The 57,671-nt window shown below is 61.8% G+C and carries 52 protein-coding genes (2 of these 52 only partly in view); 29 read left to right on the forward strand and 23 right to left on the reverse strand.

Translation table 11 applies throughout. The features are described from left to right. Together IVB46_RS05455 and IVB46_RS05460 are read right to left on the reverse strand one after the other, a co-directional pair. Window positions 1-963: the 5' portion of an ABC transporter ATP-binding protein gene (locus tag IVB46_RS05455; RefSeq protein WP_247302897.1), read on the reverse strand. 99 nt of this gene lie to the left of the window's left edge; the window shows 963 of its 1,062 coding nt (coding positions 1-963); it begins with the start codon at window positions 961-963; its stop codon lies off the left edge, out of view. 44 nt (window positions 964-1,007) lie between these two features. Further along, the gene (locus tag IVB46_RS05460) at window positions 1,008-2,162 is read right to left on the reverse strand and encodes a Xaa-Pro peptidase family protein (RefSeq protein WP_247302899.1); all 1,155 of its coding nucleotides are present in this window, start codon (window positions 2,160-2,162) and stop codon (window positions 1,008-1,010) included. Between the two features lie 90 nt (window positions 2,163-2,252). On the opposite strand from IVB46_RS05460, the gene IVB46_RS05465 reads away from it, so the two are divergent. The 9 genes from IVB46_RS05465 (at window position 2,253) to IVB46_RS05505 (ending at window position 13,634) form a co-directional block, all read left to right on the forward strand. Beyond that, a complete protein-coding gene (locus tag IVB46_RS05465; protein ID WP_247302900.1) occupies window positions 2,253-3,179 on the forward strand; it encodes a LysR substrate-binding domain-containing protein in 927 nt (308 codons plus the stop codon). 498 nt (window positions 3,180-3,677) lie between these two features. Further along, window positions 3,678-5,333, forward strand: coding sequence for an ABC transporter substrate-binding protein (locus IVB46_RS05470; RefSeq protein ID WP_247302902.1), 1,656 nt, complete (start codon window positions 3,678-3,680; stop codon window positions 5,331-5,333). A gap of 210 nt (window positions 5,334-5,543) precedes the next feature. Next, a complete protein-coding gene (locus IVB46_RS05475) occupies window positions 5,544-7,139 on the forward strand; it encodes an ABC transporter substrate-binding protein (protein ID WP_247342228.1) in 1,596 nt (531 codons plus the stop codon). After that, window positions 7,136-8,143, forward strand: a complete 1,008-nt coding sequence (locus tag IVB46_RS05480; RefSeq protein ID WP_247302907.1) for an ABC transporter permease — start codon at window positions 7,136-7,138, stop codon at window positions 8,141-8,143. The genes IVB46_RS05475 and IVB46_RS05480 overlap by 4 nt, the downstream gene beginning before the upstream one ends. Further along, window positions 8,140-8,976 (forward strand): ABC transporter permease, encoded by an 837-nt coding sequence (locus IVB46_RS05485; RefSeq protein ID WP_247302909.1) that lies wholly within the window; start codon window positions 8,140-8,142, stop codon window positions 8,974-8,976. Before IVB46_RS05480 ends, IVB46_RS05485 begins: the two co-directional genes overlap by 4 nt. Next, window positions 8,973-10,016 (forward strand): ABC transporter ATP-binding protein, encoded by a 1,044-nt coding sequence (locus IVB46_RS05490; RefSeq protein WP_247302911.1) that lies wholly within the window; start codon window positions 8,973-8,975, stop codon window positions 10,014-10,016. Before IVB46_RS05485 ends, IVB46_RS05490 begins: the two co-directional genes overlap by 4 nt. Then, window positions 9,985-10,953, forward strand: a complete 969-nt coding sequence (locus IVB46_RS05495; protein ID WP_247302913.1) for an ABC transporter ATP-binding protein — start codon at window positions 9,985-9,987, stop codon at window positions 10,951-10,953. The genes IVB46_RS05490 and IVB46_RS05495 overlap by 32 nt, the downstream gene beginning before the upstream one ends. Window positions 10,954-11,190: 237 nt before the next feature. Next, on the forward strand, window positions 11,191-11,817 hold the full coding sequence (locus IVB46_RS05500) for a nitroreductase family protein (protein WP_247302916.1): 627 nt from the start codon (window positions 11,191-11,193) through the stop codon (window positions 11,815-11,817). A gap of 206 nt (window positions 11,818-12,023) precedes the next feature. Next, window positions 12,024-13,634, forward strand: a complete 1,611-nt coding sequence (locus IVB46_RS05505) for an ABC transporter substrate-binding protein (RefSeq protein ID WP_247302917.1) — start codon at window positions 12,024-12,026, stop codon at window positions 13,632-13,634. Between the two features lie 20 nt (window positions 13,635-13,654). Here the strand turns inward: IVB46_RS05505 and IVB46_RS05510 are convergent, their stop codons facing one another. Continuing rightward, window positions 13,655-14,536 carry an alpha/beta hydrolase gene (locus IVB46_RS05510; protein WP_247302919.1) on the reverse strand — a complete coding sequence of 294 codons (882 nt, stop codon included), beginning with the start codon at window positions 14,534-14,536 and terminating at the stop codon, window positions 13,655-13,657. Between the two features lie 268 nt (window positions 14,537-14,804). Between IVB46_RS05510 and IVB46_RS05515 the strand changes: the two genes are divergently transcribed. Further along, the gene (locus IVB46_RS05515; RefSeq protein WP_247342230.1) at window positions 14,805-15,755 is read left to right on the forward strand and encodes an aliphatic sulfonate ABC transporter substrate-binding protein; all 951 of its coding nucleotides are present in this window, start codon (window positions 14,805-14,807) and stop codon (window positions 15,753-15,755) included. Window positions 15,756-15,826: 71 nt separating this feature from the next. Here the strand turns inward: IVB46_RS05515 and IVB46_RS05520 are convergent, their stop codons facing one another. The 11 genes from IVB46_RS05520 to IVB46_RS05565 form a co-directional block, all read right to left on the reverse strand. Then, window positions 15,827-17,206: an LLM class flavin-dependent oxidoreductase gene (locus IVB46_RS05520; RefSeq protein ID WP_247302922.1), complete on the reverse strand. Its 1,380-nt coding sequence runs from the start codon at window positions 17,204-17,206 to the stop codon at window positions 15,827-15,829. 665 nt (window positions 17,207-17,871) lie between these two features. Then, window positions 17,872-18,183, reverse strand: a complete 312-nt coding sequence (locus IVB46_RS45055; protein ID WP_346016114.1) for a hypothetical protein — start codon at window positions 18,181-18,183, stop codon at window positions 17,872-17,874. Next, on the reverse strand, window positions 18,167-18,589 hold the full coding sequence (locus IVB46_RS45060; RefSeq protein ID WP_346016115.1) for an ATP-binding cassette domain-containing protein: 423 nt from the start codon (window positions 18,587-18,589) through the stop codon (window positions 18,167-18,169). Before IVB46_RS45060 ends, IVB46_RS45055 begins: the two co-directional genes overlap by 17 nt. Window positions 18,590-18,621: 32 nt before the next feature. Beyond that, window positions 18,622-19,380 carry an ABC transporter permease subunit gene (locus IVB46_RS05530; protein ID WP_247342235.1) on the reverse strand — a complete coding sequence of 253 codons (759 nt, stop codon included), beginning with the start codon at window positions 19,378-19,380 and terminating at the stop codon, window positions 18,622-18,624. 145 nt (window positions 19,381-19,525) lie between these two features. Then, complete coding sequence (locus IVB46_RS05535; protein WP_247302926.1) at window positions 19,526-20,428, reverse strand: ABC transporter substrate-binding protein; 903 nt, start codon at window positions 20,426-20,428, stop codon at window positions 19,526-19,528. A gap of 99 nt (window positions 20,429-20,527) precedes the next feature. Beyond that, window positions 20,528-21,394: a CmcJ/NvfI family oxidoreductase gene (locus IVB46_RS05540; protein WP_247302928.1), complete on the reverse strand. Its 867-nt coding sequence runs from the start codon at window positions 21,392-21,394 to the stop codon at window positions 20,528-20,530. Window positions 21,395-21,567: 173 nt separating this feature from the next. Further along, complete coding sequence (locus IVB46_RS05545; protein WP_247302931.1) at window positions 21,568-22,923, reverse strand: NtaA/DmoA family FMN-dependent monooxygenase; 1,356 nt, start codon at window positions 22,921-22,923, stop codon at window positions 21,568-21,570. 22 nt (window positions 22,924-22,945) lie between these two features. Beyond that, window positions 22,946-24,028, reverse strand: a complete 1,083-nt coding sequence (locus tag IVB46_RS05550) for an LLM class flavin-dependent oxidoreductase (RefSeq protein ID WP_247342238.1) — start codon at window positions 24,026-24,028, stop codon at window positions 22,946-22,948. A 16-nt stretch (window positions 24,029-24,044) separates the two neighbouring features. Then, window positions 24,045-24,845, reverse strand: coding sequence for an ABC transporter ATP-binding protein (locus tag IVB46_RS05555; RefSeq protein WP_247342242.1), 801 nt, complete (start codon window positions 24,843-24,845; stop codon window positions 24,045-24,047). Beyond that, window positions 24,842-25,840, reverse strand: a complete 999-nt coding sequence (locus IVB46_RS05560; protein ID WP_247342245.1) for an ABC transporter substrate-binding protein — start codon at window positions 25,838-25,840, stop codon at window positions 24,842-24,844. The genes IVB46_RS05555 and IVB46_RS05560 overlap by 4 nt, the downstream gene beginning before the upstream one ends. A 50-nt stretch (window positions 25,841-25,890) precedes the next feature. Then, on the reverse strand, window positions 25,891-26,736 hold the full coding sequence (locus IVB46_RS05565) for an ABC transporter permease (RefSeq protein WP_247302939.1): 846 nt from the start codon (window positions 26,734-26,736) through the stop codon (window positions 25,891-25,893). A gap of 155 nt (window positions 26,737-26,891) precedes the next feature. Between IVB46_RS05565 and IVB46_RS05570 the strand changes: the two genes are divergently transcribed. From IVB46_RS05570 to IVB46_RS05595, 6 genes are all read left to right on the forward strand, one after another. Next, window positions 26,892-27,929 carry an aldo/keto reductase gene (locus IVB46_RS05570; protein WP_247302941.1) on the forward strand — a complete coding sequence of 346 codons (1,038 nt, stop codon included), beginning with the start codon at window positions 26,892-26,894 and terminating at the stop codon, window positions 27,927-27,929. A gap of 146 nt (window positions 27,930-28,075) precedes the next feature. Continuing rightward, window positions 28,076-29,683 carry an ABC transporter substrate-binding protein gene (locus tag IVB46_RS05575; RefSeq protein ID WP_247342250.1) on the forward strand — a complete coding sequence of 536 codons (1,608 nt, stop codon included), beginning with the start codon at window positions 28,076-28,078 and terminating at the stop codon, window positions 29,681-29,683. 14 nt (window positions 29,684-29,697) lie between these two features. Continuing rightward, window positions 29,698-31,413, forward strand: coding sequence for an FAD-binding protein (locus tag IVB46_RS05580; RefSeq protein ID WP_247342253.1), 1,716 nt, complete (start codon window positions 29,698-29,700; stop codon window positions 31,411-31,413). Further along, the gene (locus IVB46_RS05585) at window positions 31,410-31,754 is read left to right on the forward strand and encodes a 2Fe-2S iron-sulfur cluster-binding protein (RefSeq protein WP_247302947.1); all 345 of its coding nucleotides are present in this window, start codon (window positions 31,410-31,412) and stop codon (window positions 31,752-31,754) included. Before IVB46_RS05580 ends, IVB46_RS05585 begins: the two co-directional genes overlap by 4 nt. A gap of 93 nt (window positions 31,755-31,847) precedes the next feature. After that, window positions 31,848-32,660 (forward strand): alpha/beta hydrolase, encoded by an 813-nt coding sequence (locus tag IVB46_RS05590; RefSeq protein ID WP_247302949.1) that lies wholly within the window; start codon window positions 31,848-31,850, stop codon window positions 32,658-32,660. Window positions 32,661-32,802: 142 nt separating this feature from the next. Then, the gene (locus IVB46_RS05595) at window positions 32,803-33,708 is read left to right on the forward strand and encodes a PhzF family phenazine biosynthesis protein (protein WP_247302950.1); all 906 of its coding nucleotides are present in this window, start codon (window positions 32,803-32,805) and stop codon (window positions 33,706-33,708) included. Window positions 33,709-33,741: 33 nt separating this feature from the next. Here IVB46_RS05595 and IVB46_RS05600 read toward each other — a convergent pair whose 3' ends face one another. Further along, a complete protein-coding gene (locus IVB46_RS05600; RefSeq protein WP_247302952.1) occupies window positions 33,742-34,035 on the reverse strand; it encodes a DUF1330 domain-containing protein in 294 nt (97 codons plus the stop codon). Between the two features lie 262 nt (window positions 34,036-34,297). Here IVB46_RS05600 and IVB46_RS05605 point away from each other — a divergent pair, with 262 nt between their 5' ends. The 3 genes from IVB46_RS05605 to IVB46_RS05615 are packed head-to-tail and all read left to right on the forward strand — an operon-like array spanning window position 34,298 to window position 38,235. Then, window positions 34,298-35,323, forward strand: coding sequence for an ABC transporter substrate-binding protein (locus IVB46_RS05605; protein WP_247302954.1), 1,026 nt, complete (start codon window positions 34,298-34,300; stop codon window positions 35,321-35,323). Next, window positions 35,320-36,636: an acyl-CoA dehydrogenase family protein gene (locus IVB46_RS05610; protein WP_247302957.1), complete on the forward strand. Its 1,317-nt coding sequence runs from the start codon at window positions 35,320-35,322 to the stop codon at window positions 36,634-36,636. The genes IVB46_RS05605 and IVB46_RS05610 overlap by 4 nt, the downstream gene beginning before the upstream one ends. 24 nt (window positions 36,637-36,660) lie before the next feature. Then, complete coding sequence (locus IVB46_RS05615; RefSeq protein ID WP_247302958.1) at window positions 36,661-38,235, forward strand: ABC transporter substrate-binding protein; 1,575 nt, start codon at window positions 36,661-36,663, stop codon at window positions 38,233-38,235. Between the two features lie 33 nt (window positions 38,236-38,268). Here the strand turns inward: IVB46_RS05615 and IVB46_RS05620 are convergent, their stop codons facing one another. The 3 genes from IVB46_RS05620 to IVB46_RS05630 form a co-directional block, all read right to left on the reverse strand. After that, the gene (locus IVB46_RS05620; RefSeq protein WP_247302960.1) at window positions 38,269-39,327 is read right to left on the reverse strand and encodes an LLM class flavin-dependent oxidoreductase; all 1,059 of its coding nucleotides are present in this window, start codon (window positions 39,325-39,327) and stop codon (window positions 38,269-38,271) included. Window positions 39,328-39,405: 78 nt separating this feature from the next. Continuing rightward, window positions 39,406-40,188 (reverse strand): MetQ/NlpA family lipoprotein, encoded by a 783-nt coding sequence (locus tag IVB46_RS05625; RefSeq protein WP_247302963.1) that lies wholly within the window; start codon window positions 40,186-40,188, stop codon window positions 39,406-39,408. Between the two features lie 142 nt (window positions 40,189-40,330). Beyond that, a complete protein-coding gene (locus tag IVB46_RS05630; RefSeq protein WP_247302965.1) occupies window positions 40,331-41,332 on the reverse strand; it encodes an alpha/beta hydrolase in 1,002 nt (333 codons plus the stop codon). Between the two features lie 374 nt (window positions 41,333-41,706). On the opposite strand from IVB46_RS05630, the gene IVB46_RS05635 reads away from it, so the two are divergent. From IVB46_RS05635 to IVB46_RS05655, 5 genes are all read left to right on the forward strand, one after another. Then, entirely contained in the window at window positions 41,707-42,759 is a 1,053-nt protein-coding gene (locus IVB46_RS05635) for a glycine betaine ABC transporter substrate-binding protein (RefSeq protein ID WP_247302967.1), read from the forward strand. Further along, window positions 42,756-43,526, forward strand: coding sequence for an ABC transporter permease (locus IVB46_RS05640; protein WP_247302969.1), 771 nt, complete (start codon window positions 42,756-42,758; stop codon window positions 43,524-43,526). The genes IVB46_RS05635 and IVB46_RS05640 overlap by 4 nt, the downstream gene beginning before the upstream one ends. A 1-nt stretch (window position 43,527) precedes the next feature. Continuing rightward, entirely contained in the window at window positions 43,528-44,352 is an 825-nt protein-coding gene (locus tag IVB46_RS05645; RefSeq protein WP_247302971.1) for an ABC transporter ATP-binding protein, read from the forward strand. Window positions 44,353-44,713: 361 nt separating this feature from the next. Continuing rightward, entirely contained in the window at window positions 44,714-45,967 is a 1,254-nt protein-coding gene (locus IVB46_RS05650; protein ID WP_247302973.1) for an amidohydrolase/deacetylase family metallohydrolase, read from the forward strand. A 74-nt stretch (window positions 45,968-46,041) separates the two neighbouring features. Then, window positions 46,042-46,515, forward strand: a complete 474-nt coding sequence (locus tag IVB46_RS05655) for a GNAT family N-acetyltransferase (RefSeq protein WP_247342256.1) — start codon at window positions 46,042-46,044, stop codon at window positions 46,513-46,515. A gap of 103 nt (window positions 46,516-46,618) precedes the next feature. On the opposite strand, the gene IVB46_RS05660 is transcribed toward IVB46_RS05655, so the two are convergent. Then, window positions 46,619-47,596: an alpha/beta hydrolase gene (locus IVB46_RS05660; protein ID WP_247302978.1), complete on the reverse strand. Its 978-nt coding sequence runs from the start codon at window positions 47,594-47,596 to the stop codon at window positions 46,619-46,621. A 200-nt stretch (window positions 47,597-47,796) separates the two neighbouring features. Here IVB46_RS05660 and IVB46_RS05665 point away from each other — a divergent pair, with 200 nt between their 5' ends. Continuing rightward, on the forward strand, window positions 47,797-48,840 hold the full coding sequence (locus IVB46_RS05665) for a helix-turn-helix domain-containing protein (protein WP_247302980.1): 1,044 nt from the start codon (window positions 47,797-47,799) through the stop codon (window positions 48,838-48,840). Window positions 48,841-48,877: 37 nt separating this feature from the next. Here the strand turns inward: IVB46_RS05665 and IVB46_RS05670 are convergent, their stop codons facing one another. Further along, window positions 48,878-49,351, reverse strand: a complete 474-nt coding sequence (locus tag IVB46_RS05670) for a hypothetical protein (RefSeq protein WP_247342259.1) — start codon at window positions 49,349-49,351, stop codon at window positions 48,878-48,880. Window positions 49,352-49,529: 178 nt separating this feature from the next. Beyond that, window positions 49,530-50,675 (reverse strand): ABC transporter substrate-binding protein, encoded by a 1,146-nt coding sequence (locus tag IVB46_RS05675; RefSeq protein WP_247342261.1) that lies wholly within the window; start codon window positions 50,673-50,675, stop codon window positions 49,530-49,532. Between the two features lie 41 nt (window positions 50,676-50,716). On the opposite strand from IVB46_RS05675, the gene IVB46_RS05680 reads away from it, so the two are divergent. After that, window positions 50,717-51,601, forward strand: a complete 885-nt coding sequence (locus IVB46_RS05680; RefSeq protein ID WP_247302988.1) for an aliphatic sulfonate ABC transporter substrate-binding protein — start codon at window positions 50,717-50,719, stop codon at window positions 51,599-51,601. 91 nt (window positions 51,602-51,692) lie between these two features. Here the strand turns inward: IVB46_RS05680 and IVB46_RS05685 are convergent, their stop codons facing one another. Together IVB46_RS05685 and IVB46_RS05690 are read right to left on the reverse strand one after the other, a co-directional pair. Further along, the gene (locus IVB46_RS05685; protein ID WP_247302990.1) at window positions 51,693-52,514 is read right to left on the reverse strand and encodes a PhnD/SsuA/transferrin family substrate-binding protein; all 822 of its coding nucleotides are present in this window, start codon (window positions 52,512-52,514) and stop codon (window positions 51,693-51,695) included. 9 nt (window positions 52,515-52,523) lie between these two features. Continuing rightward, complete coding sequence (locus IVB46_RS05690; RefSeq protein WP_247302992.1) at window positions 52,524-53,702, reverse strand: fatty acid desaturase; 1,179 nt, start codon at window positions 53,700-53,702, stop codon at window positions 52,524-52,526. A gap of 425 nt (window positions 53,703-54,127) precedes the next feature. On the opposite strand from IVB46_RS05690, the gene IVB46_RS05695 reads away from it, so the two are divergent. The 3 genes in view from IVB46_RS05695 to IVB46_RS05705 are tightly spaced (at most 35 nt apart) and all read left to right on the forward strand, a layout consistent with a single transcriptional unit that may run on beyond the window. Beyond that, complete coding sequence (locus IVB46_RS05695; RefSeq protein ID WP_346016116.1) at window positions 54,128-55,570, forward strand: sugar ABC transporter ATP-binding protein; 1,443 nt, start codon at window positions 54,128-54,130, stop codon at window positions 55,568-55,570. A 3-nt stretch (window positions 55,571-55,573) separates the two neighbouring features. After that, entirely contained in the window at window positions 55,574-56,605 is a 1,032-nt protein-coding gene (locus IVB46_RS05700; protein ID WP_247302996.1) for an ABC transporter permease, read from the forward strand. Window positions 56,606-56,640: 35 nt separating this feature from the next. Then, window positions 56,641-57,671, forward strand: the 5' portion of a protein-coding gene (locus IVB46_RS05705) for a substrate-binding domain-containing protein (protein ID WP_247302998.1). It continues 4 nt past the right edge of the window; only the first 1,031 of its 1,035 coding nucleotides appear in the window; it begins with the start codon at window positions 56,641-56,643; the stop codon falls past the right edge of the window.

Here is a 57,671-nt window from a genome sequence, read left to right on the forward strand (position 1 = left end):
CGTCTGCCAAAGCCGCGGACCGGCCGGCATATCGACCGTGATGCGATGTCCGGCAGCCTCCACCAGCACGGATTGCGAGGCTCCGCCGAACGCGACCTCGATCACCCGGCAGGCTTCGCCGTCCGCATCCGGTGCAAGGATCTCGATATGTTCAGGCCGCACTCCGGCACAACAGCGCCCGGCCGTACGCCGGCCGTCCGCCGCCAGAGCCGGCCCCAGGACGGTGGCAAATCCCGCGACCCGCGCCGGATCGGCTTCCGCCAAGGGCAGGAAATTGGTGCGTCCGATGAAATCCGCCACGAACGCATCGGCTGGATTTCTGTACAGATCGACCGGCGTGCCGAGCTGGCGCAAGCGCCCCTTATCCAGCAGGGCGACACGATCCGCCATTGAAAGAGCTTCCTCCTGGTCATGCGTCACCAGGATGATGGTGGTCCCCAGAGCACGATGCAGCAGCTTCAGCTCCATCTGCATGTGCTGGCGCAGCTTCTTGTCCAGCGCGCTCATCGGCTCGTCCATCAGCAGCACGGAAGGGCGGAAGATCAGCGCCCGGCCGAGCGCGACCCTTTGCTGCTGGCCGCCCGAGAGCTGATCCACCCCCCGACCGCCAAGCCCATCGAGCTTGATCAGCTGCAAAATCTCCTCGACGCGCGCGATGATTTCGGACCGCCCCACGCCGCGGCGACGCAGCGGATAAGCCAGGTTTTCCGCCACCGTCATGTGGGGAAACAGCGCGTAGCGCTGGAACACCATCCCGATGTCGCGGCGGTGCGGCGGCAGTCCGCTGATCTCACGCCCTCCGATCAGGATGCGGCCGGTATCCGGGCGCTCGAAGCCCGCGATCGTCATCAGCACTGTCGTCTTGCCGGACCCGGAGGGTCCGAGCAGCGCCAGAAACTCACCGGGGCGCACGTCCAGCGACACATCGTCGAGCGCGACCACGTCGCCGAAGCGCTTTGCCAACGCCTGAATCTCGACTGCAGCCCCCGTTGCCATGCTCGAGCCGTTCAGCCGCTGACCGGCAGGTCGTGATCCAACGCGGATAACCGTTCGGGTTCATTGTCAGTGACGATGAATGTCTCACCGAGGCACATCGCCAGCCGCGTTGCGGCATCAAGCTGAATCATGTGCAGGAACACGACCATGCCGGCCTCCAGCGGCACAGGGTTGCCGGTATAGACCATCGGCCATTCCATCCAGGTGGGCGGATAAGCGGCTCCAAGGCTATAGCCGCATGCGTTCAATCGCGCATTCCGAAACCCGTGGCGGTCCAGCACGCTGGCATGCGCGTCGAACAGGTCGCCATACGTGAAGCCAGGACGCAACTTCTGCCGGCAGGTTTCCAGGGCCTCCACATTGGCCGCATGCATCCGCCGCTGCACCGGTGAGGCCGCGCCCGTGACCGCGGTGCGCATCAGCGCGACGTGGTAGTGGCGATAAGCCGCGGCGAACTCGATGTTCACCTGATCGACCGGCGCAATGGTGCCCTTGCCGGTAAAGTAGCGGCACAGCAGCGCGTTCTCACCAGCGCCGCAGACGAAACGACCCGCCGCCGGGTCACCTCCCTGCCGAATGATCGTGCCATAGAGCTCTGCAACGATTGCTGATTCCGAATTACCCGGGATGCAGGCAGCGGATGCGGCACGCCACGCGGCGTCCGCCAGGCGGCCGGCTTCGCGGACATAGACAAGTTCGGCCGGCGACTTCACCACGCGTAAGCCAGCGACGAGCTCGGATGCGTCCTCCAACACGGCGTGGCCGGCGAACGCTGCATCCAGCAGCTTGCCACGCTGTGCATTGAGCGAGGCGGAAGCATATTCGACACCGATGCGATCAGCAGGCCGGACACGATCGGCCACCGTCTGGAGCAGCGTCTCAGCAGGGTTGGCGCCAGCGGCATCCACCCATACACGCACATCCGCAATGATCGACGTCAGCCGCGCCTGCAGGATGTCGGACGAACGGGTCAGCAGCACCATGTCGCCATCGACCCCGAGCCACAGGCACTGGAATTGCGAGTAGCCCGCCGTATCGTAACCGGTCAGCCAGTACATGCTCTCCTGCCGGAATAGCAACAATCCCTGCAGTCCCAGTTCACGCATCCGGGCGATCGTACGGTCGATGCGGGTGCGGTATTCGTCTCGCGTGAAATGCAGAGCCATCGTCAAATCCAACTGGCATCCGGAATGATGCTTGCCGAATTGAGACTAGATGATTGCGCAATGCGAAATGAATGGATTAATCTTTGACATATGAATTCTATTCAGTTCCTGGACCGCCGCCTCCCGTTCATCGCCCTGCGCAGCTTCGAAAGCTTTGCGCGGCTAGGCGATGTTGCGGCTGCGGCGGATGAACTCGGAATCACGCCATCGGCCGTCAGCCACCAACTCAGTGCGCTACAAACTTTCCTGAAGATCCAGCTGACGGAGCGCCAGGGACGACGGTTGGCCCTGACCGCGGACGGGCGTCGCTACTTCGAAGCGGTAAGCCCGGCTTTCAGCCTGTTGCTGACATCAACGACGCAGCTGCGCCAGAGCAAGTTGCAGCGGCGCATCACAATCAGCGCCCTGCCGCTGCTGGCGACGGGTTGGCTGATGCCACGTCTGGCTGGCTTTCTGACACGGCATCCCGGTGTCGATATCCAGGTGCAGTATACCCGGTACCGCAACTATTCCAGCGACGCAGCCGATCTGTCTCTGCGTTTCGGAGACGGCAACTGGCACGGCTACAATAGCGAAAAGCTGTTGTCGGGCACCGCTTTTCCTGTTTGCAGTCCAGCTCTTCTAAAGCGTTATGGACAGTTCCGGCGCCCGGCGGATTTCCTGGCCGCACCGCTGGTGCACGATGGCTCAACAGAACAGTGGGCTAGATGGCTCGCCAAGGCCGGGATTGCCACGACGACACCTCTGACCGGCATGGTGTGCGAAGACGGAATGCTGACCCGGGCGGCGATGCTCAATGGCCTCGGTATCGCCTTGACCCGGCCATTGCTGCTTGAGCAGGAGATTACCGCGGGAAATCTGTTGGTTCTTTCGGATCTCGGCGTGGGAAGCGGTGAGGACTACTATCTTTGCACACGCGACGACCGCGAAGTGCCGCGAGCTCTCTACCATCTTATAGCGTGGCTGCGAGACACGCGCGACCCGACCGCCCGGACGCGGCCGCTGTCAAAGCGCTAGTCGTCTTAATCGCATCTTTTCCGAACGAGATCCTTCGTCACGACCGCCGACATTCGCGATTTGGCATCCGGCTTTTCAACGAGCATGCCGAGATTGCGAGAGACCCAAGGCGGATCGAAAATGAAATTATCGCATGCAGTTGATTTTGCGAACATCGTGCTGCGCTCGCTCGTGTTTGCAGCAGCATTGCTCTTATTCCAGGCGTTCCGTTGACACTGCCTTCGGCATCCTCCACGCTTTACGAAGTCAAGCACGAGGGTGAGTAGAGGCTCGGAAGAATCAACGTTGATATGTCGGTGAAGCCGGAGAACCGGCACTGCCCGGAGCTTTGTCGTCTGCTGGATGGCGAAAGCGGTCGAAGAGTATGCGAGCCGGCACGATCGTGATCGGAGCCGCCTGAACCTAGCGGCAACATTACATGTCTTCACGGCATACAACTTCTCCAACGCGAGCAATTTGGCGGATGGTCTCGCATTTTCGCGCGCGTGAGCCCGTCCGGTGCCGCACGGCACGGTGTTGGGGGACTATAGAATGACAGGATCACAGCCTTCCGGTATTGGGCGCCGACCATTCATTGGCGGCGCAGTGGCCGCGGCAGCTTTTGCCAAGGGAGCTTTCGGCGCATCGACTGCGTTTGGTCAGGCGGAGGGTCCGCAGCGTGGCGGCACCCTGAAAATCCTGCTGCGCCAGGACCCGCCCGCGGTGATATCGGCGGGTAACGCCTCCGGTCCATCGAAGCTCGTCAGCGGCAAGATTATCGAAGGTCTGCTCACCTACGATTTCTCTCTCAATCCGCAGCCGCATTTGGCAACGGCATGGCAGGTCAGCCCGGACAAGCGGGAATTCACTTTCACATTGCGCCAGGGCGTAAAGTGGCACGACGGACGGGACTTTACCTCCGAGGATGTCGCGTTCTCGATTCGACTGGCCGCCGAGATCCACCCAACTGGCCGCGGCAACTTTCGAAACCTGACCGAGGTTCGCACGCCAGACCCGTACACCGTGACGATCGTATTGTCGCAGGCCAGCCCCGCGCTGCTTACCGCGTTCTCGGGAACCGAGACAGCGATCGTCCCAAAGCATCTCTACGACGGCACGGACTATTTCAACAACCCGGTCAATGCCAAGCCGATCGGCACCGGGCCATTTCTCTTCAAGGAATGGGTTCACGGCAGCTTCATCCGGCTGGAAGGGAATCCCAACTACTGGGACCAACCCAAGCCCTATCTCGACGGCATCATCGTGCGCATCGTACCTGATATGGCGGCGATCGCGATCGCGCTGGAGACTGGCGAAGGCGATATCGGCTACAACACTCCGATCCCCCTGGCCGACCTGGACCGCTTCAAGACATTTCCTCAGATCGGGATCGAGACGCGCGGATACGAGGCGGCAGGCGACTGGACGACCCTCATCTTCAATCTGGACAATCAATATCTGAAGCAACTCCCGGTACGCCAAGCCATTGCGCATGCGATCGATCGCGAAGCGGTGCTGCGGTTCGGCTGGAATGGATACGGCACGATCGCCACCAGCCCGATCACGAAGTCGCTGGGCCGCTATGCCGCGCGCGATGTTCCCGTTTATCGCTTCGACCCCGCGGCGGCCGAGCGGCTGCTCGACGAGGCCGGCCTTCCACGCGCCGGCAATGGCGTGCGCTTCGGCCTGACGCTCGATCCACTGCCCTCGACCGAGAGCTTCCGCAACGTGGCCGCCTATATCCGCCAGTCACTCGGCAAGGTCGGCATTGCCGTGACGGTTCGCGCGCAGGAATTCGGCACTTACGTCAAACGCGTCTACACCGATCGCGACTTCGATTTCACCTATGCGTGGCTCATCAACGGCACCGACCCGTCGCGCCTGCAAACCTATTATTCGTCGAAGGGCTTCAAGCCCGGCGTGCCATTTTCCAATGGAGCGCACTATCAGAACGACGAAGTCGACCGGCTGTTCGACGCAGGCGCGCTGGAAGTCGACGATGCGAAGCGGATCGAGATCTATGCCGAGGTCCAGCGTATCCTCGCCCGTGAGCTGCCGGGCCTCGATCTGGTCGCTCAACAGGTTTTCACCGTCTACAACAAGCGCGTGCACGATCACACCGTCAACGCGGACGGCCTCCAGAGCACGCTTGCAAACACCTTCATTCGGGCCTGAACGAAACGGCGCAGCAGCTTTGTTCAAGCCCGCGAGTAGAAAAATGAAAAAGCTACTGACGGTGCTCGCGAAGGCATAGCACAGCCGGGTCTGCGCTTCATTTGAAAGACCGTTTCCTTGACGGTCTCCGATAGCGACACGTAACCTTCCGCTATCGCGCACTGCGCAAATCCAAAGCGCGGCAGCGCAAGCAATTCGAGAGAGCGTTAGATGATCAGGATGATGAGTGTGTTGACGCTTGCCGCGGTGCTGGCGACGTCGGGTCCGACCTCAGCGGAGGAAAAGGAGACGCCGATCCGTGGCGGCACGCTGAATTCGATCGTTCATCCGGAGCCCCCGATTCTCTCGCCGCTCCTGAACACGGCCACGCCGATCGTGCTGGTCGCAACCAAGATCAACGACGGCCTCGTCGACTACGCACTGGACGGCAGCCTCAAACCCCAGCTCGCGGAAAGCTGGGACTTCTCGAAGGACGGACTGACGCTGACCTTCAAGCTGCGTAAAGGCGTGACCTGGCATGACGGCCATCCCTTCACCTCGGCTGACGTCAAGTTTTCGATCGAGGAAGGGTTGCTGAAATACTCCTCGACCGGCAAGCGTATCTTCCAAGCCTTGTCTAAGGTGGAGACGCCGGACGAGCAGACGGTCATCTTGACCTTGTCGAAACCGACGCCGGTGATCTATCGCAATCTCAACGCCCAGGCGCTGTGGCTGCTGCCCAAGCATCTCTATGAAGGAACGGATGTTCGTTCCAATCCATGGAATGCCAAGCCGATCGGAACCGGTCCCTTCGTGTTCAAGGAATATGTGCGCGGCAGCCATATCGCGCTCGACCGTAATCCCAACTATTGGGACGCCGGCAAGCCCTATCTCGATCGTATCGTCTTCAAGATCATCCCGGACGCTGCCGGCCGCGCCGCCGCGTTCGAGACCGGCGCCGTGCAATTCGGCCAGCAACACCCGATCACCTTTGCCGATGCCGATCGGCTCAAGAAGGACGGCCGGTTCGTCGTCGACACGCGCGGCTACGAGTTTTCGCCGACCTGGTTCTGGCTCGAGCCGAACCTGAAGAACCAATATTTGCAGCATCTCAAGGTACGCCAAGCGATCGCCCAGGCGATCGACCGCAACCTGCTGCTCAAAACGGTGTGGGGCGGTTACGGCAAGGTCGCCGTCAGTCCGATCCCTTCATCGCTCAGGCCGTTCCATCTCGGCGAGGGCTTGCAGCAATATCCGTTCGATCCGAAAAAGGCCGAACAGCTCCTGGACGAGGCGGGCTTTCCGCGCAAGGACGGTGGCTGGCGCTTCAAGCTGACTCACGACTTCATTCCCTACGGCGACGACTACCGCCGCACCGGCGAATTTGTCCGCCAGTCACTCCGCCGCGTCGGTATCGACGTCACGCTCGGTAGCCAGGATCTGACCACCTGGCTGAAGAGCGTCTTCACCGACTACAATTTCGACCTGATCAGCTCCTGGGGCGGCGCGGGTGCGGATCCGCAAATGGGAATCGAAACACGTTTCTGGTCGAAAGCGCGCATGCCCGGCACCTCCTGGGTCGCCGTCTCCGGCTACCAGAACGACGAGCTGGACGCTGCGGTCGAGGACGCCCAGACCCAGATCGACCCGCAGAAGCGCGTCGAGGATTACAATACGCTGCAACGCATCGTGCAGCGCGACCTGCCGCTGATCCCGCTGTTCGAGATCGACTGGTTCTCGGTCTACGACAAGCGTCTGCACGGCCTGACCAACACACCCAACCAGCGCGCCGACAATTTCGCCAACGTCTATTTCGCTCCCGAATGAGCTCTGCTGGCCAATCTCGATCGCTGTTGCGATATGTCGCGCGCCGGGTTTTACTCGCGATCCCGCTGATTCTGGGAATCATCGCCTTCAACTTCTTCCTGCTGCAACTGGCTCCGGGCGATCTCGCCGATGTGGTCGCCAGTGAACAGGGTGGAGCTGCGGCGGATGCGGGCTATGTCCAGGAGCTGCGCAAGGCCTTTGGCCTCGACCTGCCGGTCCTGCTTCAGCTCTGGACCTATCTGAAGAACGTTGCGACGCTGGATTTCGGCTTCTCGCACCGCTACGGCATTCCGGTGACGGAGCTCATCACCGCCCGGCTTGGCGGCACGATGCTGCTTGCCGCGACCAGCCTCGTCATCGCCGTGATCCTCGGAACGGCTCTCGGCCTGCTGGCGGCGCGACGGCCGGGCGGCGTGATCGACAGCGTCGTTTCGATCCTGGCGACGCTGGCCTACTCGGCCCCGTTGTTCTGGGTCGGACTGATGCTGATCGTGTTCTTCGGTGTCTATCTGCAATGGCTTCCGACCGGGGGCATGCAGGAGGTGACAAAGGTGCCTCTGCAAGGCGCGGCACTGCTCGCTGACAGGCTGCACCATCTCGTCCTGCCTGCAACGACGCTCGCCCTGTTCTTCATGGCCATCTATGCCCGGATGACCAAGGCCTCGATGATCGAGGCCATGAGCCAGGACTACATACGGACGGCTCGGGCCAAAGGCCTGCGCGACCGCCGCATCATCTTCCGGCACGGTTTTCGTAATGCACTGCTGCCGCTGGTGACGATGATCGGCCTCCAGGCCGGCACCCTGCTTGGCGGCTCGGTCGTCGTCGAAACAGTCTTCGCCTGGCCGGGCATGGGCAGGCTCGCCTTCGAGGCGGTCAGCAACCGCGACCTCAACCTTCTGCTCTCGATCATGCTCTTGAGTTCCTTCGTCGTCGTCGCCGTCAATCTCGTCGTCGACATCCTCTACGCTTGGCTCGATCCGCGCATCGAGGTGGGGGCATGAGCTCGACATCCGTCGTCCGTGCGGTCCTGTCCTCGCCGGCTGGCATCGCGGGAAGTCTCGTGATCATCGGTGTCCTCGCTACAGCGACGCTGGCCCCCCTCCTCTATCCCGGCGATCCCTCGGACATGGTTGCTTCGCCTTTCATCTGGCCGGGTAGCGACCCGGAGTTTCCACTCGGCACCGATCTGATGGGTCGCGACCTGACCGCAGGCTTGTTCCACGGCGCCTCCGTCTCGCTGATGGTTGGAGCCGTCGCAGCCGCGATCGCCTTGGCGATCGGCGTCAGCCTGGGCGCGATTGCGGGTTACTACGGCGGATGGATGGACGACCTGATCATGCGGGTCACCGAACTGTTCCAGACCATGCCGGCTTTCCTGCTCGCCATCGTCATGGTCGCGGTTCTCAACCCGTCGATCTACACCATCATCCTGGCCCTCGGTATCACCGCCTGGCCGGGCATCGCGCGGCTGACGCGCGCGGAGGTGCTGGCCCTGCGCAACCGCGATTTCGTACAGGCGCTGATCGGCATGGGCATGTCGGACTGGCGCATCGTGCTGTTTCACGTCGTGCCCAACGCACTGACCCCGGTCATCGTCGCCGCCTCCATCCTGGTGGCGACCGCGATCCTGTCCGAAGCAGGTCTCTCCTTCCTCGGCCTGGGCGATCCCAACCATGTGAGTTGGGGCACGATGATCGGCGCCGGCCGGGACGCCTTGCGCACGGCCTGGTACCAGACCGCGATCCCGGGCCTCGCGATCATGATCACGGTGCTGGCGCTGAACCTTCTCGGCGATGCGCTCAATCATGCGCTCAACCCAAGGCTACGACCGTGACCACGCCCTCCCATCTGCTTGAGGTCACGAACCTGGACATCGCGCTGCGGCGCGGAAGGGCAGTGCTGCCCGCGGTCGCCGACCTTTCCTTCGCGATCGCGCGCGGCGAGACCCTGGCGATCGTCGGCGAGTCCGGGTGCGGCAAGAGCATCAGCATGCTGTCCTTGCTCGGCCTGCTGCCGAAGCGCGATTGGGAGGTCCGCGGAAAGGCGCTTTTCGACGGCTCGGACCTCATCGCACTTCCCGACAGGGAGCTGCGCCATATCCGCGGCAACCGTATCGGTTTCATCTTTCAGGATGCGATGGCGGCATTCAACCCGGTCCTGCCGATCGGATTGCAGATCGCCGAGGTGCTGACCAGCCACTCCTCCATCTCGTTCGCAGCCGCGGGAAAGCGCGCCGTCGAACTTCTGGCATTGACCCACGTGCCGGATCCGCACCGGCGCGTTCACGACTATCCGCACCAGCTCTCCGGAGGCCTGCGCCAGCGCGCCATGATCGCGATGGCGCTCGCGTGCGATCCGCTGCTACTGATCGCAGACGAACCCACGACCGCGCTTGATGTCACCATCCAGGCACAGATCCTCGATCTGCTGCTCGAAATCCAGCGCGAGCGGCAGATGGCGCTCATTCTCATCACCCATGATCTTGGCGTTGTCGCCAACATAGCGGACCGGGTTCTGGTGATGTATGCGGGCCGCAAGGTCGAAGAGCAGCCGGTCGATACGCTCATCACCGCGCCGGCTCATCCCTACACGCGAGGCCTGCTTGCAGCGCGCCCCCGCCTCGGCCGCGAGAACAGCCGCCAGAGCCGTCTTGCTGCCATTCAGGGGGCGGTGCCGGCGCTCGGCGCCTGGCCGGACGGCTGCGCGTTCGCGCCGCGTTGCCCATCCGTCGAAGCGCGCTGCCGGGTTTCGCGCCCGCTACCGATCCCCTTCGAACCGCTCACGCTCTCCTGTCACGTCGTTGCCGACGAGAGGCGCGGCGTGCCCCCCAAGGATGTCTCCGGTGCTGCAGAAGTCGCCTACGAGAGCAACTGATCTGCTCGCGATCGAGCACCTGTCGATTGCCTTCACCACTTCCCGTGGCCGGCTGCAGGCCGTCAACGACGTCTCGCTGACGGTTGCGTCCGGCGAAACGCTGGCGCTGGTCGGCGAATCCGGCTGCGGGAAGTCGACGCTCGGACGCGCGATCATGGGCATCGTCCCGCCAAGCAGCGGCGCGGTCAGGCTCGAGGGCATCGATCTGGTGCCGCTTGGCCGTTCGGCGCGCCTGCCGTACCGGCGCGCCGTGCAGATGATCTTTCAGGATCCGTTCGGATCGCTGAACCCGCGCCAGCGCGTCGGCGACATCATCGCTGATCCTCTCCGCGTCCATCGGTTCGGCAATCGCAAGGAGATCAGGGCTCGGGTCCTCGAGTTGCTCGACCTCGTCGGATTGCCGGCGGCGGCCGCGGCGCGCTATCCGCACGAGTTTTCCGGCGGTCAGCGCCAGCGCATCGGCATCGCCCGCGCCCTCGCGCCCAAGCCCGATCTGATCATCTGCGACGAACCGGTTTCCGCGCTCGACGTCTCGATCCAGGCGCAAATCCTCAATTTGCTCGCCGATTTGCGCGACGAGCTCGGCGTCTCCTATCTCTTCATCAGTCACGATCTTGCCGTCGTGGAATTTCTCGCGGACCGGGTCGCGGTGATGTATCTCGGACGTATCGTCGAAATCGCGCCGCGCGGTGACCTGTTCGCGCGACCCGCGCATCCCTACACCCGCGCGCTGCTCGACGCCGTGCCCCGCATCGAGACGCGCAAGGCGAGCCCCGGGCCGAGACCGGTGCAGGGCGACGTTCCCAGCCCCTATGCAGTGCCGGCCGGATGCGCCTTCCAGGCACGATGTCCGCGCGCGCGAGAAATTTGCCGAGGCGAAACCCCGGCCCTGGAGACTGTTGCGACTGGACACGCCGTGGCGTGCTTCTTCCCGTAACGCTCCGCTCCTAACGCAATACCGCCAACGAAGGCTGACCCTGTCGAGGCGCCTCAGCACGCTTGCAAAGAATTGTCCTGTATGCCGCCGATCGGAAAATGTCGTTCTGAAGAATTCGTCGGAGTCGCAGCGATTCTGCCAAATTGGACTCCTTCGCGAGTCTGATGTGTCGCGTGTCGCATGGATCGTGATATTTGCGGGCGTCTCCCATGCTCCAAATGTTTCGAGAAAGTTACCGTGACAGTCCAAGCATCGCTGCAAACGAGCCGTGTCGCTGACCACCCCGCCGAGCGCATCTTCATCGATCGCTGGTCTCCCAGAGGATTTTCCCAGGAGCAGATATCGCAAGGCGAACTGCGAACGTTGTTCGAGGCCGCCAGATGGGCGCCCTCGGCCTACAACTCGCAGCCGTGGCGCTTTCTTTATGCCCTGAGAGGCGATACGGAATTCGATGCCTTTCTTGCTCCCTTGATCGAATTCAATCGCGGATGGGCTCAGCATGCAGCAGCGTTGATCTATCTGCTGTCCAGGAAGGAATTCACGCCGCCGGGCAAGACCGAAGCGCAGTTCTCGCGAACCCATTCCTTCGATGCGGGTGCCGCATGGGCAAATTTCGCCAACCAGGCCGCGATTGGGGGCTTGGCGGCTCACGGCATGAGCGGCATCGACGTCGACAAGGCGCGCGCCGTCCTCGGCGTCCCCCAGGAGTTCGATGTCGAGATCGCGATCGCGCTCGGCCGCAAGGGCGACGGGGCGCATCTGGCGCCGGCCCTGCTTCAGCGCGAGCAACCGAGCCCACGCTCGTCCGTCGGTGAGTTCGTCACGCACGGTCTGTTTCCCGAGCATTTCGCGCGCACGCGATGACCGGCCTGTCCAAGCTCGGGACCTTTGTCGCCGAGCTTGCCCGGGGTCGTCGAGGCATCGAGGTTGATCTTGCCTGCAATCAACCCCTGTCCGCAGAACTTCATCTCCGGACGCGAGGAAATACAAAATTGACCGGGCGTGCCGCTGCGCAATAGCTTCCTTCTGCATTGCCGAAGTACAGCGCGCAATGACAGAAGGTTTGCCAGATGGTGACGACCACTAACGATGACATTCGCGGTCTCATTGATCGCCGACGTGTTCTGAAAGCAGGGGCCGGGTTAGTAGCGCTGCCGTTCGCCGGCTCCCCCGCGCGCGCCGAGTCGGGGCGCGGCGGAACGCTGACCGTGATCACGCAAGGAGAGCCGCGCACGCTCGTTCCCTTGCTCGACACCAACACGCAGACCCGCAATATCAGCACCAAGGTCACCGAGGGCCTGCTGACTTACGACGCCAGCTTCACGCCGCGCCCCCTGCTGGCGACGGCCTGGAACGCGAGCGCGGACGGGCTTGAATATGCCTTCACCTTGCGCCCCGGCGTCAAATGGCACGACGGCACCGATTTCACTTCCGCGGACGTCCAGTTCTCGCTGCAGGCCCTGCAAAAAGTCGGGCCGCGCGGCCGGATCAGCTTTGCCAATCTCGATCGTGTCGAGACGCCGGATGCACTGACCGCCGTGGTCAAGCTATCGAAACCGACACCATACTTCCTCAAAGCGCTTTCGGCTGCGGAATCGCCGATCGTTCCGCGCCACGCCTATCAGCCCGACAATCTCGACGGCAGTCCTAACAACAACGCACCGATCGGGACCGGACCGTTCGTTTTCGACGAGTGGAAGCGCGGCAGCCATGTCAGCCTGCGCCGCAATCCAAACTATTGGCGACCCGAGCGCCCCTATCTGGATCGCGTCGTCGTCAAGTTCGTCGGCGATCCAGCCGCAGCCTCTACGGCGCTCGAAACTGGAGAGGCCGACACCAGCGCCAGCATCTCCCTTGCTGACGTGAAACGACTGACAGAGAGCGGAAAACTCGTCGTATCGTCACAGCGCGACGCCTACCTCAATAATGCCGCGGTGCTGGAGTTCAGTCTCGACAACCAGTATCTCGGTCAGCGCGCCGTACGCCACGCGATTGCGCGTTCAATCGATCGCGATTTCATCCGTCAGTGGATCTATTATGGCTATGCCAGCGAGATCCGCTCGCCGATTCCCGAGGTGCTGCCGGCCTATTTCGATCCGACCACCTTCAACCATCCCTTCAACCTCGACGAGGCAAACCGCCTTCTCGATGAAGCCGGGCTGAAGCGCGGCAGCGGCGGGATCCGGTTTGCGCTGAAGCTGACCTTCATTCCCGGGGCGGCGTTCAAGGCGACCGCCGGCTATCTGCGATCCGCCCTGGGCCGCGCCGGCATCCGCGTCGATATCTTCGACGGCGATTTGGGAACCTTCATCAAGCGGGTCTATAATGATCGGGATTTCGATCTCAATTTGAACGGGCTCGGCCTGCTGTTCGACCCGACGGTCGGCGTGCAACGCATCTACTGGTCCGACGGGATCAAGCACCCGCTGCCCTATGTCAACGCCGCCCATTACAACAATCCGGCCGTCGATGCGCTGTTCCGGCAAGCCAGCACCGAGCGCGATGAAGCCCGCCGCGCCGATCAATTCCACCAGATTCAGAAGATCACCAGCGACGACCTGCCGGCGTTGCCCCTGGTGGCCCTGAACACGACCGTCGTCAGCAACGCTCGCGTCCACGATCTCTACAACAGCGTCGACCTGACCGCAGGCGACTTCTCCGACGCCTGGCTCAGCGGGTGATCAGGGCATCCCGATCTCGATCACCCAAGCTTGCACGCGAGGAACGGACGGACAGCATCCAGCACGGCTTCAGGCTGTTCTTCCGGCTGAAGATGACCGCCGGGAATGGCCCAGCCATCAACATCCTTGGCCCAACTCTTCCAGATGTGAAGCGGCGTATTCGTATCGCTGAACCGGCCCTCTTCCCACAGCACAAGCACCGGGCAATCAAGAACCCTTCCGGCAGCGCGGTCAGCGAGATCATGCTCGTGGTCTATGCTCGCACCGGCCCGATAGTCCTGCATCATCGCGTGCCGCACCTCGGGTCGACGAAATGCCTCCCGATAGGCAGCACGGGCGTCGTCTGACAAGACGCCGCCATCCTTGGCCATTCTTTGCAGCGTCCAGTCCAGGAAAAAATCGGGATCGCCACTCAACAGCCGTTCCGGCAAGTCGTAGGGCTGAGCGAACAACAGCCAGTGATAGGCACCGAGCGCGAAATCCTTGCCGGCGCGCGCCCACACTTCGCTGGTCGGAATGACGGTCAGGGACACATAGGCGCGTACGGCTTCGGGGTGATCCAATGCCATGCGGTACCCAACTCGCGCACCGCGGTCGTGCCCGATGACGGCAAAGCGATCGAACCCGAATTGTTTCATCACGGCGAGCTGATCGCGCGCCATCGTACGCTTGGAATAAGCCGATGCGTCGACTTGCTGTGGCCCGTGGCTGTCGCCATATCCTCGCAGGTCCGTGGCGACGATGGTGTAGTCGCGCGCCAGAACGGAAGCGATGTGACGCCAGGCGAAATGGGTCTGCGGATAGCCGTGAAGCAGAAGCAGTGGAGGACCGCTCCCGCCGATGAACGAAGCGATCGTCGCATCTTCGGTCTGGACATCGTGGCGCCGGAAGCCGTCGAGCATGGAAACCTGTCCCGTGATCCCCCTGAGGACGCCTGTTAGTCGATCTTCACGATGTCCGCCAGGGAAACCGTCGTCGACCGAGCGCCTTCCTCCGTTTCCATTCGCGCGGTATCGGTCGCGACGGTAGAGGTTTGTTGCCCCGTGCGGCCAGATTTTGGAATGGCGTCGGGCACCAGCTTGGCGTCTTCTGCGGATCGCCTCGTCATACTTGCGGCGATGACCGAAATGCCGAGGGCTCGGCTACCCTTTTCACGGAATGGCCTCGACCATGATCAGCCGCCGCCTGTTCGTTTCCGGACTGACCGCGTCAAGCATTGTCGTCGGCGGCCGGCCGGCCCGCAGCGGATCGATCGAGACCCTGACGCTCGGCTTCCAGAAAACCGGTATCCCGCTGGTCGCGCGTCAGCTCAAGGTCTTCGAACGGCGTTTCGAGAAGAAGGGCATCGCGGTCAACTGGGTCGAGTTCACGTCGGGGCTCAACCTGCTCCAGGCCATGGACATCGGCAATGTCAACTTCGGTAATGCCGGAAACGTCGGCTGCATCTTCGTGCAGGCATCCGGCGGGCAGATCGTCTACCTCGCCGGGCAGCCATCGGGGCCGAAGAGCGAGGGCATCCTGGTCAAGGGCAACTCGCCGATCCAGTCCATCGCTGATCTCAAGGGCAAGAAGGTCGGTTATGCCAAAGGCTCGAGCTCGCACAACCTAGTCGCGGCCGCGCTGGAGCAGAACGGGCTGTCGATCGGCGACATCACCACCGTCAGCCTAGGAGCCGCCGACGCCGCCCTCGCCTTCGAGAATGGCAGCATCGACGCCTGGGTCGTGTGGGATCCCTATTTTGCGCTTGGGCAGTCCCGTTCGGAGACACGGGTCCTCGCCTATAGCGGCGACGTTCTCCCCGACAATGCCAGTTTCCTCCTGGCGAATTCCACGTTCGCGAACGGAAACCCCGGACTCATTCGCGATCTCATCGAGGGTTCGGCCGAAGCGGGCGCGTGGGCGAAGGCCCATCTCGACGAGGTGACGGCCGCACTGTCGCAGGCGACGGGGATCAATCCGAAAGTCCTTGCAGAGGTCAATGCACGCGCCAGCTTCGACGTGGTCCCGCTCAGCGACGCGATCCTGTCTCAGCAGCAGAAGACAGCCGATCGTCTGGCGAGGCTCGGCGTGGTGCCAAAGCAGATATCGGTGCGCGACATTGTCTGGCGGCCGCCCGCATGACGATGGCCGCATCAGTCGGTTAGACCGGCTGTCGTTGCCCATCCACGCGGTGTGATGGCGCCTACTCTCCCCTACTCTGCAGCGCTCTGACGCGTGCCGGGCTGGAAGGCTCCAGCCGCATGCCGGGCGGGCAGCCGGTCTCCTTGACCGAACAGCTTGTGGCGCAAAGAGCCATCCGAATACGCGGTCTTGTAGAGACCGCGGCTTTGAAGTTCGGGGACCACGATATCGATGAAGTCCTCATAGCTCTCCGGCACGACGATGCGGCTGAGATTGAAGCCGTCGATATCCGTCTCATCGATCCAATTCTGAAGCTCGTCGGCAATCGCCGGTCCATCTCCCGTAATCGCCGCATGGCGCCCACCGAGGGCGAGTTCTTTCAGGAGATCGCGCTTCGTAAGGCCCCTCTGCGCGGCAGCGGCCGTTGCCGATTGGATCGCGTTCCCGGGCGCGTAAGGAATGGGCTCGTCGAGCTCGTACCGGGCGAAATCGATGCCGGTCGAAGCGGAGAAATGCGCCAGCCCCGCCTCCGGGCTGGCGTAGCGCAGATACTCGTCGCGTTTTTCCTCGGCCTCGGCCGTGGTCCGGCCCGGCACCACTGCGATGCCGACAAAGATCTTGATGTCGCCGGGCCGGCGTCCGGCGCGTTCGGCTTCCGCCCGGATCGCACGGACCGCATTCCGGGCCGTCGGCTTATCGCGAGCGGAGATGAAGACGCATTCGGCGTGCTGGCCAGCGAAAGTGCGGCCCCGTGGCGAGGTGCCAGCCTGGTAGAGCACCGGCGTACGCTGTACCGACGGCTCCGCCAGATGATAGCCCTCGACGTCGAAAAACTCGCCATGATGCGAGATCGGCCTGACCTTGCTGGGATCAGTGAAAACCCGCGCCGCCCGGTCGCGGAGGACAGCATCGTCATCCCAGCTTCCCTCCCAAAGCTTGTAAAGCACCTCGAGATATTCGCTGGCATAGTCGTAGCGGCGGTCATGCTCGGGGAGATGTCCGTCGCCCTTGCCGCGATGTGCGCTCTCCAGATAGCCGGTGACGATGTTCCAGCCGATGCGTCCCCGCGTCAGATGATCGAGGGTCGAAAAACGCCGAGCCTGGGTATAGGGCGCCTCGTTGTGCACGTTCACAGTAATGCCGAAGCCGAGGTTCGTCGTGACCGCCGCCATGGCTGAAACGAGCAGGATCGGATCGTTGACAGGCAACTGCACAGCCTCTCGCGCCGTCACATCGATCCCGGCACCATAGACGTCGTAGACCCCGATGATATCAGCGATGAATATTCCGTCGAAAAGCCCGCGCTCGAGCAGCTTCGCCTGATCCGTCCAGTAGGCAAGCGTATTGTAGTCGGACGAACGGTCACGCGGATGCGTCCAGGCCCCATGGTTGATATGACCGACACAGTTCATGTTGAAGGCATTGAGCAGAATTTGCTTCTTCGCGGCCATCTGGGCGCTCCTTGTCATGATGAATTTCAGCCGTTGGGCCGAGCTGGCGAATAGAGCTTTGATCCGCACCCGCCTGTCGCGCCGCGGGATTCTCTTGCCCAGTGGCTTCCGCGCATTGCGCGGGATTACCCAATGGTCTCGGATCTCTTCGGCTGCAACTGCCGTCGGATCGCCTTCTCTGCATCCTGCGGCGACCGAAACGACCGCCCGTTCAAGCGGCTAAGGTCATGGAGCACCGATTGAAACCGATAGCGCTTTCCGTCACGAACGACGAAGCCGACGGAACGGGATTGAAGCTCAATGGCAAAGGCAAGAGACATAGTTGCGTGCCCGCCAATTCCTATGATTGGCGTCTCCGATCGTGAGGATTGATACCGAAAGTGCGCTCCGTGCGGCGTATCCTGCCGCCGTCGTCGCACTGGGAGCTGCCAATGGCTCGCAGCCGATCCCTACTCATCGAAACATCAGTGCGACGAATATCCGCCCTGTCATTCGGCGAAGTCAATGGGTCCGCGAACATAGCACGCTGCGTGTTCTCTGACGGCCACGTCGCAGGCGCGATATGCCAAACCCCGCCGCAAAATCGGAAAATTGATTGCCGCGACATAAGCACTGCCATACGCTTGAATCGCGCACTCCGCTTTCCGAGCTATGGCTTCGTGCCGCTATTCGCCGCCATCATGGACAGCTGTATCGCGTAGATTGACGCCAAGCCATGTCAAGAGCTGGCGGCGCAATACGCCGAATCGTTCGTGACTGATGTCGCGCGGTCTCGGCAGGTCGACGACCAGTTCATGGGCGATACATCCTGCTTCCATCACGAGCACCCGATCGGCGAGTAACAGTGCTTCCTCGACGTCATGCGTCACCAGCAGCACGGCATAGCCGTGCCGGCGCCAGAGGTCGCCAACGAGCGCCTGCGCATTCAGGCGCGTCAACGCATCGAGCGCTCCGAAGGGCTCATCGAGCAGGAGCAAGTCCGGGTCGCGCACGAGCGTCCTGGCCAACGACGCCCGCTGAGCCTCCCCGCCCGAGAGCACCTTGGGCCACACCTCCCGCACGATGTCCGAGGGCAACCTCCGCAAGCGCCGCGTCTGCCCGCGCGCGATTGGGCAGCCCGGGAAGGCCGAGCACGACATTCCTCCAGACCGACTTCCATGGAATGAGCCGCGGCTCCTGGAACGCGACTGCGCGCCGAGCCGGCACGGCGACTTTGCCCTCGATCTCCGCATCGAGATCCGCAAGCACGCGCAAGAGCGTCGACTTGCCACATCCACTTGCGCCGATCAGGGCGACGAATTCGCCTGCGGCGATATCGAGGTCGAGATTGTCGATGACAGCGCGCGTGCCGAAGCGGCGTGTCAATCCGCGTACGCGCACCACGGGAGGACGAGGCGTCTCCCGCTCAGCGGCGCTCAGGTTCCGGTGAAGGACGGCCGCCATGACAGCAGGACCCTTTCGAGAAAGCGAACGAAGGCGTCGACGATCAGCCCGAGCAGCCCATAGACGACGAGACAGACGACGATGACATCGGTCTGGAACAGCTCCCGCCCGGTGTTCATCAGATATCCGATCCCGGCGCTGGCGTTGATCTGCTCGCCGAAGACCAGCGCCAGCCAGGCCACCCCCAACGAATAGCGCAGGCCGATCAGCGCATTCGGGAGTGCCCCCGGGAGCACCACGTTCCACACCAAAGCGGTGCGGCTAAGCCCCAACGTCTGGCCCACCTCGATCAGCTTCTGATCGACGTTCCGGATGCCCGCATAGACGTTGAGATAGAGTGGGAATGCGGTTGCAAGCGCGATCAGCGCGATCTTGGGCTTCTCGCCGATGCCGAACCAGATGATCAACAGCGGGATGAGCGCGACGATCGGCATCGTACGCAGCATCTGCATGGTGGAATCGATAAGGTCCTCACCGAGCCGGAACAGCCCCGACAGGATCGCAAGGATCACCGCGACGGAGCCGCCGATCGCAAGTCCAGCAGCCGCACGGCCAAGCGAAATCAGGATCGCTTGCTGCAATTCACCTGTTGCCAGCAGCTTGGACGCGCTCGCGATAACCACTGCGGGGCCCGCCAGAACATCTTGCGGCAACAGCCCGCTAACAGACGCGAGCTGCCAGGTGAGAAGTACAGCAAGCGGGCCGATGACGCGGCGTAGCGGCCGCGGCAAACCGTGTCTCGTAAGTTGCCTCGGCCTGATGCTGACAAGTCGCGGAGACGGCGTGTCAGATTTATTCCCGGCTGGCAGCCGTTTCGTTTCACCGGGGAGATGGGGTGTTTCCACCACGGGATCGAGCAGGGACATCGCGCCGGCCTTAGCCAATCGGTATGTCGCGCACAATACGCGAGCGGAAATCGATATCGCCATTCAGGACCCCAATCGAGGTCCACGTGTCGAACGTCTTCCGAAGACGATCCGCAAACGCATCATCGATCGCGATGCGGCGATAGCTTGAATCCTCGAAATAGAGCGCCTCGGCGATCGCATCATCCTGCTTGGTGAAGGCCTTCAGCCATTCGATATCCTTCGCCCGCTGATCCCGGGACCACACATAGCCACGCTCGATCCGGTTGAAGAAATCGGCCATGGCGAGGCGCTTCCGGGAGTCGGCCAAAGCGGTGAGCGTCGCGGAGAATACGAACAGGCCGCTGTTGATTCCTACCCCGTCGGACAGGATGCGCGCACCGAGCTGACCGCGCGCACGAGCGACATAGAGGCCCCAGGTCGCCCAGCTGTCGATCGCGCCGCTCTGGAACGCGGCCGCCGCATCGACAGGATTCAGGAACGCGAGCTTGACCTCATCGAGACCCACGCCGGCCTGGCGCAGAGCGCCGACCACCAGGTGGTGGGCAACGCTGCCGCGCGTCGTCGGCGAGATCGTCTTGCCGCGAAGATCCGCGATCGCCTGGACTTGACTGTTCCGAGGCACCAACAGGGAGGTACCCAAGCCGCCATTGTCCCAGGCGGCGACCACTTGGACCTTCGAACCGTTGGCAACTGCGGTCACGGTCGGTGAATCGTTTGCAGCCCCGATATCTATCGCGTCCGCTTTGAGAGCCTCGTGCAGGTTCACGGCCGCGGGATAGACCGACCAATCGATCTTGTAGGGGACGTCGTCTAGCAGCCCCGCCGCGCGCAGCTTGCTTTGCTGCTGGCCAACCTGATCGCCCACCCTCAACGTGACGCCCGAAAGATCGGACGCCGCCAGAGCCGGCACGTTGGCCGTCGCAATCCCAAGCCCGGTGCCAACGAGGAAGAGACGGCGAGAAACGAGATTCATCATGAGGCTGCGCCTTGTTTCCAGAGCATCTTCAATTCATCCCCCGGCGGGAAAGAATACTAGCGCCCGCACCTCGATGCTCTCCCGTGGGGGAGCGCCCAGGGCGAGTGGATTCTCGAACGAGGTATGAAATGACAGCCGCGCGCGTCCGTCGTTGGCGCTATCATGAATTCGGATCAGGAGAGCTTCGTCCGTCTGCATCTCCGAGAAGTAGTGCCAGCGATGCGCGGGCCGGTATTCCACTCGCGAGGTTTCGCCCCGGACGTGAGCATAGACGAGATCGCTCGCGATCAGATCGTCGTCCGTAAACGATCGCGCATCGCAAAGGGCGAGTGGCGAGTCCAGAACCGGGCCGCGGACGGGGCGCCACACATTCACGATGCCGAAGCGATGCTTCAACAGCTCGTCCGCCTGGGCACCCAAATGATCACGGACCCGGCGCGGGGCGGAATTCAGCGTATGGTCGTTGTGGACCTGCCGCGACGGCGGCGCGAGCCCTGCGCGCCCGGCATTGCGGACGTTGTGATCGAAGACGAACACCCGGTTGGCGCCGACCACATCGCGCAGCAGTCGCTCGACCTCGGGATAGTAAGTGCGCTTGATTTCTTCATCATCATAGAAATTGGCGACTGCCGTCGGCGCCTTCACCAGGGCAAACCCGTTGCGATCAAGCGTGAACTCAGCCTCGCGGCCGCGCGCGTCCTCGATCTGCACTTCGCGCTCGTCATCGATGCCGTTCCATTGCGGGACGCCGGGCGGCGGATCGACACGATAGAACGTCGGCTTCTCCGGTCCGCGCTTGAGATAATGAAGTGTTGCGGTCAGATTGCGGGGCTCGACAGCTGTCTGTGTGGTCATGGTTTGCTCCTGCTCCGCGTACACGCGGATGAATGGCACCATCATCTCGTTTGTACCGTCATGTTAGCTCAGCGCCTTACCAGCGTCAGGACAGCATCCACCAAAGACTCCGCGTTCGCGTATCTGATCCTCCAAAAATGAAACATGCGGGGAAATCTGCTTCTCCTCCGCCAGCGACCGTTCCTCGATCATTGCGCGTGAGGGACGGCGATCCAGGGTCAAGCGCTGGACGTATTCGACAGCACTGAAGCCGGCTTGGCCAAGCCCAAATGATCCCGAAAGGTCGAACCGGAATACTCGGTCCGATAAAGCCCGCGCCGCTGCAGCTCTGGAACTACAAGACCGGTAAACGCCTCGACGGATTCAGGTACGTAAGGCGGGAAAATGTTGAAGCCGTCGGCGGCCCGTTCATCGAACCAGAGCTGGATATGGTCGGCGACTTCGATGGGGTCGCCGACGACGGTGGCTCCGATGCTGATGTGACCGATGATGAGGTCACGATAGGTCAGGCGCCTGGCGCCCTTCACGTCACGCCGGGTAAGACGCGTGACATGTGCGAACAATCGTTGGCCTTCTTCATTGGCCTCTGCCAGCACCAGTGGATCGACAGGAGCATCCCTGTCCTGACCGGCAATGTCGACGCCGATTAAGGCCGACACAGCCGTAAGGTTGCGGCGCTTTCCCATCCTGCCCAGAGAACCGTAGCGACTTGCCTCGCCACCATCGCCCTCCGGATCCAGCGCGATAAAGGAATTGAGATGGTCGTATATCTCAACAGCCTTCGCCGTCGTTTCGGCAACGACCGGGGTCAGTCCCGGCAGAATAGGGATATCGGCATCCTTCCTGCCGTATTTGGCGGCTCTGGATTTGACATCGGCATAGTAGGCCTTTGCGCTCTCGATCGTCGCCTGACCGGCAAAAATGACATCGGCATCGCGCGCACCGAGTTCGCGCGAACGGTCTGACGTGCCAGCATGCAGGATGATGGGATGGCCCTGAGGTGGACGCCTGATGTTGAGTGGTCCCGCGACGTCGAAATAGCGCCCCTTGTGGTGCAGCGGCGTAATCGCATCGCTATCCCAGAGTCCCCGCACCACAGTGACGAATTCATCCGCCCAGTCGTAGCGCCTCTCGGTATCCCAATGAGCCTCGCGCGAAAAATTGCCGGCCGCAATCGCGTCCGCGCCCGTCACCAGATTCCAGGACGCGCGGCCTTCGCTTAGATGATCGAGCGAAGCAAACATGCGAGCGAGATTATAGGGATCGTAGTAGGTCGGGTTTGCCGTGACGACGATGCCGATATGGCTGGTTGCCGCCGCCAGGCTCGCGCCCGACACGAAAGGCTCGAGACGCGACATCTGGGACGGATTGGTGGTCTGCAAGCCTGGATCGCTCGCCAGCCGATCACCAAGAAAGAGAAAGTCGAATTTGGCAGCTTCCACGAGCTGCGTCACGTGCTGCAGGAACTCGATGTCGAAGGCGGCCCCGGCGTGGGACGAGGGATAGCGCCAGCCGCTGGGGTGCGTACCACCCGCCCAAAACATCAGACCGAAATGGAGTTCTCGCTTGGACATGATGATACGCTCGCGGGATGGTTCAGGCTGCCGGGCGTCGTGCCGGCCGTTCGAAGATATTGCGCGGCCGGGCCAGACCAAGCCGCTCGCGCAGGGTGGCCGGTCCCTCGCCGGCTACCAGCCGCTGCCGCCGCGCCAACTCCGGGACGACGTCCCGGGAAAGGGCATCCAAGCCACTGCGCAGCACGCGAGGGGCCAACACCAGGCCATCCAAAGCCGCAGCATTGGCCAGCGCCTCGATCTGATCGACGATCTCCTGCGGAGTACCGGTGACGTAATTTGCCACAGGCGCTTTCGGTGTTTCTGCCGCACGATCCCCTCTAATGAAGGGAACGATCTCGGCAAAAAGGAGCAATTGCTGCCGATCGCGTTGCGCGGTCTTTGCCGAACTCAGCACATCATCGCGCAAGGACACGATGTTGCTCGCCGTCTCAGCTCCCAGGATGACGATATCGGCATGTCGGCCAGCGAAGACTGCCGACCGCTTGTCAACGACACGATGTGCCACGATGACCTGCCCCTGAGGAGGACGCGCGACGTTTAACGGCCCGTTGACCCTGAAAGACGGACCCACGTGATCGATGGGATGGATCTTCGCCCCGTCGACGAACACGCCGCTGTGCTTGTCGCGAACGAAGGCATCATCTTCCCAGCTGTCCCAGAGCCTGCGCGCGATTCCGAGGATTTCATCGGCCCGCTCGTAGTGAGCGTCCGGTGCGGCACCGCCCTGCCCATAATTGGGGCCGGCGGGATCGACCGCACCGGTTGAAACCAGCCAGCCCGCACGCCCATGCGTGACGTGGTCGAGCGAAGCGGCGAGCCTCGTGACATTGTATGGCTCGACATAGCTCGTGTTCGCCGCGGCGATCAAACCGATGTGGCGCGTCCTGGTCGCGAGAAACGACGCTGTCGTGAATGCTTCGCTGCGCGCAGGCGCCGCATGGCCGACGCTGTCGTCGATCAGGAGGAACGTAAAGCCGGCACCTTCCAGGTCTTGGGCCAGAGTCGTCAGATGACGAGGATTCGAGGGGTCGAAGCTTTCGTCGTGCGTCTGGTGCCCGGATTGGGGCGCGTAGAGAAAGCCGAGGTGGATCGGTTTGGCCATCATGGTCTCCGGTCTGTCAGGCCACGGTTGCTGTCGGGCCCGGCTCCAGCGCGCGGAGCGCGTCATAGATTCGAGCTTCGCGTTGCAGGAGTTCGATGTCGCCTCGCCGGCGCGGGCGCGGCAGATCGAGTGCTACGATCTCGGCGACCCGTCCCGGTCGCGGTGACAGGAGCACGATACGATCGGCCAGAAACACAGCTTCGCCGACGTCATGCGTCACAAAGACGATCGTCTTCCGGCGCTGCTGCCAGATGCGGATCAGATCTTCCTGAAGCTTGTTGCGGGTCACGTAGTCCACAGCGCCGAAGGGCTCATCCATCAGGAGAACATCGGGATCACCGACAAGCGCGCGTGCGATACCCGCGCGTTGCTTCATGCCGCCGGAAATCTGGTGGGGGAACTTGTCGCCGAAGCCGTCGAGACCAACCAGGGACAGATGTTCGTCGACCAACCGCCGGGCCTGCGCCTTGTCCAATCCGCGCAGTTCGAGTCCCAGTCCGACATTAGCTGCAACTGTGCGCCACGGGTAGAGCGAGGCATCTTGGAAGACCACACCCAGCTCGCCGCCCGGACCAGCAATCGGCTTGTCGTGAAAAAGGGCCGAGCCGCCACTTGGCTGCTGCAATCCGGCCAGGATCTCCAGGAGCGTGCTCTTGCCGCAACCACTGGCGCCAAGCAAGACCACGAACTCGCCTTCTTCGACCGAGAAGCTGATGTTGCTGAGCGCGCGCACCGGCGGCGCGCCCGGATAGACCTTGTCGAGAGAGCTGATTGTGAAGGCAGGCATATCTTTGCGCTCGTGCTTGCTCTGCCTCACTGCGCCTTGCGCACGGGATAGACGAACGGCTTCACATACTCCTGGGGAATGTAGCGAGTATCGATGTATTTGGCGGCGTCGTAAAACTCCTTCTGGTTTCCGACATCGATCTCAAGCTGCTGCGTGTCGTGGATCGCCTTAGGATCGACCGCCGGATTGGCGTCCCAAACATCGTCTTCCTGATAGATGGCACGTTTCACCGCCTCCGGATTGATCTTCAGTCGGGCCTGCAGCCAGGGGAGGTATTCGTCGTAATGCGCCTTGGCATAAGTATAGGACTTGAAATAGGCCCGCAGGCCGCGCCGAAGCAGGTCAGGGTCCTTGGCGATCACGGCATCGCCCGCGATCAGAACGCCCGTGTGATAAGTCGGAAGATAGTCCCATGCGCGGGCAAGCGTGCTCGACACGCCCTCGATTTCACCGAGAGCCGCGAAGGGCTGATGGATGATGGTCGCATCGACCTGCTTGGTCTCAAGCGCGCCATACGCCTTCTCCGTCGCGCCCGCAGCAAACAGCGTCACGTCTCGGCCGGGATCGATACCTTCGGCCTTCAGCAGATAGCGGGCGACCGACGCGAGATTGCCGCTTGTGTCCGGTCCGACGCCGATCGTCTTCCCCTTCAGATCGGCAAAGGAGTTGATACCCTTCCGGGCAATCAGGAAATAAGGGCCCTTCGAGCGGAAGGCGGCCGAGACAATCTTGATGGGCGCCCCCAAGGCGGCGGCACGCAGATAGACGCTGGTTGGCCCGAAGGCGAAGGTGACATCGCCGCGCGAAGTGGCGGTGACGGGGTCCTGCGTGCTGATAAATTCGACGTTCAGGCCCTCCTCTGCGAAGAAGCCCTTCTCCACGCCGAAGACGATGGGCTGCTGCGTATAGCTCGTCGTATCCTGCAGCTTGAGAGTCTTCTTGTCCTGCGCGCCGGCGGATACGGTGAGACCGAGAGTGAGTGTTGCAACACCGAAAAGACGAGCCGGAAGGCTTGTAGAGAACATGATCATTCCTTGGTGTGGATGGTGGCGGAAAGAAACGGGACCGGGATCGGTCAGACGTATTTCCACCTGAGCAGGATGCGCCTCTCCAGCAGGTCGACCAGATAGATGATCAACAATGCGATCGACGTGACGAGAATGACGAGGGCGAAGACACCGGCCGTGTCGTAGATGCCCGAGAGCTTGTTGAGGAGATTTCCAACGCCTGCCTTGGAGGCGACGATCTCAGCAAACAGCGTCGCGAGCAGACAAGTCGCCGCCTCGATACGCACGGCCGCCATGATCGACGGTGTGGCCGACGGCAGCACGACCTTCCAAATGATCTGGCGCCGGCTCGCCCCGAGCGTCCGCGCGACCTTGATGTGATTTTCCTGGACCTGCTTGATACCGGCGATCGTATTGAAAACGAAGAGAAAGTAGCAAAACAGAAAAATGATGAAGACCTTGTGTTCGAAGCCGAGCCCTAAATAAAGAGTCAGAAGAGGAATAATGGTGACCTTCGGAACTGCCATGAACCAGACCAGGAAGGGATTGAGAAACTGATGCACCTTCGGAAAGAGACCCATTGCGATCCCGGTCGCGATGCCGAGGACTGCGCTGAGCCCTACGCCAACACCAGCTTCAGCCAGTGTCACCGACAGGTGAAACAGTAAATTCTCTCTGGTGAAGAGCTGAGGAAAAGCAGCAACGATCTGCGTCGGCGACGCAAGGTAGATTCGTTTTACTGCGCCACTATCGACCGCGATTTGCAGGCCCAGCAGAATCGCGGCGACGACCAGGATCTGGACGATGGGAATCCAGGGAAGCTTGGCAGCAAGAGAGGCCGCAATCTTGCGGCTGTCCTTCCGCGCAGTCTGAACATCAACGACAGTTTGAATCGACTCGACCGACATAGCCATGCCTTGATACGCAACGGGCGGAGATCACGCGCGCGAATGTGTGCTTGCAACGAAAGCAAACTAGACCAATTCGGCAGACAAGATATTCCATAGTTTGATCCAACGCGTGATGACGAATCTCGGAACAGCCCCAGCGACAGTGAAGGAATTTGCAGATGAAATACGGGACACTCGCAAGCACCGGAATTCAGGTGTCACGAATCGCCTTCGGATGTTCGAGCTATGGATCGAAGGACTGGATGCCATGGGCGCTGAGTGAAGAGGAAGGGCAGGACCACTATCGTCGCGCCTTCGAAGCCGGCTTCACCTTCTTCGATACTGCCGACTCCTATTCATCCGGCCTCAGTGAGGAAATCCTGGGCCGGGCGATAAAGCGTTTCGCCGGGGGGCGCGAACAGGTCGTCATCGCCACCAAGGTCTTCTTCGCAACGGGAGCCAACGCCAATCAGAAGGGATTGTCGCGGAAACACATTCGGCATGCCATCGACGACAGCTTGCGCCGCCTCGGCACCGACTATATCGATCTCTATCAGATCCATCGCCTCGATCCGCTTACGCCCTTCGAGGAGATACTTGAGGGGCTCGATGCAGTGGTCCGCGCCGGCAAGGCGCTCCACATCGGCGCATCGAGCATGCACGCTTTCCAGTTTGCAAAGCTGCAATCGATTGCCCAGACCAACGGGTTGGCGAAATTCGTCACGATGCAAAACAAGTACAATCTTCTCTATCGCGAAGAGGAGCGAGAGATGATTCCTCTCTGTCTCGACCAAGGCGTCGGAATCATTCCTTACAGCCCTCTTGCGAGGGGACTGCTCGCGGGCAGCCGACGCGACAACACCGAAAGGTCGCGGGTCGTGAAGGACTTCTCGCGGCCGGAGGATGACTCCGTGATCGACCAGGTGTTCGCCGTGGCGAAGGCTCGCGGATGCAAGCCTGCCCAGGTCGCGCTGGCCTGGTTGCTGCACAACCCTGCCGTGACGGCTCCCATCTTAGGCGCGACCAAGCTCCATCACGTCGACGATGCCGTGGCCGCGCTCGACATCCAGCTCACAGACCAGGAGCTGGACGCGCTCGAAGAGGCCTATCGCCCGCAACAGGTCCAGCACGACCGAAATGAGAAGCTCCAATCAGGTCAGACCGCGGCCACGGATCTCAAATATCTGTTTCGCTGTCCCGTGCCTCACAGATATTGACGATTGCATCCTAAAACTCGCTGCGTATCCAAAACAGAAATAGCGTCCATGCATCCCGATTGGCGAACTTATCGCTATTTGGCAGCGGCACTCGACAACCGCTCGACTGAGCTGCCAACTGGCGCCCAACTTCTGGAGCAGAACCAATGTCCCCCTCCCCGCTGAAGCCCAGCCGCCGGCAGATTCTGAGCTGGGCCGGCGCTCTCGCGGCGGCTGCCGGCACCAACCCGGGATACGCAGCCGAACCGCGCCGGGGCGGCACGCTCTCGCTTCTGCTGGCCGCCGAGCCGCCGACGATATCGGCAGTCGCGCACACCGCTTACAACACGGTCATCGTGGCGGCCAAGGTGCAAGAGGGCCTGCTGACCTACGGCTTCGACCTGACCCCGAAGCCCCAACTCGCGGTCGGCTGGGACGTTGCCGAGGATGGCCTCTCCTACGTCTTCAAGCTGCGCCCAGGCGTGAAATGGCACGATGGCAAGGATTTCACGTCAGCCGACGTGGCCTTCTCGATCAATGCGCTGAAATCGATGCATCCGCGCGGACGCTCGACCTTCGCCAACGTCTCGGAGATCCGCACACCCGATCCGCACACAGTCGTGCTCGTTCTCGCCAAGCCGGCGCCCTATCTGCTCAGCGCATTTGCCGCGGCGGAGACGCCGATCGTACCAAAGCACATTTACGAAAATGCCGGCCCGGTCGACGCAAATCCTGCGAACAACGCGCCGATCGGCACCGGACCGTTCGTCTTCAAGGAATGGGTGCGCGGCAGCCATATCCTTTATGAAAAGAACCCAGCCTATTGGGATGCGGGCAAGCCCTATATCGATCGACTGATCGTCCGCATCATTCCGGACGCCATTGCGCGCGTGACCGCGATCGAGACCGGCGAAATCCAGCTTGCGCCCAACTCGCCGATACCGCTCAGCGATGCCGAGCGGCTGAAAGCCCTTCCCGCCCTCGCATTCGAAACCAACGGCTATCAATATACCAACACGATCTCTCGCGTTGAATTCAATCTCGATCGCCCGATCTTCAGGGATGTCCGAGTCCGCCGCGCGTTCGCGCATGCGATCGATCGCAAGGTGATCCGTGATGTCGTCAACTATGGCTATGGCAAGATCATTGTTGGTCCGGTCAGCGCGTCGCTGACGAAATTCTATGTCGACGATCTCAAGAGCTACCCTTTCGACCTCAAGGCGGCGGAAAAGCTGCTTGACGAGGCCGGCTATGCGCGTGGCGCCGATGGCATCCGCTTCCGTCTGACGCATGACTACGTTCCTTCCGGCGACCTCTACAGGCGCGGGGCCGACTACATCAAGCAGGCGCTGGCCAAGATCGGTGTCGAGGTCACGGTGCGAACCCAGGATTTTCCGACCTACACCAAACGCGTCTATACCGATCGCGATTTCGATTTCACCTTCAACGGCATGAGCAATCTGTTCGATCCCACGGTTGGCATCCAGCGACTGTACTGGTCGAAGAACTTCAAACCGGGCGTCCCCTTCTCGAACGGATCGCATTATTCAAATCCGGAGGTCGATCGCCTGCTCGAGGTTGCGTCAACGGAAGCCGATCCGAAGAAGCGTTATGACGAGTTCGCGGCCTTCCAGCGGATACTTGCCGAAGACCTGCCGGATTTCGGCGTGCTGAGCTCCGGCGAATTCACGGTCTATAGCCGTAACATCGACGGTCACACCGTCGGTGCCGATGGCGTCAGCGGCAACCTCGCCGACGTCCATTTCGTGAAATAGATCGGCAGATGCCAATGCAGGCTTTCGATGTCATCGTCATTGGCAGCGGTGCCGCCGGGCTGACTGCCGCCTGGCACGCGCGAGCCGAGGGCGCCAGCGTCCTCGTCGTCAACAAAGGTATGGCAGGGCGGACCGGCGCAACCATTACAACCGGGGGCGGTATCTCCATCGCCGGACAGACGCTCCGCGCGCTCGGATTGCCGGGCGATCCCGACGACAGCGAGGAAGACTTTCTGGTCGATACGCTGCGAGCCGGTCAGTTTCTCGGCGACCAATCGCTGGTGCAATCCATGGTCACCGGCATCGGTGCTGAGATCGCGCGTCTCGTGGCGCTGAAGACGCCAATGCGGTTCATGAAGCGCGCGCCCGGCCACAGTTCCGGCCGCGGCGTGCATATTTCGGGACCCGACATTCAACGCATACAGCTGCAGGCCGCGGTCGGCGCCGGCGTCCGCTTCCTCGAGAACTTCCAGTCGAGCGGGCTGCTCCAGGACCGGGAGGGTCGCGTCGTCGGCGTTACCGGGCTTGATCGCACGACGGGCGAGGTCAAATCCTCTGCTGCCAACGCCATCGTCCTCGCAACCGGCGGAACGACATCCAACTGGTCGCTGCGGACCGCGCCCGAGGAACTGACCGGCGACGGCCACGCCATGGCTCTTCAGGCCGGCGCGGAATTGATCGAGATGGAGATGTTGCAGTTTCTGCCCTGCTGTCTCGTCGCACCGGAGATGTGGCGCGGCCTCCAGTTCCCCTGGATTCTCGGTCCGCAGAGCGGCATCAGGGCCTGGCTTCTCAACAAGTACGGCGAGCGCTTCATGGCGCGCTGGGATCCGGAGCGGATGGAGCTATCGACCCGCGACATGGTTGCCTTTGCCAGCGCCAATGAGGTGGTCGAAGGTCGCGGCAGCCCAAATGGCGGCGTCTATCTCTCCTGGGCTCACCTGCCGCGCGACATCCTCGACAACTACTTCCGCATCTCGTCCAGCGTGTCGGCCGACTGGCGCTGGGAAGGCTTCGACATGACGCCGCTGGTCGAGCGCATCCGCGCCGGTCACGCCATCGAGGTCGCGCCCGCCGCGCATTTCTCAATCGGTGGCATCAGGATCAATGATGCGGGCGAAACCGGCGTCCCGGGGCTCTTTGTTGGCGGCGAGACCGCCGGTGGCCTGCACGGCGGCAACCGGCTCTCGGGCAATGCGGGCGCCCAGGTTCTGGTCCAAGGCAAAAACGCCGGCATCGCCGCCGCGCGCTTCGCGCAGCAGAACGCCACGCACGCGCAACCCGGCAACGATGCCGAACTGAAGGATCGCATCCTGGCGCCCCTCACCCGGCGAGACGGCGCGGCTCCCTCGGAGACAAAGCAGCGCCTGACGCGGCTTGCCGAACGATCCTTGTCGCCGGTGCGCGAGGCCGTGTCGATCAAGGCCGGACTGGACGAGCTCGCCGACATCGTCGCCAATGACATTCCACATCTCTCGACCAGGCAATCCGAGCGGCCATGGAACAGGGACTGGACCGACGCACTGGAGTGCCAGGCGGCGGTCCATGTGCTCCACGCAGCGCTGATATCGGCCGAGGCACGCACCAGCTCGCTCGGCGCGCACCGGCGGCGGGATCAACCCACCACATCCGACGCTCCGCTGTCGCATGGTCTGGTTCGCCGCGCACCAGATCTGGTCCAACATCGTTTCGAGCCAGTCGCATTTTCTCTCGTGAGCCCCGCCGCATGACGACGATCCATCTGCGGCGAGCCGGCGACGCCCCAGATGACTGGGAGAACATCGATCTGCCCTCTCCGGCGGACGCCGGCCTTGCGGCCACAAGCTGGAGCGAGGTCTCAGCCAGCGCGGCGCTGGCCTGGATTCAGCGCAAGACCGATCCGTCACTGGCTTTCCTGCTATCCTGTCGGCGCGGCCTGTGCGACGTCTGCGCCGTGCGCATCGACGGCAAGGTCGTCACCGCCTGCACGACGCCTGTTCGCCACGGCATGCGAATCGAGCCGACCAAGGACAAGCTTGCCCTCGCCGGCACGATTATCGATATCAGCCTCGTGCGGCGCGCTCGCATTTAGTGGAGATACATCTGTGTCCGCTACAATTCTCGCCAGACAAGCTTCCCTTCCGCTCAGGCAAAGCGCTATCTTAGCTAAGTGCCAGGATAATTCATGAGCTCTCATTATAAGGTTGCGTCTGGCCGGGCTGCTTTGGCTGCGGAAGTCGTAGGTCACGGCGCGCCCGTTGTATTTCTGCACGCGGGCGTCTGCGATCGCCGCATGTGGCGCTCGCAACTGGATGGCGTTGGCGCAAGCAACACCGCGATTGCCTACGATCGGCGAGGCTTTGGCGAGACCCGTGCGGAGAGCGAGGATTATTCTGCGGTCGCCGACTTGTCGGCAGTGATTGACACCGTCGCCAATGGAGCGCCCGCGGTCCTTGTTGGATGCTCGCAAGGCGGTCGTATTGCGCTCGACACGGCGCTCGCGCATCCATCCCGTGTGCGCGCCCTCTTTCTGATCGCGCCTTCCTTAGCTGGTGCGCCCGAGCCGAATTATCCACCCGAAATCGACGCCCTGATGGCGCGGTTGAGGGATGCTGAGAGGGACGGCGATCTGGATCGCGCGAATGCAATCAAGGCGCACCTGTGGCTGGACGGCCCGCTCCAGCCCGAGGGACGCGTCGCAGGCCATGCGCGCGAGTTGTTCCTCGACATGAACGGCATCGCGCTTCGATCCCCTCCTGCTGGATCCAACCTCGATGTCGCGCCCGCCGTTGATCGTCTCGGCGAGATATCGGCTCCATCGTTGGTGATCTGGGGTGACCTCGACTTTCTTCACATCCAGGAGCGAAGCCGTCATATGACAGCGAAGATGCCGAACGCGTCTGGCTACATGTTGCCAGGCGCTGCCCATCTACCGAGCCTCGAACGACCGGGAGATGTCACGGATCTGCTCGTGGAGTTCGTTAAAAGCAAACGATGAACGAGGATAGCCGGCGGTCGCGGTCTCCACATTTCAGGTTTGCCGTTGGCGTGCTGATACTCGCGATCAGCCCCAAAGCGTGTCATTTCGGTCCCCGACAGCACTTTTGCGCCCAGATTTGCGCCGCGAGGGATCTCCAATCGTGAGATTATCCTTCAAAACGGTAGACGTCTTCACAGGCACTCGCTTCCAGGGAAATCCACTTGCCGTCGTACTCGACGCCGACGCTCTCTCTACGGTTCAGATGCAGGCGATTGCACGCGAATTCAACTACTCGGAGACTGCTTTCGTTTGCGCTCCGCGAGATCCGCTCAATACCGCCGAGGTCAGGATATTCACCCCCACCGTGGAAGTGCCGTTCGCCGGGCACCCTAATATCGGCACAGCCTTTGTGCTGTCTTCCATGGCTCAATACTCTAACGCCGGCGTACTGCGTTTTGAGGAACGCGCGGGTCTCGTAGCCGTCCATATTGCTCGCAGCCAAGGCGGCATTATCCGCACGGAGCTTATCGCTCCGCAAGCGCTCTCGGTGGCGACGACGTTTCCTCCCGAAGCCATAGCCGATTGCCTTGGGCTTGACTGGACCGATATCAGCGTCAAGCACCATGCTCCGATTATCGCTTCCGTCGGACTTCCCTTCCTGATCGCCGAGATCGTGTCCCGCAAGGCGCTCGCCCGTGCTTCACCGCGAGCTGCTGAATTTGCCAAATACCTCCCGAGGAACGGCGCGGACGCAATCTACATCTATACCCACGACGTCGCGGCTGGAGATGGGGAGCACATCGATCTGTCGGCTCGGATGTTCGCCCCGTGGGACGGCCTCCCGGAGGACCCGGCAACGGGTAGTGCAACCGGCGCCGCAGTCGCTTTAGCCTACAGGACGGGCGCTGCACTTCCTCGAGTCGGTCCGGTGCGCGTTGCGCAAGGCGTTGATATGGGGAGGCCATGCCTGCTGGAAGCTTCAATTATAACCCAGGCCGATCAAACCCTCATCGCTCGCGTTGGGGGCACCTGCGTGGACGTCATGGAAGGAACAATACAGCTCTAGCGATCGGATTCGCAGCAGAGAGCGGGCGGCAGTTCAATCCACCTGGCCCTCAACGATGACCAGATTTCCGACTGAGCTGCGCAACCGAAGCCCAATGATCTTTTGGTAGTCTGGCGAATTGTACCACCCTTCCGCGGCTTCGCGCGACGGGAATTCGATGATGACGAGTCGCGCGTGCGGCCATTCTCCCTCCAGCAATTTGAGACTGCCGCCACGCACGACGAACTTGCCGCCGAAAGCCTGAAGCGTGGCTGGTACCGCCCTTCGATATTCAGAAAACGCGACTTCATCTTTCAGAGTCTCGGCTGCGACAACGAAGGCCTTCATGATCTCCTCCCCGCTCTGTTAGGCGCGATCGGCACCTGGCGTTACAGGATACGAATTCCTGTTGGTGTGACCAGCGTGTTTGGCGCGGAAGAGTGCTGCCGCCAAATCAATCCCGCCAATCGTCATGCGTCGCCTCTTCTTATCTCTCGACGCACACCAAAAGGCATATTCCTTCTATCGACTTTTTTCCGCAGCATCCCTAGCCTTCGAGCGCTTTCCAACAGAGCCTGAGGCTCAGTCACCGCGCTGCGGAGGTGTGTGCATGAGCGCCAATTCGATCTGGTACACGCGTTGCCCGGTGCCCTCGCCGCTCGGGCTCGCCGCACGTTTCGGCTGGCTCGACGAGGCGTTCGGCCGATACGGCATCGACGTGCAGTCGATCGGGGACTCCCGCGATCCTCTGGTTCGCGAGAGCCATTTCAATCACACGCTGCGCTGGTCGTTCCGGCAGGGCGGCAACATCCCGGCGATCCGTGCCCGTTCCGACGGTCGCGAGACGAGACTGATCGGGTTGACCTGGGTCGACGAGTATCAAGCCATCATCACTCTGCCCGGATCCCGGCTTCGGAGCATCGACGACCTGCCCGGACGCCGCATCGGCATCCCGCGACGCGCTGGAAACATTGTCGATTTCCATCGGGCCACCGCACTCAAGGGCGTCGTCTCCGCGCTGTCGTTGATCGGGAGATCAATCGAAGCGGCCACGCTCGTCGATGTCGCGATCGAGGAATCGATCATCACGCACAAGGGCGACCCGGGCCTGCACGGGCTGGCACGGCGGCACCCCTACTGGCATGAGATAGCTGCCCTTGCCCGCGGCGACGTCGATGCGATTTTCGTCAAGGGTGCCGAGGGCGTCACCATCTCCAACCTTCTTAGCGCGGCCGTCGTCGTCGAGACCGGCCATCATCCCGACCCGAAGGTCCGCATCAATAATGGCACGCCGCGCACGCTCACCGTCGACGCCTCGTTCATCGAGGAGCGCCCGGATCTCGCCGTCGAGCTGGTGACACAGGTGCATCGCGCATCCGACTGGGCGCATCAGCATCCCGCCGAGACGTTGCGCTTCGTGGCCCAGGAGGTCCTGACCAGCGAGGAGGCCGCCGCGTCCGCATACGGCGACGCCCACCTGAAGCTTGGCCTCGGCCTGCCGCCGGAGCAGGTCGCCGCTATCGACCATTTCAAGGATTTCTTGTTGAGCTTCGGCTTTCTGGAGAAGGATTTCGACGTGAATGCATGGGTCGACCGTCGCCCGCTCGAGGGCGTGTTCAAGGCAGCAGCCGAATGATCAGCTCTGTTGAACCCACCACGCAACGACCGACCGATGCGGCAGACGGGAACGGCACGACACAGGTCGATCAAGGGTGGGGCGCCGGACCCAGCGCGCGTCACGAAGAGCTCGCCGCGCGCTTCCGGCCGCTGTTCCTGAAGATCAGGGCCACGGCAGTCGCGCGCGACAACGAGCACCACCTCCCCGTCGACGAAATCAGGTGGCTCAAGGACGCCGGATTTTCCAGGCTTCGCCTCCCGGTCGAACACGGCGGCCTCGGGGTGACGCTGCCGGAGTTCTACGCACTGCTGATCGAGCTGTCCGAAGCCGACCCCAACATCACCAACGCATTCCGCTCCCATTTCGGCTTCACCGAGGATATCCTCAACGCGCCCGCATCGCCCAAACGCACTCTGTGGCTCGAGCGCATCGCAAACAACGAGACGATTGGAAGCGGTTTTTCGGAAACCGGCGACGCCAAGGCCTCCGCAGCCTCGACCCGGTTGAGCCGGAACGGCGACCATTGGCTGCTGAACGGCGCGAAGTACTACACCAGCGGCTCGCTCTATGCCGACTGGATCAATCTCGGCGCGACCGATGACGACGGCAAGCCGATCGGCGCGCTGGTTCCGACCCGCGCCGAGGGCGTACAGATTCTCGATGATTGGGACGGATTTGGACAGACGCTGAGCGCCAGCGGCACGGCGCTCTTCAAGAATGTCGTGATTTCAGACGATCTTCTCAATCCGGCGCAGGTGCGCTTTCGTTACACCAACGGCTTCTTCCAGACCGTGCATCTGGCCACTCTCGCCGGCATTGGACGAGCAGCCGCCAACGATCTCTCTCGCCTGGTCGCCGAGCGTCGCCGCATCTACAGCAATGGCAACGCAGCCCGGGTGGCGGAAGACCCTCAAGTGCTCCAGGTCGTCGGCAAGGTGCGCGCGGCAGCCTATGGCGCCGGTGCGATCGCACTGAAAACGGCCGAGGCATTGCAGCGTGTCCATGCCGCTCATCTGGCGGGCGACGCAGACAGCGCGGATCGCGCAAATGTTGCTGCCGACATCGAGGTGAGCCAGGCCGTGACCGTGATTACCGATCTTGTCCTCGGTGCCACCACGATCCTGTTCGATGCCCTTGGCGCCTCTGCGGCAAAGCGAAGCGTGGGGCTCGACCGTCACTGGCGCAATGCGCGAACGATCGCCTCGCACAATCCGCGGATCTATCGCGAGCGCGCGGTTGGCGACTTTTCGGTCAATGGAACAAAGCCCGAGGTACTGCATCGCGCAGGATTGCCCGATAGCCCGGCCGCGATCCGCACGTCGCAAGCCTGACCTGTACCTTCTGAGGGCTGCCCCATGCGTCGCCTGCTCGTTGCCCTCATGGCGCTGCTCGTGGGCGTCGCGCCATCGACCGCGACCTCTCCGGTTCGCGGCGGCACCCTGAACTATCTGCTCGCCGTCCAGCCAGCGATGCTCGTCGCCTTCACGACCGACGGCGTGCGGCAGATCAGCCCGAAGATCACCGAAGGCCTGCTCACCTACGATTTCGATCTGACACCACGACCAAGCCTCGCGACAGCCTGGCGCGTCAGTGAGGACGGGCTGACCTATGTCTTCACACTGCGCTCTGGCGTAAACTGGCACGACGGCAAGCCTTTCACAGCGGCGGACGCTGCCTTCTCCATTCTTCTACTGAAGGAGGTCCATCCGCGCGGCCGCATCACGTTTGCAAATGTCGCAAGCACGGATACGCCCGACGATCAGACCTTGATCCTGCATCTCAGCAAGCCGGCGCCCTACCTCCTCAACGCGCTCGACGCGCAGGAATCTCCGATCGTCCCCAAGCACATCTACGGAAGCGGCAAGGCTGATACGAATCCCCGCAACAACGCCCCTATCGGGACCGGACCGTTTCGATTCGTCGAGCTGGTGCATGGCAGTCACTTGATACTCGAGGGTAACCCCAACTATTGGGATCCGGGCAAGCCCTATCTCGACCGGATCGTGTATCGATTCGTCAACGATGCGGCCGCGCGCTCGGTAGCGCTCGAGACCGGCGAGGTCGACCTTGCCGATGGGATCATCATTCCGCTCAGCGAGATCGAACGAATTTCGGCGCTACCGCACATCACTATTGAGCGCAAAGGAACGATCTTCAATTCCGGCGTCAAGCGGCTTGAATTCAATCTCGACAATCCGATCCTGTCTGATTTGCACGTGCGCCAGGCGATCGCACATGCGATCGACAAGAAATTCATTCGGGACGTGGTGTGGTACGGCCATGGCCAGATCGTGTCCGGGCCGATCAGCCCGGATCTCGCGCCCTTCTACGTCAAGGATCTGCCGAGCTACCCGTTCGACCTGACCAAGGCCAATGAGTTACTCGACGTCGCCGGCTACAAGAGGGACGCCAGCGGTGTCCGGTTCAGGCTACCCCATGATTTTCGTCCGTCGTCCGACGGCGACAAGCGTACCGCCGAATACGTCAAGCAGGCGCTGGCCAAGATCGGGATCGATATCACGGTTCGCTCCCAGGATTTTCCAAGCTATGTCAGGCGCGTTTACACCGACCGCGATTTCGCCTTCACGACCAACTCGATGACCAACACGTTCGACCCGACCGTCGGCGTGCAGCGGCTCTACTGGTCGAAGAACTTCAAGCCCGGCGTGCCGTTCTCCAACGGTTCGCACTATCGCAACGACGAGGTGGATCGATTGCTGGAAGCCGCCGCCGTCGAGAACGACACCGCGACGCGGAAGGAACTGCTGGCGAAATTCGAGGCCATTGTCGTGCGCGAACTGCCGGATCTGAACCTCATCTCGGACGACAACTTCTCGATTCTGAACAAGCGCGTCGTGGATGCCGTGGTCGACGCGAGTGGGATTTCGGGTAACTTCTCCAGCGTCTATCTGGTGGGCCACACAAAGTAGATTTCCCGCAACGGCTGCTTCAAATAGGAGCCGTCAGGCCGCTTTGGCCTGCAGGTAGCGCACCCGCGGGATGACATGCTCGGCGAAGTGTCGCATGTTCTGGTCGACGGGCTGGAATTGCAGCATGAAGAGCTCGACGCCGATGGCATTGAACTCGATGATCCGACGGGCGACCGTATCGTAGCTTCCGACCAGGCGCGCCGACGTGCCACCGTTGGTCCCGACCCTTGCCTCCTTTGCCGCGGTCTTGAACATCTGCGCTTCCGGATCGGCGTTGGCAACGACCCGCGCCCGCGTCGGCTTGTCCTGCTCCGAGATCGCGAACAAATCGGTCAGTTCGGCCTGCGCTTCCTCGTCCGTCTCACGCGCCACGACAAAGGCCGCCAGCCCGAAACGTATCGGCGCGGCGCGCCGCGGCCTCCGCGCCACGTCCTGGATCAGCGCGCGGATATCGTCGAGCGGTTGTCCGTTCATGAAATAGACGTCGGCAAAATCCGCGGCCAGCGCACGCGCCGCCTCGGACTCGCCGCCGAGATAGATGGTTGGCCGGGTCCGGTGTCTATCGCTGGGGCGCAGCTGGTAGGATGCGACATTGAAATGACTGCCTTTGAAATCCACGCGGCGGCCTGATGTCAGCCCATCCACGATCTCGATCCATTCGCGGCCATACGCGTAGCGGTCGTCGTGCTCGGGGAAGCCTATGCCGGCACGCTCCAGCTCCGGGCGGTACCACGCATTGACAAGGTTGATCCCGAAGCGACCACCGCTGATGTCCTCGATCTGCAAGGCCATCTTCGCGAGCACCACCGGGTGCTGCAACAGCGGCTTGATTGCCGCGATCAGCTCGATCCGGTTTGTTATGGATGCGAGAGCCGCAGCGCCCGTCCAGGTCTCCAGCAGGTCCTGATCGTCTCCGCTTGGATGGATGATGTGCTGGGCCAGTAGCGTCGAGTCATAGCCCAGCGACTCCGCTTCGAGGATCTGACGGCGGACGCGTTCCCATGAGGCGTCCGGCGGATCCTTTGGATGATGGCGCGATGCCCAGCTGCCATGCGTGAGAGCCCACACATCAAATCGCAGGGGTAGTGCCATCTGATTCAATCCTCGCGCCGATAGCTACAGCACTGGCCAAGGGCCGGGCCTCGACCAGATCGAGCCCCCCGCAAGCCCTCAAAACGCGGGAATCTGGCCGGGCAGCTTGTCCTTGATGAGTTGGCGGATTATGTCGTTCTGATAGGCGCGCACCAGCTTGGGTACCCAGGCGGCATCCTTGTCGCGCTCACGGACTGCGATGAAATTACTGTAGGGATTGTTGACGGGGGATTCCATCGCGATGGAATCCTTAACCGGGATCAGTCCGGCCGGAACAGCGTAGTTGGTGTTGATCACAGCGGCGTCGACGTCGTCGAGGCTGCGCGGAAGCTGAGCCGCATCGATCTCGCGGAGCTTCAACTTCTTCGGGTTGTCGACGACGTCGAGAGCGGTAGGCAACAGAGCCACGCCCTCTTTGACCTTGATTAGCTTCTCGTTTTGCAGCAACAGCAGCGCACGTCCGCCGTTGGAAGGATCGTTGGGAATGCCGATCGAAGCGCCGTCCTTGATCTCGGCGACGGACTTCGCCTTCCTGGAATAGAACCCAATAGGGGCGATGATGGTCTCGCCGACCGGGATGATCTTGTAGCCCCTCGTCTTGATCTGGTTGTCGAGGAAAGGCTTGTGCTGGAAAGCATTTGCGTCGAGATCGCCGGCGTCAAGCGCGGCATTGGGAAGAAGATAGTCGTTGAAGACCACCACCTGGATGTCGAGACCATCTTTGGCAGCGATCTCCTTGACTTTCGCCCAGATGATCTCGGCGTCACCGCCGGAGATTCCGACCTTGAGTTTCTGATCGGCGAAGGCCGGCGTGGCGAGAAGCGCTAATGCGGCGAAGAGCGAGAGCAGACGATGTTTCATTTTTGTGCGTTCTTGCAAGCTTGGAAAGGAGACGATCGGATAATGAGAAGAACTCCCGACATACGCAATGAAACGCTAAACCAAACTTTGCTGCGACCGTGAAAGGATCGTCTTCAGCACGAGTTCACGCAGCAAGGTCTCATCAATTGCGGTCAAGGAAACTCTGCACTTCGCGAAACAGGACATCGCGCCCTGTCTCCAGTTCGACGAAGTGCGTGGCGCGCGGGATTTCGATCAAGTGGCGCACGGGCGCATTGCGGAGAAGTCCGAACAGAGCCTGAGATTGGCTGAGCGGCGTCAATTCGTCCCATTCACCACGAATGATCAGCGTTGGCGCGGAGATCTTGCCGGGATCGTAGATCGCCTTGTTAACACTCCAATACGCCGCACCGTCAGCCAGGACGCCTGTCGGCGAGCGGAAGCGTGGGGGATTGTGCGCTTTCGCGTCGGATTGATTCGCCAGAACAGCCTGCTCCCAGATCTTCTTCCACGCCGGTGGGAATATCTCCTCCGCCCGTCCATCCGGCACGCCGGTCTGGAGGCGTTTGAGCGAAGCGTCGATCGTCCATTCCTGCCAGGCTGCTTCCGGGGCCTTGCTGGCGCCTGAAGAGAGCCACGGCGGCGCGAGCAGGACCAGGCCGGCTACATGGTCCGGATGGTCGGCGGCATAGCTCCCGGTGATCAGCGTGCCCCAGGACCAACCGATCAACTGGACTTTTGCGATGGCACGTTTTGCAAGAATGTATTTGACGGCGGCAGCGAGGTCCTCGACGGCGTCCCTGGTCGTGGCGAACGGCTTCGACTGATCCTTGGGAGGCGTCGAGCCGCCATATCCCCGCACGTCGACGAGCCAGACGTCATAGCCGTGCGAAGCGATATAATCGGCCCAGGATCCATTTCCGACGGCGAGATCGAACACCGTTTCCGAAGGCTGGGTCGATCCATGGATATAGAGCACGGTGCGCGAGGCGCTGAAGGTCTTCAGCCCCTCGGGGTGCTTGTTTCGCAGAAAGAGCTGAACGCCGGGCGTCTCGGACGCGATATGAAAGTCTTCGGTGGCGAGCTGAAGCGGCTCCTTCGCCCAAGCCGGCGGCGATGCAAGCGAGAGCGACGCGAGAAGTGACGACAGGAGCAAGTGCTTCATATGACTTCCCTCAGATTGCAGACGCCGATTTCGATCCCACCCTTGCAAGAAATCACAACCTTGCAAGAACATGTGCTCCGCGTATTTCGGCGCTCATGCCCGCGCCCGTCAATTCCAAATAGTTTGGTGCAATGAGAATGATTCAACTCCAGCGCATCTCGCATCGATCAAACCCGCGCGTATTCGGGATATACATCAAAGCAAGAAAACTTATCCGCGCGCACATTGAGGAAATAATTCCGTCGAACGCCTGATCTCCTTTGAAATGAACGTCTTATTTCTCTGCGCGGATTGACTCGATACCGGTGCGATGCCGATCTGCCGTTCGCATTCGCGCTTCACGCGACGCTACGGCAGTTCACTAAGGGGGCACCATGTCGGCATACATTCGCAACGGAAGGCCGGGACGACGCGATATTGTTCGCCTGGCGCTCGCAGCGGGAGCCCTCTCTCTGTCAACACGGCGTGGTTGGACACAGACCAGCGCGAAGCCGGACACCATCCGCATCGGTTATCTGACGGCGGCGCGAGCCTGGGTTGTCGGCAAGACCGACGGCAGCTTCGACAAGGCTCTCGGCGCCAAAATCGAATGGGTGCCCTTTCCGTCGGGAGGCCCCGCGCTATCCCTACTCGCCGCCAAGCAAATCGACTTTGCGATCTTTGGCAACACGCCGATCGTAGCCGGCCTTTCGCGAAAGCTGCCCATTCAGATTCTCGGCTCGCCCGAAATCGTTGCCACTAGCGAGCGACTGGTGACCAAGCCCGGCATCACGACGCTGAAGGATCTCGAAGGCAAGCGGATTGCCGTGGCGCCCTCCTCCACCATGGCCTTCGCGCTCGAGGCTGTGATCCGCATCAACAAGCTCGACGCCAGCAAGATCAAGCGCCTGCCTTTGAGCCAGCCGGATACGATCGCGGCCTGGAAGCGCGGCGATATCGATGCGACCTATATCAACGGACCCTTCTGGGCAGAGCTGTTGGCCGATGGCGGCCAGCAGTTGCTGGTGTCGGAGCAATTGCAGCCGTCCGGCGTCTTCGTCTGGAACAGCGCCGTGGTCAGAACAGAATTTGCCGAGAAGTATCCTGACACGGTCGTGACGTGGCTCCGGACGGTTCAGGCACAGTTCGATCGCTATCGTTCCGACCCGGAGGGGATCTCGCGCATTCTGGCGAAGGACTTCGGCGCACCGTTCGAGGCCGTCCGCGACACACTGGCCGGCCTCCGTTACCCTACCTTCCAGGAGCAGCTGGGCCCGAAATATTGGGGCGATGGGCCGGCCGCAGCGGAGGATGCTCCGCTTGTCAAAGCTCTCGGCGAAGCCGCCGCGTTCCTGGCCGAGGCCGGTGAAATCAAGCGCGACGACGTTCCGGCCTCGTTTGTTCCCGCGGTCAACTACGCTTTGCTTCGCCGCGCGTTCCCGTCTTGAGTGGCACCAGACGTTTCCTGATCGGCCTCTCTGCGGTCGCCGGCGTCACCCTGGTATGGGAAATAGCCGGTCGAACGCGTTTGGTCGAACCGTTGCTGCTGCCGCCGCCGTCGGAAATCTTGACGACGGCGTTCGACCTGATCCGGGATGGTTATCGCGGCACGCCGCTTTGGGCGCATCTCGCACTCAGCCTCGTGCGAGCTCTCGGCGCGTTTGCTGTCGCTACGCTGGTCGGTGTGCCGCTCGGGCTCGCCATGGGCGCTGCGCCGAGCTTCGGCGCCGCGGTCGACCCGTTTGTGCAATTCCTGCGCCCACTGCCCAAACTTGCCCTCATCCCGCTGGTGATCCTGTGGTTCGGCATCGGCGAGACGTCGAAGGTCCTGCTAATCTTCATCTCCGCCGTACTCAGTATCATCGTTGGCACTGTCGCCGCAGTTGGCGGCGTGCAAAGACAGCGGATCCGGGCCGGACGTGCTTTGGGCGCGCATGGCGCCACGCTGTTTCGTTACGTGATCCTCCCTCACATCCTGCCTGAGCTGTTCGTGACATTGCGGCTGTCCTTTGGAATCGGCTGGACGACATTGATCGCGGCGGAAATGATCGCCGCCGACGCCGGTATAGGCTGGATGGTCGTCAATGCTGGCGCTTACCTGCGCACCGACATTGTCATGCTCGGCATCGTCCTGCTGGGCGGCACGGGCTATGCGCTGGACCTTGCGCTGGTCGGCCTCCAGCGTTGGCTCGCCCCTTGGGCGGGACGCGCCTGAGATGGCTGACTCTCCGCTCATCGTACTCAAGGAAGTCGAGAAGCGCTTCGAGGATGCGCGCGCCCGTCGCACGACTGTTGCGCTAGACGGCTTTTCTCTCACCATTGCCGAAGGCGAATTCGTCTGCCTTCTGGGCCCCAGCGGCTGCGGCAAGTCGACTGTCCTGGACCTGCTTGCCGGCTTCGACCAGCCGACCCGCGGCGATGTCCGGATCGGCGGCAAGCCGGTTGGCCGCCCATCTCCGGACCGCGGTATCGTGTTCCAGGAAGCCACGCTGTTTCCCTGGTTATCGGTCTTCGACAACATCACCTTCGCACCCCGCCTGGCCGGGCGTTCTGCGACAGAGTACCGGGCTCAAGCACAGGAACTGATCGATGTCATGGGGCTGCGAGGCTTCGAGCACCATGCTGTCTACGAGCTCTCAGGCGGAATGCGTCAGCGCGTTGCCATTGCGCGGGCCTGGATCTCGCAGCCGCTGCTCCTGCTGATGGACGAACCCTTTGGCGCGCTGGATGCCCAGACCCGGCTTGCCATGCAGGAATTGCTGTTGGCCGCCCGAGAGAAGCGCCGCTCAACCGTATTGTTCGTCACGCACGACATCGAGGAAGCGCTGTTCCTGGCGGATCGCATTGCCATCATGAGCGGCCGACCCGGGCGGATCGTTCACGAGATCGACGTTCCGTTTCAATGGCCCCGAATCTATCAGGACATCGTCGCGACTTCATCCTTCGGAGAGTTGAAGCGATCGATCCTGGCGATGCTGCGCGAGCAAACGGTCTCCCCCCGCGAGAAGACCATTGCACAGGAGTCCAGTCCAACGACGTGACTTCTAGCGATCACCATTGCTGCACGACCAACTCATTCTTATTTCTCCGCCGATATTGACTGGCACGTGACGAAAATGGCTCGATTGCGTGTCAGTCGTGGAGCGGTCATGCAGTTTCAATCGGGTCCCCAGCGAGTACCGGACAAGACACCTCGACAGCGCGTCCAGGCTTCGAATGATCGCCCCTGGACCGCGGTCGAGAAGCACAAGCTTCGCGGACTTGTCGATCGGCAACAGCCGCTCCTCAAGATCGCTCGCACGCTCCGGCGACCGCTCGCTTCGGTCGTTGCGATGGCCTCCGGCCTCGGGCTGCCATTGAACCGCTGACCTCCGACATCATGCTTCCTGGGATAACGACAACATGTCCAAGACGACACGGCGCGACTTTCTGATCGGCACGTCCGCGGTTGCGGGTGCTGCGCTCACCGGCACAAAGGGATTGGCCGACACGCCCCAGCCATATGATCTCGTGATCCGTGGCGGCGACGTCATCGACCCCAGCCAGAAGCTGCGCGGCGTCCGCGACGTCGGCATTCGCTATGGACAGATCGCGGCAGTCGAGCCGTCGATCGATCCGTCGCTGGCCAAACGTTCCATCGACGCAAAGGGCAAGTTGGTCACCCCTGGCCTCGTCGACCTTCACACCCACATCTACGCCTATGGATCCGCGATCGGAATTCCACCCGACGAACTGGTGCCCTTCTCCGGCACGACGACGTATGTCAGCGCCGGCGACGCCGGCGCGAACAACTTCTCGGGCTTCAAGCGCCAGATCGTCAGCCAGTCGCGAAGCCGCGTCTTCGCCTTCGTTAACATCTCGGTGATCGGCCTGGCCGGCTTTCCTGTCGGTGAAAACGTCAACATCAAATACGCCGATGCGGACGCCACGGCCCGCACGATTGCCGAGAACCAGGACATCGTGCTGGGAGCCAAGGTCCGCGAAACTCTCGCGCTGGTCGGCGATAACGGCATCGAACCTCTAAAGCGCGCAATCGAGGCGGTCGAGCTGTCGGGCACCAAAGGCCGCGTGATGTGTCACATCGGCGATGCGCCCGGTGACCTCCAAGTGCTGGTGAACCAACTCCGCCCCGGCGATATTCTCACCCACCCCTATAGCAGTCTCGGCAACAATACGGTGCAGAACGGCAAGGTCCTGCCGGCTCTGCTCGAGGCAAAGAAGCGGGGCGTCATCATCGATGTCGGGCACGGCGCCGGGAGCTTCAATTTCGACATCGCGGAGGCCGCGATCCAGCAGGGCCTGACCTTCGATACGATTTCCAGCGATGTTCACGTCGTCGCCGCGAACACGCCGAGTCAGCCCTACCTGCCCTGGGTTCTCAGCAAGTTTCTCGCGCTGGGATTTTCGCTCGAGGATGTCATCGCTGCGGCAACGATCAAGCCAGCTGCGATTATCGGAAAAGTGCCGAAGCTCGGTACGTTGCAGGTCGGCGCTCCCGGCGACGTCTCAATTCTGGAACTCGTCGAAGGCCCCGTGCAGTTGCTCGACACCTCGAACAATCCCCGTACCGGCAAGGCTTACTTAAAGGCTGTGCAGACCATCCGCGAGGGCGTTCCGAATGGACGTCCGTACCAACTGCCGTTCACGGTGAACTAAGGGCGTGAGCAGGCGAGGCCTACGGGAAACACGTCCGCCTGGCATCCTTTCTGACAATTGAAAGGACAAGCACCATGAGCCACGAGAATTCATCACATCACGTTGTCATCAGGTCCATGGCGGAGGCGGATGTCTCTGACGTTCACAATATCCATACGAATTGCCTGCAAACATCGCTTGCAAATCACTATACTCGACAGCAGCTACAGGCGTGGCTCACAGGGCGCACACCGCAGGGCTACTGGCGCAGTCAACAGGCGGGCTCACCTTACTTGGTGGCGACGATCAACAATACGATAGTAGGTTACGCGAACTGGACGGACGACGAATTGATGTCGCTCTTTGTCCGGCCAGATTTCCAAAAAGCCAGAATTGGAACCAAGCTCTTCGAGGCATGCGACGAGCAGGCGGAACTATCTCATGTCAAGGCGACCCTGGGTGCAGTCGATTTCTATAGCCGGTTCGGTTTCAAGGTCGAGCGTGAAGGATATGATGTAAAGCGAGACGTCCGCATACCTCATATCTTCATGCGAAGGCCCAAGCCGTAGATCGCATCGCTACCCCCTCGCAAATTCTCTATCCGTCCCAAAGGTCGGGCAGATCCATCACTTCCGTGTCGCAATCGCGACCAAAAAGTCCGACGCCGATGGTCTACCCAGGCATCGAGACGAAATCGGCAATCTCCTGGAGCGCCTCCGTCGCCTCTGGAAACAACCCCAGAAAAGCGTGCCAGACGTGCGGCAGCTCCGGCCAGATGCTTAGATTGGTCCTCACACCGGCTTCATCGAGACGGACCGCGAATTTCCTGCTGTCGTAAGCGAGCGCTTCAATCGCACTCGCCTGTAACAATGTCGGCGGCAGCTTCGCCAGGAGTTCGCGTGGCGCGTTGACCGGCGAAATACGATAGTCAGCGGGATTGTCGTTCGGACGGAGATAGGTGGCCGTTGCGGCGGCCAAGGATTCCGCGGTCGCAATCTGGTCATCAATTCCAACACGTTCCGCCGGGGACAAATTATCCAGCGTGCCCGCGATCAGAACGAGGCGATCGGGGAGCCGCTCGCCCTTGGCCGCAAGTTCCAGACAGGTCGCCGCGGCCAGGTTTGCGCCCGCGGAATCGCCGACCAGGCTCAGATGCGTCGGCGTGCCCGAGTTACCTTTATCCCACTCGCGATCCGGGCCGTTCAACGCAGCCCAACGAACGGCACTGACACAATCTTCGAGCGCGGCAGGAAACCGGTGTTCGGGCGCCAATCGATAGTCGACGACCAGAACCGCGGCACCGCTAAGACGGGCAAGAGTCGCGGTCACGGCCCGGTAATCACGTGGAGAGCCGCCAACCCAGCCGCCTCCATGCGTGTAGACGATCCGATGCGCGGGATCGACATTTCTCGCGATCACCCACTCCGCAGCTACGCCCCCCGCGTTGACCGGTGCGACGGTGACGCCATCGAGGCTCGGGGCTTGACCTACATCGCCGTAGCGCGGCATCAAGGCGCGGATGACCGCCACGAACTGCTGGAGCGGGTCGGACACACCGCTCAAGTCTGCCGAAGCAGCCAGTCCAGCGAGATGCGAAAAAGCGCGGTCGAGTTCGATCCGGCGCACGCGCGTTGCAGCAATCTCGTCCATTAGAGCACCCATGGTTCTCGCGGAAGCACGTCAGCCTAGTCCACCGCACGGCTCCGGACACTGACCGAAAGATGCAGATGAGGGGGACCAAATCGGTCAATTTGACCGGTTGGACCAAGCCTTGTGCCCCCATCGCCAAATTGCGAGCGACGGCGATTGCCACTAAGATCGGCTTCGCAGCTCGATCGTTGCGAGGTTTCATGCGTAACTGGATGCCGCTTGACTGGATTACCCGGCACGTCGACGGCGTGGTCCGCCAAGGCTTGCCTTTCGAACAGATCATGGCGGCATCCCTGATTGGGCTGCGTCACGGCGACAATCGCGACCTCGTCGGCCCCGCCCAATATCTGCTGTTATGCATGAATACAGCACTGGGTATCGCTGATGCAGCTCATGGGCTGGCGCGCTTCCGCATCGATCCGGCCTATACCGCGCTCGGACTGCGCGTCGCGCTTGGCTGCACCACTCTGGAGGATGCGATCCTCGCAGTCGCACAGCTCTATCGCACCACGTCCCGGGCGGTTCACATCGAGCTCAAGACGACGCACGATGTCGCAGTCGTGAACGTCCGCGCCTCGTCCGCTCAAGAGACCGACGCAGTCCTGCTCGAGGACATCTATCTCAGCTGGATCTTCATGCATTGCATGTACTTTCTTGGTGTGGCGATGCCGGTCATCGCGGTATCGACGCGCGATCCCCTCCACTTCAATCTGGGCCGCAGACATTTTGCCATTGATGCTCCCGTGCACTACGGCGCGGTCACGGGGATGCAGTTCTCTCGCTCATTGCTGGGACGCCGAGGCCTCAACCGAGCCGGCGCCAATCCGCATTGGGAATGCTTTCGCTTGTGGCTGGATTTCATCGAGCAAGGAGGTGGCTCGCGGACCGGGCCCGAAAACCTGCCCGATGCCGGACGGCTGCGCATGAAAGACGTGGCCGAGCGTTTTGGCGTCAGTACTTCGACGATGCGGCGTCGATTGTCTAGCGATGGTGGATTTCGTCAAGCGCGCGGGCGCAAGCTCGTGACAGCTGCCATCGACCGGCTCCAAAGCAGCGACGACAGTGTGGAATCGATCGCCGCGGAGCTTGGTTATTCCGACGCCCGAAGCTTGCGTCGTTTTCTGAAAGCGACAACGGGCGCAACGCCGCAGCAGTTACGTATTGCAGGCTCTTCTCCGCAACCCGACGACAGTGAGGTGCGCTTGCGCTTGCAGGCAATCGGCGCGGCGATGGCCCAGGCCTGAGCGCCGAGCCGGATCGAGCTTACCTTGAGCGAGCGTCTTAGGGCGCGATCGTCACGATGTGATCGCGAATGGCGGCGCGCCGCGGAATCAGGTTCTGCGATAGCAGCCAATCGTTCAGGCTTTCGAGCGCTACGAGCTCTTTCTCCCCTACCGTCACCGGTTCGCTGATCTCGTAACGGGAAATCTGATCGGCCACGGCCGGACTGAGCTTGAGCTCCTGCACCCACAGTTTGGCGGCCTCTTCGCGATGATCGCGCGCCCAGCGAGCCGAGGCCTGAAGCTCGGTCAAAAGCTCACGCAACACCTCAGGATGGTCCTTGGCGAACTGAGTACGCACCGCATAGACCACGGCATTCTGCGAATCGAGATCCTTTGCCGTGATGAGCAGACGCGCATCCTGCTCGGCCAACGCGATGGTGTAGTAGATAATGGCGCGACGATACCGGGATGCACCGCGATGATGAACTTCATCCGCTGTGTGATCGGAATCAACGATGATCCAAGCACCCACGCATCGTGCTCACCGCCGCCGGTCGCCAACAGCGCACCGGTATAGCCGAGATGATCGACCGCGCGTGCGATCTGCGCCAGATAGCTGTAGTCGATCGTGCGGCGGCCCTTCGGGTGCCAGGGATAGGGGCCGTCCTGCGGGATCAGATACCAGTAAATTTCCATGATGCGTCTCCTGCTCAGGCCTCGCGTCGTCCGGTCGCAAGCGCCAGCGGCCGCGGATCGATCCAGCTTTCAACGTCGAAGTCCGCCGGGATAAAACCGTGGCGCAGCAGGAAGTCCTTTTGCGCGGCGAGGCTACGACGGCGAAGCGGCGAGAGATCGAGACCGAAATTGAAGTGCGCACGCGTGCCATAGGCCCCGCGCGCCTCGTCAGCCGTCCGACCGACCTCCTGGCCTATGATGTCGAAGACTGCATCGGGATTGTCCTTCGCCCACTCCGCCGCACGGATCAACACAGTGAGATAGCGCGCGACGATGTCGGGACGCAGCTCGGCCGTCCGACGATCAACCGTGACGGGTCGCGGATTGCCGTTGTTGATCCGGCGCGTCGGATCAGGATTGCTACCGATGTCCGTCAGCACGCGAAAGCCGTGCTGACGGGCAGAGCCAAGACCCGGCGCGCCCTTGGCATAGATCGCGTCAACTACGCCATCTTCCAGCGCCCTGGCCTCGAGCTCGTGGAAACGGCCGTTGCCGACGCTTGCACCCGCGAACGCCGGCTGCACGCTTTCAATGTCGCGCAAGGCCACATCATCTGTCGAAAGCCCGGCGAGTTCGAGCGCCGTGACGATGCCCCGCAGCGACATCGCACGCGCAAAGTCGACGCGCTCACCCGTTTGACGCGGAACACCGATGATGCGGCCGGCCAAATCGGAAAGCTGCTCGATCGGCGAGTCCTTGCGCACCAAGATCGCCTGAAATTCGTCGACCCATGTCAGCGCAACGACCACAGTGTCGCGCCCCGTCGATCGCGCCCAGATGGCCGGGATGTTGCCGCCCTCGCGGAACAGGCCCGGCAGCGTGTGGCTGAAATGCGAAATCTGGACTCTAGGATCCTCGGAATCGCGAATGGAATTCAAGCCGATTCCCGAATGGTCAAACTCCTCTGCGAGCCACCCGAGATCAAGTGCAATGCCTGATGCGGTCGGCACAGGACAACGCGTGTACCAAAGCGCATCAATCGGGAAGTTTCTTTCAACGTCTTCGATAGCGGACACTGCAACAACGCTCATACGACGATGCTCCTCGAAGATACATCGATACAGTAGACAATATGCGTTTGCAGAAATCGTGTTCGTTTGAAGTTGGAGATTGGTGAGCACGCATGCTCGCGATGATCGTCAACGATGCTGGAGAGCAATCAATGTCCAAAACGCTTCGTATCGGCGTGCACGCCAACAACCCGACACTGCTGGTCGCGAGCCGCACCGGCCACGTGGAGAAGAACGTTTCACCGTTTGGCCTCGCCGTGGAATGGCATCACATCGCGGCCGGCGCTCGCACCGTCGACCTGCTCGGCGCCAACATCATTCAGATCGGCGGCACTGGTTCGACACCGCCGATCACGGCACAGGCGAAGGGCGTTCCGCTGGTCTATCTCGCGAGCTCGGCGGCACGTCCGGTCGGCGGCATCTATGTCCGCACCGACGGCGCGATCCGCGCACTCGCCGACCTGAAAGGACGCAGCGTCGCGCTCGGTCTCGGTTCATGGCATCAGACCCTGCTCGCCACCGCGCTCGACCGGACCGGCCTGACTTGGCGTGATATCGTTCCGCTCGACCTCACGGAAACCGAAGCGCGCGCGGCACTTCTGGCCGGAGATATCGATGCTTGGGCATCAGGAGGCGGGCTATTCGATGGTGGTGCTCAATTCCGTCTGCTTGCCAACACCAGCGACCTCGTCACCAATCCGTCAGTCTTCTTTGCACGTCGCGATCTGGCCGCAGCGCGCCCCGATGTGGTGAGTGCTGTCGCAGGCGCGCTGCACGACGTCGATGGCTGGATCGCCGCCAATCCGGACGATGCTGCTCAGCATCTTGCCGCTGCGGCCAAGGGCCCGCTCAGCGTCTCGGAGTGGCGGAACCATATCGCAAAACGCCCATGGGGCTTGAAGATCATTGACGACGCCTTCATCGCCGACCAGCAGCGTGCCGCCGATCTGTTCGTCCGTTTCGGCCTCCTGCCCTGGGCGATCAATGTTCGCGACGCCGTGCTGGCGCAGAGGTTGACCATCGGCCATGCGGCTTAAGCGGCGCCTCACGACCGCGGAAGTCCTGCCGCCAGATAGCAGCAATAAGCGATAAGGGTCGGTCGGAAGACCGGCTCGGAGCGACTTTGGCTTATTGTATCTGGGGATAGCCAAGCTCGGCGGCTTCGCGCTCATATTCGGCCAGACGTTCGTAGGCGGTCACGTCTGGTACGGACAGCGCATTGAGTTCCAACACATCACGTATGTCAGCGGCCTGCGGATCTTTCACGATCTCGTACAGCGCCTCGGCGATCGCGAGCGCGTCGGATTCCGTCGTGTCCACCGACGTTACGAAAGGCAGCGACGGACTCGGTACGGTTTCGGTGAGTATCCGGTAACGCTCAGCGGCGATGGAACGGAACTTCTTGAAGAACCCCCACGTCACGTTGTCGATCGAGCAGACATCGATAGCCCCCTCATCAAGGCGTTCGAGACTCGTGACGTGCGCGCCTGTCATGACGACGGAGGAGAAGAACGGCTCGCCGCCGGCAATGCTGGCCAGTGACAATCGTGGCAGGTTCATGCCAGAATTTGACAACAGGCTGTTGCAACCGAATATCCGCCCGCGCAGGTCTTCCAGGCGCTTCGCCGGGTCGTCAGCGCGGACCATGAAGAAAGCCCGATGGCTGGATCCCACGCATCCAGGCACCGCATAATGCGGTGTGGCCAGCATGCGGTACTGGTCGCGATAGTGCTTGAATAGCGGATAACCGCAAATCTGGGTAAAGAGAATTCCGGGCCCGTCCGCATCGATACCCCTGGCACGAAGCCGCCGCTGCAAGGCAGTCAAGAAGGCGGAATTCGCGACTTCCATCTCGGGAAGACAGTACATCGGCAGGGTTGCCGGCCGTGCCGTTTCGCTATTGGCACCCGATTTCGACTGATCAAGCATGGTGGCCGATGAGGTTGACATATGGTCCCGTCAGGATACCGAATTCCTGCTGGCGAAGCTGGGCGGATGAACCGGGATGAAGTTCGGCGTCACGAGCCATCGTCGCGCGATCTCGCCATAGCCTCGAAAGACGAATCCGCCGTTATATGCCTGGATGCGCTCACGATGTTGTCGCCACACCCGAGGGACTTTCCACCAGGGAAGCGTCGGAAAAACATGATGAACGACGTGAAGGTTATTCCAGAGAAACAGCAGACCGAAGACCCAGTTGGATTCGACCACCGCGGTGCGCTCGCTTGGCCGCGTACCCCAGCGATGCTCGGTAAAGCTGCGCATCATTCCCAGGACGAGACCAGGGTATACGAACTCGGCAAGGTACTGCAACGGGGACATCTCAAACACCTCCGCCACGAGCAACAGGACCATGGTCACTCCGACGAGGTGGCGAACCCAAATCCCGAGATCTGCAAGGTCGCCTGCGACGATCTTGCCGACTTCCTTGATGACGAAGTGCGGTGTGCGCAGGAACGGTCCGACGAACAGGCGCCCCAGAAAGGTCTGGTTCACGACGAGCAGCCATCGCGACAGATTGCGATAGTCCTCCCAATCCTCCTCCTCATGATAATACGATTCCGTGTCTTCCCCCGGATAGGTGAGATGGTGGTTGCGATGGTGCCTTGAGTGCGATCGGCTATACAGCTCAAAAGGGAACCAGATGCCGATCGGAGGCCAGACGAGCGCACGACGCAACCAGCCCGGTATTCCCCGCAGGCTGTGAATTGCCTCATGTTGCAGTGAGAAATGCCACTGCACAACATAGCCCGCGAGCGGCGCCGTGATCCACCAAGGGATATGGCGATGCAAAGCAAGCAAAGACAACCAACCGGCGTAGATCACTGCCGCGACGAGAAGCGTTGGTCCGTCGTGTCGCTCGAACCACGATTCAGAAGCCGGGCTGCCAATAGCGGCAAGCATCAGGCGCCTTGTCATGCGGTCGGATCCGCCGGATCCGGCATTGTTGCCGTCGAAATTGTCCGCAATTACGGCTGAATCGCTCGACGACATCTGTTCTCCGTCAGGGCGCGACGGATCGTGCGCGAACTGCGCTGCCCTCACCTCGCTGTCTTCACCAACTGAATTCCGTGTCGCATGCCTCGAATAGGCATGGGAGACAGCCGCGACCTTGAAGCCCGGATTCAACGAGGTCAACGGAATGAATTTTTGAATGCAGGAAACGAAGGAGAAATTCGCTTCATGCGAATAGTGGTTCCTAGTCTTTCATTCGCACGTAGAAATATATCGGTCGCCAGACCGCTTAACCGGAAAATAGGTTTCTCGTCAGGTCAACAAAGTTCCGTACACGCACCGTCGAGCCCTTTCTGATTCCATTCGTCGAACCGCAAGCTCCGATATCGACCGGCCATGTCGAGAAACCACTTTTGCGAAAGTGATCCTCAATTCAACGCAGGTGTTCTGCGCGGCAGCCTCACTTTGAAACGCCAAACCACGCAATCCAGCAGATTTGTGGATATCATCGGCGGTGTCTGTCCTTAAGAGAACATCATCAAGTGCAATTGCGAACGGCGGAAGCGCCAGCACGAACCTTGTCTGGCAAGGGACTCGATGTCCGCGCCGTGTCGAAGCAATTCGGTCCCACCGTTGCTCTGGACAATGTTGATCTCACCGTCGCACCTGGCGAGATCGTCGGACTGATGGGCGCCAACGGCGCCGGCAAATCGACCCTCGTGAATATCCTTGCCGGTGTACTTCACGCGGACGCGGGCGATATCCGGCTCGACGGAAATCCATTTGAACCGGCGACGCCGAGGGCCGCGATCGAAGGAGGCGTGGTCGCTATCCATCAGGCCACAGACCGCGCCGGCGTGCCGGGGCTCACGGTCGCGGATGCGCTGCTGCTCGACCGCTTTGCCGATGGCCGCGCCGGCGTTTTCATCTCCCCGCGCTCGATTCGGGCGGAGGCCGAAACCATCGCCCGCAGGGCCGGCTTCGATCTGCCGCTCGATGAGGACTTTGCCGACATCGGCACGGCCGAGCGGCAACTGGTCGCGATTGCCCGCGCACTGTCGGCCAAGCCGAAGCTGCTGATTTTGGATGAACCGACGGCAAGTCTGTCCGCGACAGAAGCTGAGCGCCTCTTCACAATCCTCGAGGATCTGGCTGCGGGCGGCCTTGCCATCATCTACATCTCGCATCGCACGGCCGATCTGGAGCGCCTGGCCGCCCGCGTGATCGTGCTGCGTGGTGGCCGCGTGGTTGCGACCCAGTCGCGCCCGGTCGACTTTTCCGTCGCCATCGAAGCGATGATCGGCCGTCCCGTGGCGAGCGTTCGGCCTCCCGCGAGGAACGGCGGCGCGGTCCGGCTCCTGATCCAAAAGCTACGCTTCTTCCCCGACAGTCGCCCGATCGATCTGGACATACGCGAGGGTGAGGTCGTCGCGCTCATCGGCCCGCTCGGCTCGGGCAAGAGCCGGCTTCTAAACATCCTGTTCGGCGCCGAGACGGCTCATTCCGGTGAAGTCGTGCTGGACGGCGCCCCCTTCCATCCGCGCCAGCCCCGCGATGCGATAACCGGCGGCGTCTTCCTCGCAGGCGAAGACCGCAAGCGATCATCGTTCGTGCCTGCCGATTGGCCGGGAGGCACCGTCGCGGCCGCCATTGCGCAACCGCATCTCCGCCGCTGGTTTCCCATCGGCTTCCTCGTCGGCCGAAAGGAGCGCCAGGCGGCCGAGCATGGGATTTCAAGCTTGGGTATTCGCGCCTCTGGCGCCTTTGCCCGGCTCGACACGCTTTCCGGCGGCAATCAGCAGAAGGTTGTTCTGGCGCGCTGGCAGGCCGAGCCGGCGCGACTGCTGCTGCTCGACGAGCCGTTTCAGGGTGTCGACGTCGGGGCGCGCGCCGACATCATCACAGCAATCCGCGCCCAGGATCGCGTGGCCACGCTGATCGCGACCTCCGATGCCGAGGAGGCTTTCGAAGTCGCCGACCGCGTGCTCGTCCTCGACAAGACCGGCCTTCATGCCACCGGCGACACCACTGCGCCGTCCACAGGACCCTGATCCATGACCATCGCAACAGAACGGCTCCCCGCAGTGCCTGGTCGTCGGACCATACAGCCCTTGTCACAGCTCATTCGCCGCTGGGCCGTCTTCGCCCTTCTCCTTGGTCTGATCGTCGTCTTTTCGGCTCAAGAACCTGCCTTTCTCACGCTCCCCAACGTCATGAGCGTTCTCCAGGCCGTGTCGGTGGTCGCGATCATTGGCGTCGGCGTAACGATCTCGATCGCTGTGGGCGGTTTCGATCTGTCCGTCGGTGCGATAGCGGCCTCGAGCGTCATGGCGGCGAGTTACGCCATGGTCGTCTGGCACTTCAACGTAGCGGAAACGGTTCTTCTCGTGCTGGCGCTCGGCCTGGCTGTCGGGCTCGTCAACGCGACCCTGATCGTCCGCTTCAACGTTCCCGACCTGCTTGCGACGCTTGCCGTCAATTTTCTCCTGACCGGGCTGCAACTGATCCCCACCGCGGGTCGCTCCATCGCCACCGGCCTCATCCTGCCCGATGGCACATCGGCCAACGGCGTGTTCGATCCCGCGTTCTTGGGCCTCGGGCGCACGCGGCTGTTCGATATTGTCCCCTTGCCGGTTCTCATCATGCTGATGGTGGCCGTGGCCGCCGGCATCTTCACTGAACGAACGAGATTTGGCCGGTTGATCTTTGCGGTAGGCGGCAACGAGATAGCAGCGCGCCTTGCTGGCGCACGGACCGGACGGTTGAAAGTGCTGGCCTATGGCCTGTCGGCAAGCCTCGCCGCGCTCGGTGGCGTCATCGTCGCAGCGCGCGTCGGCCGCGGCGACGTGTCCTCGGGCGCATCGCTGCTGCTCGATGCCGTCGCAGCCTCTCTGATCGGCTATGCCGTGCTCAACGCCCGGCGCCCCAACGTGCTCGGCACGATCGTTGGTGCGATCTTCGTCGGCATCCTGCTGAACGGCCTCACCATGCTGAACGTACCCTATTACACGCAGGATTTCGTCAAGGGCGTCGTGCTAGTCGGCGCGCTTGCGCTCACCTATGGCTCCGCTCGACGCGGACACTGACTCTTCAACTCCAAACCAGACCGGGGACAACCACGATGACCACACGCAAGTTTCGATCCGCTCTTGTACTGGCGGCAAGCCTCGCGATCGCTCCCGCAATCGCGGCGGGCATCACCGGAGCGCCCGCTCCCTTCGACAAAGGCGGCGTGAAGGTCGCGCTCGTCAGCTACATCTCCAGCGGCGATTTCTTCGAAGCCTATCAATCGGGAGCGCAGGCGCAGGCCAAGAAAATCGGCATCGATCTGCGCGTATTCCCCGGCAAGCAGGACGCCGCGGAGCAGCGCTCCCAGGTCGAGCAGGCGATCAATCTGGGCGTCAAGGCGATCGTGATCGACCACGGTCTGCCGGAATCGCTGAAGGATGTCGCACAGAAGGCGGTCGACGCGGGGATCAAGGTCGTCGCCTTCGACGTGAATCTTGATAATGCCAGGATTCCGCAGGTCGAGCAGAGCGACCATCAGCTCGCGCGCCTGGCCCTCGAACAAGCACTGAAGGAGAACGGTGAAAGCTTCAATGCCGGCTATGTCTACGTCGCCGGTTTCGCGCCGCTCGACCGCCGCCACGAGGTCTGGGAGGAGTTCAAGAAAAAGTATCCGGGCATCAAGGAAGCGGCCCGCTTCGGCATCGTCAATGCCACGACGGCGGCAGGTGTCGCCGATCAAGCCAAGGCCGTGCTGCGTGCCCATCCGGAAATCTCGGTCGTGTTTGCGCCCTACGATGAATTCGCGCGCGGCGTGAAGCTGGCTGTCAACGAGTTGGGGCTTCAGGGCAAGGTGAAGATCTATTCCGCCGACGTCTCGACCGCCGACATCCGCGAGATCATCGAGCCGAACAGCCCCTGGGTGGCAACGGTGGCGACCAACCCGGCGGTGGTCGGCGCGGTGTCCATTCGCGCGGCGGCCCTGGCAGTCGCCGGCGCGGATCCCGGACATGCGATCACGGTGTCGCCCGTCCTGCTGACCCAAAAGGCGCTCGCCGAGAGCGGCGTGAAAACCGTCGAGGAGCTCTCCGCCAAGATCCCGGCTTTCGGCTCCTCAGAGGCCGCTATCGCCGCCTGGATCTCCCA

Source organism: Bradyrhizobium sp. 61 (assembly GCF_023073075.1).
Classification (GTDB): Bacteria; Pseudomonadota; Alphaproteobacteria; order Rhizobiales; family Xanthobacteraceae; genus Bradyrhizobium; species Bradyrhizobium barranii.

Bases quoted from the DNA above. Each gene is read 5' to 3' on its own strand.
- IVB46_RS05680 (WP_247302988.1), top strand. From the start codon at position 50,717: ATGTCCAAAACGCTTCGTATCGGCGTGCACGCCAACAACCCGACACTG.
- IVB46_RS05560 (WP_247342245.1), bottom strand. From the start codon at position 25,840: ATGTTCTCTACAAGCCTTCCGGCTCGTCTTTTCGGTGTTGCAACACTC.
- IVB46_RS05655 (WP_247342256.1), top strand. From the start codon at position 46,042: ATGAGCCACGAGAATTCATCACATCACGTTGTCATCAGGTCCATGGCG.
- IVB46_RS05570 (WP_247302941.1), top strand. From the start codon at position 26,892: ATGAAATACGGGACACTCGCAAGCACCGGAATTCAGGTGTCACGAATC.
- IVB46_RS05520 (WP_247302922.1), bottom strand. From the start codon at position 17,206: ATGGCCGCGAAGAAGCAAATTCTGCTCAATGCCTTCAACATGAACTGT.
- IVB46_RS05545 (WP_247302931.1), bottom strand. From the start codon at position 22,923: ATGTCCAAGCGAGAACTCCATTTCGGTCTGATGTTTTGGGCGGGTGGT.
- IVB46_RS05480 (WP_247302907.1), top strand. From the start codon at position 7,136: ATGAGCTCTGCTGGCCAATCTCGATCGCTGTTGCGATATGTCGCGCGC.
- IVB46_RS05645 (WP_247302971.1), top strand. From the start codon at position 43,528: ATGGCTGACTCTCCGCTCATCGTACTCAAGGAAGTCGAGAAGCGCTTC.
- IVB46_RS05660 (WP_247302978.1), bottom strand. From the start codon at position 47,596: ATGGACGAGATTGCTGCAACGCGCGTGCGCCGGATCGAACTCGACCGC.
- IVB46_RS05475 (WP_247342228.1), top strand. From the start codon at position 5,544: ATGATCAGGATGATGAGTGTGTTGACGCTTGCCGCGGTGCTGGCGACG.
- IVB46_RS05650 (WP_247302973.1), top strand. From the start codon at position 44,714: ATGTCCAAGACGACACGGCGCGACTTTCTGATCGGCACGTCCGCGGTT.
- IVB46_RS05460 (WP_247302899.1), bottom strand. From the start codon at position 2,162: ATGGCTCTGCATTTCACGCGAGACGAATACCGCACCCGCATCGACCGT.
- IVB46_RS05610 (WP_247302957.1), top strand. From the start codon at position 35,320: ATGATCAGCTCTGTTGAACCCACCACGCAACGACCGACCGATGCGGCA.
- IVB46_RS05585 (WP_247302947.1), top strand. From the start codon at position 31,410: ATGACGACGATCCATCTGCGGCGAGCCGGCGACGCCCCAGATGACTGG.
- IVB46_RS05515 (WP_247342230.1), top strand. From the start codon at position 14,805: ATGATCAGCCGCCGCCTGTTCGTTTCCGGACTGACCGCGTCAAGCATT.
- IVB46_RS05465 (WP_247302900.1), top strand. From the start codon at position 2,253: ATGAATTCTATTCAGTTCCTGGACCGCCGCCTCCCGTTCATCGCCCTG.
- IVB46_RS05580 (WP_247342253.1), top strand. From the start codon at position 29,698: ATGCAGGCTTTCGATGTCATCGTCATTGGCAGCGGTGCCGCCGGGCTG.
- IVB46_RS05565 (WP_247302939.1), bottom strand. From the start codon at position 26,736: ATGGCTATGTCGGTCGAGTCGATTCAAACTGTCGTTGATGTTCAGACT.
- IVB46_RS05485 (WP_247302909.1), top strand. From the start codon at position 8,140: ATGAGCTCGACATCCGTCGTCCGTGCGGTCCTGTCCTCGCCGGCTGGC.
- IVB46_RS05630 (WP_247302965.1), bottom strand. From the start codon at position 41,332: ATGAAGCACTTGCTCCTGTCGTCACTTCTCGCGTCGCTCTCGCTTGCA.
- IVB46_RS05620 (WP_247302960.1), bottom strand. From the start codon at position 39,327: ATGGCACTACCCCTGCGATTTGATGTGTGGGCTCTCACGCATGGCAGC.
- IVB46_RS05600 (WP_247302952.1), bottom strand. From the start codon at position 34,035: ATGAAGGCCTTCGTTGTCGCAGCCGAGACTCTGAAAGATGAAGTCGCG.
- IVB46_RS05540 (WP_247302928.1), bottom strand. From the start codon at position 21,394: ATGATGGTGCCATTCATCCGCGTGTACGCGGAGCAGGAGCAAACCATG.
- IVB46_RS05510 (WP_247302919.1), bottom strand. From the start codon at position 14,536: ATGCTCGACGGCTTCCGGCGCCACGATGTCCAGACCGAAGATGCGACG.
- IVB46_RS05605 (WP_247302954.1), top strand. From the start codon at position 34,298: ATGAGCGCCAATTCGATCTGGTACACGCGTTGCCCGGTGCCCTCGCCG.
- IVB46_RS05550 (WP_247342238.1), bottom strand. From the start codon at position 24,028: ATGGCCAAACCGATCCACCTCGGCTTTCTCTACGCGCCCCAATCCGGG.
- IVB46_RS05685 (WP_247302990.1), bottom strand. From the start codon at position 52,514: ATGTCAACCTCATCGGCCACCATGCTTGATCAGTCGAAATCGGGTGCC.
- IVB46_RS05505 (WP_247302917.1), top strand. From the start codon at position 12,024: ATGGTGACGACCACTAACGATGACATTCGCGGTCTCATTGATCGCCGA.
- IVB46_RS05700 (WP_247302996.1), top strand. From the start codon at position 55,574: ATGACCATCGCAACAGAACGGCTCCCCGCAGTGCCTGGTCGTCGGACC.
- IVB46_RS05625 (WP_247302963.1), bottom strand. From the start codon at position 40,188: ATGAAACATCGTCTGCTCTCGCTCTTCGCCGCATTAGCGCTTCTCGCC.
- IVB46_RS05575 (WP_247342250.1), top strand. From the start codon at position 28,076: ATGTCCCCCTCCCCGCTGAAGCCCAGCCGCCGGCAGATTCTGAGCTGG.
- IVB46_RS05615 (WP_247302958.1), top strand. From the start codon at position 36,661: ATGCGTCGCCTGCTCGTTGCCCTCATGGCGCTGCTCGTGGGCGTCGCG.
- IVB46_RS05635 (WP_247302967.1), top strand. From the start codon at position 41,707: ATGTCGGCATACATTCGCAACGGAAGGCCGGGACGACGCGATATTGTT.
- IVB46_RS05590 (WP_247302949.1), top strand. From the start codon at position 31,848: ATGAGCTCTCATTATAAGGTTGCGTCTGGCCGGGCTGCTTTGGCTGCG.
- IVB46_RS05665 (WP_247302980.1), top strand. From the start codon at position 47,797: ATGCGTAACTGGATGCCGCTTGACTGGATTACCCGGCACGTCGACGGC.